Source organism: Actinomadura sp. 21ATH, from assembly GCF_041951345.1.
GTDB lineage: Bacteria > Actinomycetota > Actinomycetes > Streptosporangiales > Streptosporangiaceae > Spirillospora.
The window spans coordinates 471,417-527,487 of the sequence record NZ_JBGNUR010000003.1; the positions used below are offsets into that span (position 1 = coordinate 471,417).

Genomic DNA, 56,071 nt, shown 5'->3' on the forward strand with positions numbered 1-56,071 from the left:
GTTCGTCCTGACCGACAAGCCCCGCCCGCACGTCACCCTCATCACCCTCAACCGCCCCGAGCGGATGAACGCGATGGCGTTCGACGTCATGGTCCCGTTCCGGGAGGCGCTGGAGGAGGCGAGCCGCGACAACGACACCCGCGCCATCGTGATCACGGGCAGCGGGCGGGGCTTCTGCTCCGGCGCCGACCTGGAGTCGGCGGGCCGCATCCCGGGCGTCGACGGGCTGACGCCGACCTCGATCGCGCTGCGCTCGATGGAGCTGCTCGACGACGTCGTCCGCGCGATGCGCCGCGCCCACCAGCCGGTGATCGCGGCGGTGAACGGGCCGGCGATCGGCGGCGGGATGTGCCTGAGCCTGGCCGCCGACATCCGGATCGCGGCCGACGCCGCGGTGTTCCGGGCGGCCGGGATCAACAACGGGCTGACCGCGAGCGAGCTGGGCCTCAGCTACCTGCTGCCGCGCGCGGTCGGCTCGTCCCGGGCGTTCGAGATCATGCTGACCGGGCGGGACGTGGACGCCGCCGAGGCCGAGCGGATCGGGCTGGTGTCCCGGGTCGTCTCCGGCGACAAGCTGCTGGACGACTGCTTCCAGCTCGCCGAGAGGATCGCCGCGTTCAGCCGGCCCGGCGTCGAGCTGACCAAGCGCACGCTGTGGTCGGGGCTGGACGCGGGCAGCCTGGACGCGCACATGGGCCAGGAAGGGCTCGGGCAGCTGTTCGTGCGGCTCACGACGCAGAACTTCCAGGAGGCCGTCCAGGCGCGCAAGGAGAACAGGCCGCCCGAGTTCAGGGACTGAGCGGGTCCCTCAGCGGACGACGCCGACGCCCGCCGCGACCTTCAGCCCGGTCGGCGGCGCCGACTCGTCGGGCCACCAGTCCTGGACGTCGACGACCCCGGGGTCGAGCACGTCCAGCCCCTCGAAGAACGAGGCGATGTGCTCGCGCGTGCGGAAGCGCATCGGGGACGGCGAGTCCGCCGAGATCTCCTCCAGCTTCGCGCGGGCGCTCGGGTCGCTGCCGTCGGAGCAGAACTGGGAGAGCATGATGTGGCTGCCCGGCGCCGCCCGGTCGCGGAACCGCGCCACGATGCCCGCCGGATCGTCGCCGTCGCCCACCAGGTGGAACAGGCCGACGAACAGCAGCAGCACCGGCCGGTCCCAGTCGATCAGCTTGACGACCTCGGGCGCCGCCATGATCGAGTCGGGGTCGCGGACGTCGCCCTCGATCGACACCACGCCGGGGATGCCGGCCAGCAGCGCGCTGTTGTGGACGGTCACGAGCGGGTCGTAGTCGACGTACACCACCCGCGCGTCCGGATCGATCGCCTTGGCGGTCTCGTGCACGTTCGGGGCCGTCGGCAGCCCGGCGCCGATGTCCAGGAACTGGTCGATCCCCGCCTCCGCGCACATCCGCGTCACCCGCAGCAGGAACCGGCGCTGCGCGTTCCCCAGCACGGGCAGGTCGGGCGCCAGCGCCATCACGGCCCCGGCCGCCTCCCGGTCGACCGCGTAGTTGTCCTTCCCGCCCAGCACGTAGTCGTACGCGCGGGCGTGACTCATCACGGTCGGATCGATCCCAGGGGGTACGAACTCATCGCCCATGGCCGGCCTTTCCCCGTCTCGTGCAGCGGCGTCCCCCCGAACACCCGCCAGGGTAACGCGGATCACGGCAAGTTCCGGTATGTATGGTCATCGGACACCTCGTCCCTTTCCTCCCCCAGCCGACCCCGGAACGGAGTCCTCCCATGGCCTACGATGTCGCCGCCGTCCGCGCGCTCTTCCCGGCCCTGGACGCCGGAGGCGCGCACTTCGACGGGCCCGGCGGCACGCAGACGCCGCGCCCCGTCATCGACGCGATCGCCGCCGCCCTGGCCGCGCCGCTGTCCAACCGCGGGGACGTGACCCGCGGCGAGCGCAACGCGGAGACGATCGTCGCCGAGGCCCGGCGGGCCATGGCCGACCTGCTCGGCGCGGACCCGGCCGGGATCGTGTTCGGGCGCAGCGCCACCCAGCTGGCGTACGACTTCGCCCGCACGCTCGCCAAGACCTGGACGCCGGGGGACGAGGTCGTCGTGACCCGCCTGGACCACGACTCCAACATCCGCCCGTGGGTCCAGGCCGCGGCCGCCGCCGGCGCCACGGTGCGCTGGGCCGACTTCGACCCCGCGACCGGCGAGCTGCCCGCGGAGGCCGTCCGGGCGGTGCTCTCCACCCGCACCCGCCTGGTGGCGGTCACGGCGGCCTCCAACCTGATCGGCACCCGCCCCGCCGTCGCGGAGATCGCCCGTTCCGTCCACGAGGCCGGCGCCCTGCTGTACGTCGACGGCGTGCACTACACCGCGCACGCCTCCGTGGACGTCGAACGGCTCGGCGCCGACTTCTTCGCGTGCTCGCCGTACAAGTTCCTCGGGCCGCACATGGGCGTCCTCGCGAGCCGTCCCGGCCTCCTGGAGACGCTCGCGCCGGACAAGCTGCTGCCCTCGACGGACGCCGTCCCGGAACGGTTCGAGTTCGGCACCCTGCCCTACGAGCTGCTGGCCGGGGCCCGCGCCGCCGTGGACGTCCTCGCCGGGCTGGCCCCGCACGCCGCCGGCGGCCGCCGTGAACGGCTGATCGCGTCGTACACCGCCCTGGAGGAGCACGAGGACGCCCTCCGCGTCCGGATCGAGAAGGGCCTGGCCGGCCTCGGCGGCGTCACCGTGCTCTCCCGCGCGGCCGAGCGCACCCCGACCCTGCTGCTCACCTTCGAGGACCGCGGCACCGCCGACGCCTACCGCTTCCTCGCGGAACGCGGCGTCGACGCGCCCGCGGGCTCGTTCTACGCGATCGAGGCGTCCCGCCGGCTCGGCCTCGGCGACGCCGGCGGGCTGCGCGTGGGGCTCGCCCCGTACAACGACGCGGGGGACGTCGACCGCCTGCTCCAGGGACTCGCCGACTTCCTCGGGCGACCGGCCCGCTGACGAAATCTCCACAGCCGGGTGTTCCGATCGCTGGCAGCTTTCGACCCTGGACAGCGGGCCCGGAGGCGCATAGACCCGGTTTGTGGCTGACGATGAGGGTCGTATCCGGGCGAGTCGCAGGACCTTTCTCTCCGCTTCGACGGCCGCCGTCACGGCCGGCGTCGCGCTGGGCGCGGCGCCCGCCGCGGCGGCGGGACCGGACGGGCCGGGCGGGCCCGTCCGCGATCAGCCGCCGGACGCGGAGCTGCGGGCGCTGCTGCGCGAGATCGACGAGCGCCGGATCGAGGCGATCGTCAGGAAGCTGGTGAGCTTCGGCACGCGGCACACGCTGTCGAGCCAGGACGATCCGCGGCGCGGGATCGGCGCGGCGCGCGACTGGATCCTGGCGGAGCTGCGGCGGTACGCGGCGGCGTCCGGCGGGCGGATGACCGTGGAGGCGCAGTCGTACATCCAGCAGCCCGCCTCCCGCATCCCGGTCGCGACGCGGATCACGAACCCCATGGCGACGCTGCGCGGCTCCTCGTCCCCGGACCGGATCTACGTCGTGTCCGGGCACTACGACTCCCGGGTCAGCGACGTCATGAACGCCACCGCCGACGCGCCCGGCGCCGACGACGACGCGTCCGGGGTGGCGGTCGCGATGGAGCTCGCGCGGGTGATGGCGACCCGGCGGCCGGCCGCGACGATCGTGTTCGCCGCGGTGGCCGGCGAGGAGCAGGGCCTGTACGGCGCCCGCCACATGGCGCGGCTGTACAAGGCGGCGGGCGCCGACGTGCAGGCGATGTTCACCAACGACATCGTCGGCAGCGCCACGGCCGACGACGGCACCCGCGACCCCCGTACGGTACGGCTGTTCGCCGAGGGCGTGCCGACCGCCGAGACGCCCGAGCAGGCGAACGTCCGGCGCTCGGTGGGCGGCGAGAACGACTCCCCGTCCCGGCAGCTGGCGAGGTTCGCGCGGTCGGTCGCCGGCCGCCGGGCGACCGGCATGGACATCCGCGTCATCTACCGGCGCGACCGCTACCTGCGCGGCGGGGACCACATCGGCTTCCTGGAGCAGGGCTACCCAGCGGCCCGGTTCACCGAGCCGCACGAGGACTTCGCCCACCAGCACCAGGACGTCCGGGTCGAGGACGGGAAGCAGTACGGCGACCTGCCGGAGTTCTGCGACTTCCCGTACATCGCCCGGGTCGCCCGGGTGAACGCCGCGGTCCTGTGGTCGCTGGCGCGGGCCCCGGGCACGCCCGAGAACGCACGCATCCGCACGGACCGGCTCACCAACGACACGGACCTGGTGTGGGACCGCGGCCCGGAACCGGACCTGGCCGGCTACGAGGTCGTGTGGCGGGAGACCACCAGCCCGGACTGGACGCACGCCGTCCCGGTCGGCGACGTCACCGAGGCCCGCGTCGACCTGTCCAAGGACAACGTGTTCTTCGGCGTCCGCGCCGTCGGCCGGGCCGGCCACCGCAGCCCGGCCGCGTTCCCCGTGCCGTCCTGACCGCCCTCAGCCCCCGGTGATCGCCTCCAGCTCGGCCGGAACCTCGCACGCGGTCACCTCGTCCAGCTCACGTTTCGCTGTCATCGCGGGAGGCGATGGCGAGAGGATGTTCTGCATGGACGACGCACGGCGGGCGATGTTCGCGGACGAGCTGGAGATGCGCGGCTCGCCGCTGTGCGACTGCGCCGGCGAGGGCGCGCCGGTCAGCCCGGCGACCGGCGCGCGGGTCGCGCACCGCTGCGGGTGCGCCGCCGTGCGCGCGTCCGCGCTGATCCGCCGGGCGGCGTCCCTGACCAGGCACGCCCGCGAGTGCGGCTGCACGGAGGCCGACCGCGAGGCCGCGCTGTTCTGGGAGCGCGAACTCATGGGGCGCCGGCCCGCCCCGCCGCGCGGCTCCTGAGAGGGCGCGCCGCCGTGAGGTGAACCGGACGCGCGGGGCCGACCGTACGACATGCCGTCAGGCTCCGGGTGAACGGGACGCACCCGGACCGCGGGCCCACCCTCACGGAGGTCGGTGTGCACTCTGTCGGCGAGACGTACGGCAGCGCGTGGGATCGGCGCCGGACGGCCGTACGCGAGACCCCCGGCCTGTCGTGGCCGCCGGAACCGCGGCGCGACGCGCGGCCGGAGAATCCGACGGCGGTCCTGGAGGACGCGCGCGGCCCGCGCTACTCCCGCGACGCGAGCCTGTGGGAGCGGACCGAACGCGCGGCGCCCGCGCGGCGGCGCGCCCAGGCGCCGGCGGCGCGGACCGCCGGGAACCGGCTGCTCGTCGTCATGCTCTTCTGGTCGCTGCTGGCCACCAGCGTCGCGCTGTGGGTGTTCGGCACCCCGCCCAGCGGGCTCAGCGAGCCCGCCGAGGTCGTCACCGCGGCCGGGCGGGTCACCGGCCTGGTCGGCGGCTACCTGCTGCTGGTGCAGGTGCTGCTGATGAGCCGGGTCTCGTGGCTGGAGACGTGGATCGGCGGCCGGGACCTGATGCGCTGGCACCGGCGGCTGGGCGCGTACCTGCTGGTGATGGTGCTGGCGCACGCCGGCTACATCACGGTCGGGTACGCGATGACCGAGGGCGTCACGATCGTCGCCGAGACGCGCACCCTGCTCGGCACGCTGACCGGCGCGTTCGCCGCGACCGGGATCATGGTGGCGATCAGCGCGCTGGCGATCCGGGGGCTGCGCCGCCGGCTGCCGTACGAGCTGTGGCACTGGCTGCACCTGGCCACGTACGCGATCCTGGTCCTCGGGTACGGGCACCAGTTCACCGAAGGCACCGAGCTGTCCCAGGAGGGCTTCGGCCGCTGGTTCTGGATGGGCCTGTACGCGCTGGTGATCGCCTGCCTGGTGTGGGGCCGGGTCGTCGAGCCGCTGTGGTTCAACCTGCGGCACCGCCTCCAGGTGATCGACGTGGTCGCCGAGTCGGACACGATGTTCTCGATCTACGTGGGCGGGCGGCGGCTGGACCGGCTGGAGGCGCGGGCCGGGCAGTACTTCCGCTGGCGGTTCCTGACCGGCAGCGGGTGGTGGCAGTCCCATCCGTTCTCGCTGTCGGCGGCGCCCAACCAGCAGTGGCTGCGGCTGACCGTGAACGCGGTCGGCGGCCACACCGAGGAGCTGAGCCGGATGCGGCCCGGCGTCCGGGTGCTCGCGAGCGGCCCGTCCGGGACGTTCACCGCGGCCCACCGGACGCGCCCGCGCGCGCTGCTGATCGCGGGCGGCAGCGGCATCGCCCCCATCCGCGCCCTGATGGACGAGCTGCCCGGCGGCACCGCCGTCATCTACCGGGCCACCGGGCCCGGCGACGTCATCTTCCGCGACGAGCTGCGCGGCGTCGCGCACCGGCGCGGCCACGACCTGCGGTACGTGCTGGGCTCGCGGGACGAGCCGGGGCCGCAGCGCCTGTTCACCCCCGAGGGCCTGCGGGAGCTGGTCCCGGACGTCCGCGACCGCGACGTGTACCTGTGCGGCCCGCCCGGGATGGTGCAGGCCGCGCTCGCGACGCTGCGCCGGCTGCGCGTGCGCCGCGGCCAGATCCACCTGGACCCGTTCGAGTTCTAGACGCTTTCTCACCACCGGGAGGTACGTGATGCGCCGAGCCACCGCGGCGGTCGCCGGCACGCTGGCCGGGACCGCCCTGCTCCTCGGGGCCAGGTTCGGGGCGGACGCCGCGTTCGAGGCGAACAACGCCGGGGCGAACCAGACGGCCGGGGGCGGCGGCGACCTGGAGGCCGCGCCCGGCCCGACCCGCGAGGCGGGGAAGACCCCGCAGGCGCGGAAGACGCGCCGGAGCGCGGCGGGCGGCGGGCTGAAGGACGGGGTGTTCCGCGGGGCGACCTCGGTCAACCAGCACGGCCCCGTCCAGGTCACGATCCGGGTGGCCAACGGGCGGATCACCGGCGTCGCCGCCAGGCACGGCACCACGCCGGCCAAGACGCTCCAGGTCAACCGGCGCGCCATCCCCGTCCTGCGGCAGCAGGCGCTGAGCGCGCAGGGCGCCCGGGTCGACACCGTGTCCGGCGCCACCTACACCAGCGGCTCGTTCGCCACCTCGCTGCGGTCGGCGCTGGAAGCGGCGAGGGCCTGATGGTGTACCACGTCGAGGACGTCATGGGCACCGCGGTCACCATCGAGATCACCGATCCGTTCCCCGCGGCGACGCTGGCCGCGCTGGTCGAGCGGACGTGCGCCTGGCTGCACGAGGTGGACCGGCGGTTCAGCACGTACCGCGACGACAGCGAGATCCGCCGGCTCGACCGCGGCGAGCTGTCCCTCGCGGACTGCTCGCCGGACACCCGCGCCGTGCTGGACGCGTGCGAGGCGCTGCGCCGGGAGACCGGCGGCGCCTTCGACGCGCGGGCGGCCGGGCGGCTCGACCCCTCCGGGTACGTGAAGGGCTGGTCGGTCGAGATCGCCTCGGCGCGGCTGGCGCGGGCGGGCTCGCTCAACCACTGCGTGAACGCGGGCGGCGACGTCCGCAGCCGGGGCCGTCCCGAGCCGGACCGGGACTGGCGCGTCGGGATCCGGCATCCGTGGCGGCCGGACCGGTCGGCGTGGGTGGTCGCCGGGACGGACTTCGCGGTCGCCACGTCCGGGACGTACGAGCGCGGCCTGCACGTCATCGAGCCGCACTCGGGCGAGCCCGCCCGCGCCCTGCGCTCGGTCACCGTGACCGGCCCCGACCTGGGGCTCGCCGACGCGTACGCCACGGCCGCGCTGGCGATGGGCACCGACGGCCTGCTGTGGCTCGCCCGGCTGGCGGACTCCGGCTCCGGGTACGAGTCGGCCGCGATCACCAGCGACGGGCACGCCTACACGTCCGGCGGTCTCCCGCTGGCCGAGGACGACCCCGAGCGCGAGCCCGAGCCCGCCGCCGCGCGTTCCTGAGAGGACGGCTCCCATGCACCGCTTCTTCTTCGTGCTCATCACCATGGCGCTGGCGGCGGGGCTCGGCATGTCGGTCGCGCTCAGCGCGAGCGCGCCGCCGCCCAGCCCCGCCGCCGAACGCCCCTGAACGCGGAGCCGGGCGGCTACAGCAGCGAGGCGACCAGCCCGACGGCGCACAGCAGCGCGAAGCCCGCCGCCAGGACCGCGATCGCGTACCGGTGGACGCGGCCCGGCCGGCGGCCGGCGATCAGGTAGGCCAGGCCGGCCGGCAGCGGGACGAGGAGGGCCATCCCGAGCGCGGGCACCGCCAGCGCCGCCAGCCGGCCCTGGGTGTCGGCGGGCACCGCTTGCTCACCGTCCGGCCGCAGCCGCGCCGGGAACATCTCGCCCTCGTCGGAGTCCGGCGGGAGACGCACGTCCGTGGTCGCCTCCGCCCGCGGGTCGGCGGGCTCGAAGCGGCCGCGGCAGTCGTAGCGGCTCTCGCCGAGGTCCTCGCAGTACTGGACGACGGCCGTCCCCCGCTCGCCGGCCAGCCCGAACGCGAGCCGCATGTCCCCGAGGGAGAAAAGGACGGGCAGCAGTCCCACGCCGAGCCACATCGCGAGCATCACGGCGATGCCGACCGGGCTCGTCTTCTCGCCGGAGTTCGCGCCGGAGTTCTCGGCGGCCTTGCGTGCTGACATCGGGCTCCCTTCGAGTACGTGGGAGCGCCGGATATGACGCGCCGGACCGCGCCCGGGTTCCCGGGGCGGCGGCGGAGCGTGCCGCGGGAGGCGGCCCGGGCGCGGATGGCCTTATGTGGCCGGTGAGTGGGTCTGGGCAGGATTGCGAGGGCCGTTCATATTCCGGGCCATGAAGGGGAAGCGCGTATCGCGCGGCGCGGCCGTCGTGCTCGCCGTCACCGTCGTCCTCGGGCTCCTGGCCGCTCCGGCCTTCGCCCACGCCGAGCGGGAGGTCAGGTTCCCCGCCGGCACCGGCCAGGTCCCGACCTACCGGAAGGCGCCCGCCTCGCCCCGGCTGGTGGTGTGCAAGCCGGACTCGGCCGAGCGCATCAGGAGCTACACCGGCCGGCTGAGGACGCTCAACGAGCGACTCCTCGCCGAGTGCTCGTTCGAGCACGTCCAGGCCGCGGTGAACGCCGTCGAGGAGCGCGGCACGACGATCTACGTGCTGCCGGGGACGTACCGCGAGGAGCCCAGCCGCGCCGCGCCGAGCGAGCGCTGCGCCCCGCTCGCGGGCAAGGACCTGCTCACGTACGCCGAGCAGTACGCCTGCCCCAACCTCCAGCAACTCGTGGCGATCTTCGGGGACCGGACCCCGGACGACGACGACCACTCGTGCGACAGCGTCCGCTGCGACCTCCAGCTGGAAGGCACCGGCCGGGAGACGACCGACGTCGTCATCGAGGGCGGGTTCAAGGAGGACGGGAGCTGGGAGAAGCTCAACGGCATCCGCTCCGACCGCGCCGACGGCTTCTACCTGCGCAACATCACCACGCAGCTCTTCGAGTTCAACGGGGTCTACGTCCTGGAGCAGGACGGCTTCGTGATCGACCGCGCGCTGGCCCGCTGGAACGAGGAGTACGGCTTCCTCACCTTCGCCAGCGACCACGGCCTCTACACCGACTGCGAGGGCCACGGCAACGGCGACGCCGGCATCTACCCCGGCTCCGCCTCGCCCCTCAACGGCCGCCGGCACTCCATCGAGATCCAGCGCTGCGACTCCCACCACAACGCGCTCGGATACTCGGGCACGGCGGGCGACTCCGTCTACGCGCACGACAACACGTTCCACCACAACTCGGCGGGCGTCTCGATGGACAGCGCGTTCCCCGGTCACCCCGGGCTGCCGCAGAACCACGCGACGTTCGAGAACAACCTCATCTACAGCAACAACGAGAACTACTACGGCAACGTCTGGGACGGCACCTGCGCCAAGCCGCCCCGCGACCGCGGGCACGAGCGCGGCGTGGTCTGCCCCGCCCCGCCCGTCCCGGTCGGGACCGGGCTGCTGCTCGGCGGCGGCAACGACAACAGCTACGTGCACAACCGGCTGTACGACAACTGGCGCAGCGGCTTCCGGCAGATCTGGGTGCCCGCGCCCATCCGCGGCGAGAACGACCTGGCGAAGTTCCGCGACACCTCGCACCGCAACCGCTACACCCGCAACGCCTTCGGCGTCGCCCCCGACGGCGCGCGGCTCCCGAACGGCCTGGACGTGTGGTGGGACGAGCAGGGCGACGGCAACTGCTGGCAGGACAACACCTCGTCGTACGGGACGGTCAGGTCCGACCCGGCCCGCCTGCCCGACTGCACCCGGCCCTCCGGCTGGACGATCTTCTCCCTGATCGGCCGGCCGTCCAAGGTGCTGTCCGGCCTGCCGTGCTCCGAGTACGGCCGCGACAGGCCGCGCCCGCAGGGCTGCGACTGGTTCGACACGCCCCCGCGCCCGGCCGGGGCGCCCGCCGTCAGCGGATCTCGGACAGGTCGATGAGGACCTTCCGGTTCCCGCTCGTCAGGAAGATCAGCGGGTCGCGGGCGTCCTTGCGCGGGTTCGCGGAGATCCCGCCGTTCCCCTGGCGGACGCCGGTGTCGAGGAGGGTGCCGGTCTCCAGGTCGTACAGGATGTGGTTCCTCGACGCCGCGCCCCGCGTGCGGTAGGGGACGAAGCGCTCGTACAGGATGCCGCCCGGCATGCCGGCGTCCGCCGGGAGGCTGCGGCCGTCCCGGCCGTTGCGGCGCTGCACGGCCGTGACCAGCTCGCTCCCGTCGTAGATGACGTCGCTCGCCGGCCCGCCCAGGCACCAGTTGACGGCGCACTCCCAGACGCCCTTGAACGAGGCGACGCCGGCCGTACGGCGCTCGCCCGTCTGGAGGTTGCGGATCGACTTGAACCGCACATCGCCCACCCGGGCACCGCTGCGTTCCCCGGGGGCGCCTGCCCATGGCCAGCTGAGGATCTGGAGGCCCTCGGTACCCGGGATCTTCCGCGGGACGCCGCCGGAGAGCGGCATCCGGTAGACGGCGGCGCCGTCCCCGGTACCGGCCATGGTCCACACGAGCTGCCCGCCGTCGATGAGCATGCCGCCCATCCTCGCTCCGGCCTGCGGCATGGCGGCGAGCCTGCGGGGCTCGCCGCCCGCGAGCGGCGCCGTCCAGAACTCCAGGGTCTCGCGGCCGCCCGCGGCGGTGACCAGCCACCACACGATCCGGCCGGCCGCCACGGTGAAGTCCGAAGGGAAGATCTTCGAGCCGGGCGGAATGATCACCTCCGCGACCTCCTTGGCCCGGCGGTTCGGCAGGTCGTACACCCAGAGCATGTCCGCCCGCTCGAAGCGGGACTCCGTCGTCACCAGCAGCGTCCGGGGATCCAGCAGCGTGACGGGACGGTACGCGCGCCCGTCCGGCATCCTGGCCGGCAGGGTGCGCACCGCGTCCGGCCACTTCTGGCGCACCGGGACCGGCTTGCCCAGCTCCGCCGCCGAGACCGGGGCCAGGCCGGACGGCTCGGCCGCGACGGGCGGCGGGCCGTCCGGGCGCAGGCCCGCGCCCGCGATCCCCGTACCGCCGAGCAGGACCGCCACCGACAGCACGGCGGCCGCGGTCCGGCGCCGCCGCCGGCGGCGGCGGTACCCCTGCTCGACCCGTTCCAGCAGATCGGCCCCGGGCTCCGGCGCGTCCCGTGCCGCGGTCCTGAGCGCACCGCTGAGGGCCCGGTTCAGATCATTCGTCATGCTGGGCTCCCGTCATGGCCGTGTCGAAAACCGGACTCCAGTCAGCGCGCAGCTTGCCGAGCGCGCGGGCGGCCTGGCTGCGCACCGTCCCGCGCGAGATGCGGAGCACGCGGGCGATCTCCTCGTCGGCCAGGTCCTCGTAGTAGCGCAGCACCAGCACCGTCCGCTGGCGCCGCGGCAGCGCCATCAGGGCCTCCCACAGCCGCGGGTCGTGCTCGGCGCGCTCCAGCCCGCGGTCCACGTACCGCTCCTCCGGCACGCTGCCGACCAGGTGCTCGCGTCTTCGGCGCCGCCACGAGCTGATGTGCTGGCGCGCCATGATCGTCCGCACGTACCCCTCGGGATCGCGCTTGTTGACGACCCTCGGCCACGCCCCGCGCAGCCGGACCAGCCCCTCCTGCAGCAGGTCGGCCGCGTCGTCGGGGTTCCCGGTGAGCACGTAGGCGTAGCGGAGCAGCGCCCGCGCGCGGGTCGTCACGAATTCCTCGTACGTCACACCGTCGTCCAAAGGCCGTCCTTTCCATCCACCCCAGGACGCCGCAGCCCTCCGAACTGTTGCACGCGGGTCCCGGCTGGGCAGATCTCGGATGGGCCCGTCGGAGAAAGGAGCGCCTGGACGCCCTCCGCGCCCCGGTCTCCCCGGCCGATCCGGACCCGCTGTTCGCCGCCCGGCTGCACGAGCGCGTCCGCCGGGCACTGCTACGACCAGGAGGAGACACCATGACGGATACGGCGGCGGAATCCCAGGCGCGGGTCCACTCGCTGGCGCCCTACCTCAACGTCGACGACGGGAGGCGCGCGCTCGACTGGTACGCGCGGGTGTTCGGCGCCCGCATGCGCGGCGAGCCGGTCGTGATGGAGGACGGCCGCCTCGGGCACGCCGAGCTGGCCATCGGCGACTCGGTCCTGATGCTGGCCGACGAGTACCCCGAGATGGGGCTGCTCGGCCCCAAGGCCCGCGGCGGGCCCAGCCAGTCGGTCTACCTGACCGTCTCGGACGTGGACGACGTGGCCGTCCGCGCGGTCGACGCGGGGGCGGAGCTGGAGCGCCCGGTCGGGGAGTACCCGTTCGGCCGGATGGGCGTGATCGTCGACCCGTTCGGGCACCGCTGGATGATCAACACTCCGGCAGGGTAGGGCGAATACCTACATTTCGGTCACGAAGATCGTCGCGGTTGGCCAGGATGGGGACGACTGATCCTTGTCTGCGATGGAGTCCCCTTGAGCGAAGACGCGGCCGCACCCCCGTTCGACACCGGCACCCCCCACCAGGCGCGGGTCTGGAACTACTTCGTCGGCGGGAAGGACCACTACCCCGCCGACCAGGAGTTCGCGGAGAAGATCCTGGAGGTGTACCCCGACTTCGGCGAGGTGCCGCGGCTGTCCCGGGCGTTCCTGGGGCGGGCCGTCCGGCACCTGGCCGGCGAGGAGGGCATCCGGCAGTTCCTCGACATCGGGACGGGCCTGCCCACCCACGACAACACCCACGAGGTCGCGCAGCGCATCGCGCCCGAATCGAAGATCGTCTATGTGGACAACGACCCGCTGGTCCTCGTCCACGCCCGCGCGCTGCTGACCAGCACGCCCGAGGGTGTCTGCGCGTACATCGACGCCGACGCGCGCCGCCCCGAGACCATCCTCCGGCAGGCCGCCGAGACCCTGGACTTCACCGAGCCCGTCGGGCTGATGCTGCTGGGCGTCCTGGGAACGGTCCGCGACGACGGCGAGGCCGCCGCGATCCTGCGGGACCTCCTGGACGCCCTGCCGTCCGGCAGCTTCCTCGTCCTGGAGGACGGCACCAGGACGGTCCGCCCGGAGGCGGCGGCGAAGGCGGAGGAGGTCCGCGACGACGGCGGGTACGACTACGAGCTGCGGACCCCCGAGCGGATCGCGCGCTTCTTCGACGGCCTCGACCTGCTCGAACCCGGCGTCGTGTCGGTGTCGCGCTGGCGCCCCGAGCCGACCCCGTTCGGCGGCGAGCCGGCGGAGGTGGACGCGTTCTGCGGGGTCGCCCGCAAGCCCTGAGGGCCGGGCCCGCGCCACCGCTCATCAGGCGGCCGCGTCCGTGAGGGTGCTCAGGGTGAGGAGCACCTCGGACGCGGTCACGTCGTCGAGGGCGGCGAAGCGGTGCGGGGCGGCCGGCGTGCGGACGCTGACCGCGCCGATCGTCTGCTCCGCCCACGAGGCCGGCGCCATGACCGGGAAGCCGGGGCTGACATGGATCCGGACCGTCCCGCCGGGCACCTCGCGGACCAGCGCGTGCTGGACGCCCCCGTCCTCAGCGGTGTCGCGCGTCCAGCCCTGGCGCTCCAGCCCGAGCAGTTGTCCCGTCGGGACCGTGGCGCCGGTGGCCCGGTCCAGGACGGCGGCGCCGCGCTCCTCCGCGGTGAGCGCGTACACGGGCCGGCCGAGCTGCGCGAACGGCTGGACGATCTCGTAGTCGCCGAAGAGGTCGCCCCACTCCCGGACCGCGCCGCCGAGGTGCAGGGGGTGCGCGATCCGGACGTTCCCGGTCTCGGGCAGCGACAGGACCTCGTCGGCCGCGTCCGCGAGCGTGCGGTCCTCGGCGACCCGGAACGCGGTGGCCTTCCGGCCGTCGCCGTCCCCGCCGGCGCCGCCGTCCCCGCCGGCGCCGCCGTCCTCGTGCAGCCAGACCAGCCGCCGGACGATGTGCCACAGCAGCGGATGCTCGACGAACAGCGCGCGGAACTCGCCGGTCTCCCAGCGGCGCTGCTCGCACATCGCCCGTTCCAGCCGGCGGATCTGCTCGGGCGCGGCGGTGCGGACGTCCTTCTTCAGCCCCGCGAACGCGGCGTACGCGGCCGGCGCCAGCTCCCGGTCGTCCTTCGCGCCCGGCTTGGGCAGCGTCTTGCGCGGCTTGCCGGTCCCGTCGACCACGTACGGCCTGAGCTGCTCGTCGAAGCCGACCGTGAAGCGGCGCGGCCCGTAGTCGAGCGTCATGCCGCCGTCGGCGTCCAGCCCGAAGTCGGGCACCAGCCGGTCGCCGAGCTGCTCGGGCGTGAGGCCGCGCGCCTCGGCGGCCGTGGCGAGCAGCTTGACGGCCTTCTTCTTGAGCCGCCTCGGCTTGGCCTTCGCCGCGACCAGGTGCAGCTGGATGAGCGCGACGTCGCTGCCCGAGCCCGCGAGGACGTCCAGGCCGTCCAGCGGCAGCCGGACCCCCTCCTGCCCGGTCCAGGACCGCGCCATCGCGCCCAGCCGCCGCGCGGCCTCGTCGCCGCCGGTCCAGCCCAGCTGCGCCAGCGCCCAGCCGGCCCGCTCGGGCTCGCCGGCGGCGCGCCACAGGCCGAGCAGCCCCCACCCGAACTCGAACAGGGACCGCGGGTCGAGCGCGTCCAGCGCCTCCCGCACGGCGGCGTTCGGCCTGCGGCGCGGGGTCGCCCTGGTCAGCGCCTCGACGAGCCGGCCGGTCGCCGCGAGAGGGAGCGCCCGCTCCCCGCCCTTGAGCAGGACCTGCGGCAGCGCGCCCGGCAGCGCCCACGCGGGCGGGGCGGTGCCGCCGGCCTTGCGCAGCGCCGCCGGCACCTCGCTCGCGGGCGCCTCCGCCACCATGCCGGCCTGGACGGCCTCGACCGCGGTCCTGGCGCCGTCCCCGGCCAGGCCGAGCAGCTCGGGCCGGGACCGCGCGCACGCGTTCAGCAGCCCGGCCGCCAGCCGCGCGCGCTCGGACGTCCCGCCGCTGAACTCCGGGAGGACGCGCAGCGCCCGTACCGGGAAGCGCTCGCACATCTCCGCCGCGGCCGCCAGCACCTGCGGCCGGCCGAGCGCCTCCGCCACGAACCGGAACGCGTCGTCGGTCGGGAGCGCGCCGAGCCCCTCCAGCAGCGCCCGGCGCCGCTCCGCCTCGTCCGCCGGCTCCCAGTACCCGGCCTCGTCGTGGAGCGCCGAGGCCAGGGCGGGCGCCACGGCGGCGCCCAGCCCGTCGATCGCGGTGAAGACGACCGGGCGGAGGCGCGTGTCGCGCTCGAAGCGCGCGAGGGGGCCGAGCCGGGCGAGCTGCGCCTCGCTCCCGAGGGCGCACCACAGCAGCAGGGGCTCGTCGGAGGCCCAGTAGTCGCGCGGCGCCGGCTCCTCGCAGCACTCGTCCACCCAGTCCTGCCGCGACGGCACGAGGTAGGACACCACGAGCCGCTGGAGGCGCGTCTCGCGGTGCTCCGCCAGGCCCTCGACGGCGGCGGCGTACTCGGCCTCGCCGGCCGCCGCGAGCAGCGCCCGCATCCGCCGTCCCGAGCCGTTCAGGGTCCAGGGCGCGCGCCTGGTGGTCCAGCCGTCGTGGACGGCCGACAGCGCCCATTCAGCCGTCCTGTCGTGCCACAGGGCCCGGATCCCGTCGAACTCCGCCGACGCCCGCGCGGCGAACGCGAGGCCGTGCTCGGCGGCGAGGAAGTCGACCCAGGCGCCGTCCGACGCGTACGCCTCGGCCGTGCGGATCCGCGTCTCGACGACCGCGACCACCGCCGCGCCCAGCGCGTCGGGCTCGCCCCGCAGGTAGGCCCCGCCCGCCTCGGCGAGCCGGCGGTCGGTCGACCCGTGGGCCAGGACGGCCTCGACGGCCGGCCGCCCCGTCTCCAGGGCGTCCCGTACCCGTTCCACCTCGGCCGCCTCCGGCTCGGCCGGCGGTACGGGCGTGCGGCCGCCGCGCCGCGGCAGCAACTCGTCCCGCCATGCGTCGGGAATGACCAGAACGTCCTCATCGCGCAGTTGATCACTCATGGGTGATCACCGTAAGGCCGGAGGCGGACATCCCGCCGCGGAAACCCCGGACGGCATGAGGCTGAACCGGCGGCGGCCGGGCCGACGTACTGACAGTGTCGGCCCGGTACGACGCACGGAGGACGCCCTGACCATCGACAGCCGGCCCGAGGCCGCACCCGCCGAGGCGGACGCCGGCCCCCGGAACGCCCGAGAGCCCGACAAGCGAGAGCCCGAGCACGTCGAGGCGCCCGGCGGGCGCCGCTCGCGGTGGCGGCGCGCCGCCGGATGGGGCGCCGGCGGCCTGGCCGCGGCGCTCGTCCTGTTCGTGCTGCTGCTGCCGACCCGGTTCAGCCGGCTGGAGCCGGACTGGTTCGCGCGGATCCCGGTGGAGGCCCTGATCGCCGCCTTCCTCGTGCTCGTGCTGCCGCGCCGGACGCGGCGGGCGTTCGTGCTCGCCTTCGGCGCGGGCCTCGGCGTGCTGGCGATCCTCAAGGCCATGGACATGGGCTTCCAGTACTTCCTCGCCCGCTCGTTCGACCCGGTCGTGGACGGCGTCTCGATCCGGGCCGGGGTGGAGTTCGTGGAGAGCACCCGGGGGCGCCCCGCCGCGGCCGGCGCCGTCGCGGGGACCGTCCTGCTCGCGTGCGTCCTGATCGCGCTGACGACGCTTTCGGCGGTACGGCTGTCCCGGCTCCTGCGCCGCCACAGGGCCGCGACGACCGGCACGGTGTCGGTGCTCACGGCGGTGTGGCTCGCCGCCACGGCGCTCGGCGCCCAGCTGGTCCCGGGCGTGCCGCTGGCCTCCAAGGGGGCGGCCAAGGTCGCGTACCGGCACGCCGTCCAGATCGGCGCGGGGCTGCACGACCGGCGGGCCTTCGCCGAGGAGGCGTCCGTCGACGCGTACCGGAACGTGCCCGGCGACCGGCTGCTGACCGCGCTGCGCGGCAAGGACGTCCTGCTCGCGTTCGTCGAGAGCTACGGGCGGTCCGCGGTCCAGGACCCGGAGATGGCGCCGCGGGTGGGCGCGCTGCTGGCGGACGGCGACCGGCGGCTGAAGGCCAAGGGGTACGGCTCGCGCAGCGCGTTCCTCACCTCGTCCACGGCGGGCGGCGGCAGCTGGCTCGCGCACGCCACGCTGCTGTCCGGCCTGTGGATCGACAACGAGCAGCGGTACCGCAACCTCGTCGACAGCGACCGGCTCACGCTGAACCGCGCGTTCCGGCGCGCGGGCTGGCGGACGGTCGGCGTCATGCCGGGCGTCACCCGGGCCTGGCCGGAGGGGTCGTTCTTCGGGTACGACCGCGTCTACACCAGCAGGGACCTGGGCTATCGCGGGCCGAAGTTCGGCTGGACGACGATGCCCGACCAGTACACGCTGTCGGCGTTCGAGCGCCTGGAGCACGGGCGGCGCGACCTCGGCCCGACGATGACCGAGATCCCGCTGCTGTCCAGCCACGCGTCCTGGGGCTCCATCCCCCGCTTCATCCCGTGGGACCAGGTCGGGGACGGCTCGGTCTACCGGAGCATGCGCGAGGCCCGGACCAGGCCGCCCTGGCCCGGCCCCGAGCGGATCCGGGGCGAGTACCGGCGCTCGATCGAGTACTCGGTGGGCACGCTGATCTCGTACGTGGAGAACCACGGCGACGACGACCTCGTCGTGGTCTTCCTCGGCGACCACCAGCCCCTGCCGAAGGTCGCCGGCGAGAACTCCGGCCGGGACGTGCCGATCACCGTCGTCGCCCGCGACCGCGCCGTCCTGGAGCGGATCTCCGGCTGGGGCTGGAACGAGGGCCTCAAGCCCGGGCCGCGGGCGCCGGTATGGCGGATGAGCTCCTTCCGCGACCGCTTCCTGTCCGCGTTCAGCACACCCTGACACCGGCCGGGTCGACTCGTGGCGTGTCTGCGCTTCCGCATCGCGGTCGCGGCGAGACACGCCACGAGTCAACGTCCTGGGCGGTCCGGTGGGGCGGCGGTGCTCAGGAAGATGTCCAGGGACTGGTCCGCGGTCAGGCCGGGGTCGGGGTCCGGGGCAGGGTCCGGCTGCACCAGGTAGCCGCCTATCCAGGCGCGGAGCATCAGCCTCGCGCGGAGGCGGGCGTCGGCCGGGGGGAAGCCCAGCCCGTCCAGGCAGGCGGTGATGTGACCGAGCAGCGCCCGGTCCGCGTGCCGCACCGCCTCCGCCGCGGCCGCGTCGTGCTGCGCCCACAGCCGCATCGCGCGGTCGACCGGCGCGACGTCCCGGCCGAGCGCCTGGATGCGGCGCAGCCGCTCGCGCGGGTCGCCGGTGCTGCCGAGCGCGAGCGCCAGCATCTCGTCGGTACGCTCGTGCGCCCACCGGTCCAGCAGCGCCGCCATCAGCTCGGGCCGGTCCTTGAAATGCCAGTAGAAGCTGCCCTTGGTGACACCCAGCCGGGCCGCCAGCGCGTTGATGCCCACGCCGCGCTCGCCGGCCCGGGCCAGCTCCTGGTACGCCGCCTCGATCCAGTCGCGCCGGCTGACCTTCGCACGCGCCGCCTTCGCCCCCGCCGACCTCGCCCCCGCCGACTTCGTATCGGCCGCCATCGCGCTCCTCTCACGTTCCTTCAGACCAGGGTCATCGGATCGGGGTCGATCCCCATCTCGATCCTGCCGTAGAGGGCGTACGTCGCGTCCGGGTCGAACACCACATGTGAGGAGATCGTGTTCACGTCGCGCTGCGCCCGCTGGAACGGCGACGCGCTGAACTGCGCGCTCGCGCCGGCCGCGGAGCACAGCTCGTTCACCACCGCGCGGGCCGTCCCGGCGACGTGCGCCGCGACCAGCCGCGCCCTGGCCCGCTCGCGGATCCCGTAGCCCTCGCCCGTCTCGTACGCCGCGGTCAGGTCGCGGACCGCGCCGTCCAGCAGCAGCCGGGCGGCGGCCAGCTCGGCGGTCGCCCTGGCCAGCCTGATCTGGCCGCTCATGAGGTCGCGCTGCTTGACACCGCTGTAGGCCATCACCCGGCTCCGCATCCGTTCGGCGAAGCGGGCGAGCACCCCTTCGGCCACGCCCAGCACGGGCGCGGCCCCGGTCAGCGCGAACACCGGCACCAGCGGGATCCGGTAGAGGGAGCCCGCGTTCACCTCCGCCCCCGGCGAGCGGCCCTCGCTGAGGTCGGCCAGCGGCACCGACCGGTGCGCGGGCACGAACGCGTCCGGCACCTCGATGTCGTTGCTGCCGGTGCCGCGCATGCCGCTGGTGTGCCAGACGTCGTGCACGGTCACGTCCGCGCGCGGCAGCAGGAACAGCCGCGGCTCGATCCCGCCGTCCACGGTCACCAGGGCCATCACCATCACGTGGTCGGCGTGCATCACGCCGCTCCCCCACGACCAGCGCCCGGCGACGCGGTGACCGCCGTCCACCGGCTCGGCCGTGCCGCTCGGCGCCAGCGTGCAGGGGATCAGCCCGTACGGGCGGTCCTTCCACACCTCGCGCTGCGCCTCCTCCGGGAAGAGGGCGAGGATCCAGTTGTGCAGCGTGTAGATGACCGACAGCCAGCCGGTCGAGGCGCAGCCCGTGCCGATCTCGCGGCATGCCGCGACCATCGGCTCCAGCCCGAGCCCGGCGCCGCCGAAGCGCTCCGGGACGAGCATGCCGAACAGCCCGGCGTCCGCCAGGTCGGCGATGGTCGCGTCGGGCAGCCGGCGTGCCTCCTCGGCCGCGGCGGCCCGCTCCGCCAGGACGGGGGCCAGCTCTCGCGCGCGGCGGACGATCTCGTCTCCGTACTCCATAGTACGGAGACCGTACCCACAAGTATGGAACGTGTCCACGGGCCCGCGGCGGCGGATTGTCGGCCCCAGCCGCTACCGTCGTCGAATCGGACCGGAGAACGAGGAGACGGTAGCCACCATGACCCCCGCACTGATCGGACGGGACCACCCCGCCGCGGTGCTGGGCGCCGCGGTCGATCGGACGCTCACCAGCCACGGCGGCCTGGTGCTGGTCGTCGGCGAGGCCGGGATCGGCAAGACGTCCCTCGTCACCGCGGCCGCGCGGCGGGCCCGCGAGCAGGGCGCCCTGGTCCTCGGCGGCGCCTGCTGGGACCAGGCCGCCGCCCCCGGCTACTGGCCCTGGACGCAGGTGATCCGCGCCCTCCGCCGCGCCGTCCCCCCTGAGGAATGGGCGGCTCTCCAGGCCACGTCCGGCGAGGAACTGGCCGCCCTCCTGAGCGAGTCCCCCGCCCCCGGCAGCGGAAGCGGAGGCACGGAAGGCGCGGGCGCGGACGCCGGCGGCGGAGACGGAGGCGGGGCGGCCGCCGGCGCGGGCACGAACGCCGACGGCCCCGGCCCGGGCGGCGGGGGGACGGGGGAGTTCCGGCTGCACGACGCCGTGACCACCGCGCTGGTGACGGCGTCGCAGCGGGTGCCGGTGGTCGTCGTGCTCGACGACCTGCACTGGGCCGACGCCGCGTCCGTGCGGCTGCTGGAGTTCGCGGCGCGGCACACCTGGTTCGAGCGGCTGCTGCTGATCGGCACCTACCGCGACGCCGAGGTCGAGCCCGCCGACCATCCGCTGCGGCCCACGCTCGCCGCGCTGGCGGCCAAGGCCACCACCGTGCCGCTGGCCGGGCTCGGCCCCGACGAGGCGGGGCTGCTGATGCGCCGCACGGTCGGCCGCGAGCCCGACCCCGAGCTGGTCGCCGAGGTGCACCGGCGGACCGGCGGCAACCCGTTCTTCGTCGAGCAGACCGCCCGGCTCTGGCACGGCGGCGGCACGGTCACCGCGATCGCGCCGGGCGTCCGCGACGCCGTGCGGCGCCGGCTGTCCCTGCTGGCGCCGCCGGTCGCGGAGCTGCTGACCTCGGCGGCCGTGCTCGGCCGGCGGTTCCACCGGCGGGTGCTCGCGGCCACCGCCGGCGTCCCGGTGCCGCACGTCGACCGGCTGCTCGACCAGGCCGTGGCCGCCCGGCTGGTGACCGCGCTGGGCGGCGGCCGGTTCGCGTTCGCCCACGACCTGGTCAGGGAGACGCTGTACGCCGAGCTCGGCGACGACGAGGCCCGCGCGGCGCACGCCGCGGTGGTGCGGGCCCTCGACCGCTCGCCCGCGCTCGCCGAGCGGATGCTGCCCGCCGAGTCGGCCCGGCACGCCGACCTCGCCGGCGACCTGATCGACCCGATGCGCGCGGTCGCGCTGTTCAAGGCCGCCGCGTCGCACGCCTCGTTCCGGCTGTCGATGGACGAGGCGGCCGGACACCTGCGCCGCGCCCTGGAGCGCGTCCCGCCCGACCGGATCCGCGACCGCGTCCTGCTCGCGGTCGAGCTCGGCGGCACGCTCACCCACAGCGGCGATTCCGACGTCGTCCGGGACGCCTTCGGCCTCGCCGCCGACCTGGCCGGCGAGTCCGGCGACCCCGAGCTGCTCGCCCGGGTCGCGCTGGCCGCGTACCGCCACCAGCGTTCCGACGACCGCGGCGGCGCCCTGCTGGAAGAGGCGTACCGGCGGCTCGTGTCCGACGGGCCGCCGCCGCCCCGCGTGCACATGGCCCAGGAGCTGGCGGCACTGATCGCCGGCACGGCCAGGGCCGACGGCGACGACGAGGCGCTGTCGTTCGGGCTCTGGGCCCGCCACGACTCCCTGCTCGGCCTGGGCACCGCCGTCGAGCGCGAGGCGCTGACGACCGAGCTGGCCGACCTCGCCCGCCGCTCCGGCGACCGCACCACGGCCGGCTTCGCCACCTCGTTCCGCTGGGTGGCGCTGCTGGAGCAGGGCGATCCGCGCTATCTGGACGCCTACCACGAGTTCCTCGGCATGGGCGAGGGCGAGGAGTCCACGCTCTGGAGCATGTCGGCCATGGTCGACCAGAGCATCATCAACACCCTGCGGGGCGACTTCGCCACGGCCGACGCCCAGCTCGGCACCGTCCTCGCCGGCGACGGCGCCGCGCACGAGTTCGGCTACATGGCCGTCCACCTGCGGTGGGCGCTGGAGACGCTGCGGGGCAGGTTCGAGGAGGCGGCCGCCTTCCAGGACACCGCCCACGCCGAGGAGCACCCCCACGCCGCGCTGCTGGAGGGCATCGTCGCCGTGGAGAGCGGCGACACCGCCGCCGCGCTCGGGCACCTGGCGGCCGCCCCGGAGCGGTACCCGCGGGTGGTCGAGCCGCTGTGGCTGCGCTTCCTGGCCCAGGCCGCCGCCGCGTCCGGCGACCCGGCCCGCTGCGAGCGCGCCCGCGCCGCGCTCCTGCCGTACCGCGGGCTGTGGGCGGTCGCCCTGTACGGCTGCGACGTCAGCGGCCCGATCGATCTGTGGCTGGGCGTCGTCGACGCCGCCCAGGAGCGCTGGGACTCGGCCGTCGACCATCTGACCCGCGCGTACCGGTCCGCCGACCGGCTGCGGGCCCGCCCCTGGTCGGTGTGGGCCCGGACGGCCCTCGGCGAGGCGCTCGCGGGCCGCGGCGACCTCGACACCGCGCGCGCCCTGCTCGCCCGCACGGCCACCGAGGCCGAGGACCTGGACATGCCGCACATCGCCGCCCGCGCCCGCCGCGCCCTCGACGGCCTGGGCGAGCCCGGCGGGCCGCCCGGGGCGCCCGGGGCGCCGCGCGAGGACGTCTTCCGCTTCGACGGCGAGGTCTGGACGCTCGCGTACGCCGGCCGCACGATCCACATGCCCGACGCCAAGGGCCTGCGCGACCTGCGCGAGCTCCTCGCCAATCCCGGCGCCCCGATCCCGGCCACCGCCCTCCTGACCCCCGACGGCGCCCTCGCGGCGGCCGCGGGCCGGCTGGGCAGCGACCCGGTGCTCGACGAGGAGGCCAAGGCCCGCTACAAGGAGCGGCTGCGCCTCCTCGACGAGGAGATCGACCGTGCCGAGGCCGCCGGCGACGACGGCCGCGCCGCCCGGTACGACCGCGAGCGCGCCGCCCTCCTGGACGAGCTGCGCGCCGCCGCCGGGCTCGCCGGCCGCGACCGCCGCCTGGGCGACGAGGCCGAGCGCGCCCGCAAGACCGTCACAGCCCGCATCCGCGACACCCTCCGCAAGCTCGACGACCGGCACCCCGACCTGGCCGGCCATCTCCGCGCCACCGTCTCGACCGGCACCACCTGCGTCTACACGCCGGAGGACCCCGCCCAGTCCTGGCACCTCTGAGCGGGCCCCGCCGGGCGGCCGTTCACTTCGCGTACCAGGTGATGGCGACCCCGTTGGGGAACGTCCTGCGGTCGGCGGCGGTGAACGGCGTGGGCCGGAACGCGCCGTCGAAGAGCGGAACGCCGGCGCCGGCGACCACCGGATAACTCTTGACGATCATCTCGTCGATCTCGGGCAGCAGGGACGCGGCCAGCCCGCCGCCACCGCAGAGCCAGATGTCCGGCCCGTCCTCGCTCTTCAGCTCGCGGACGAGGGCGAGGGGTTCGCGGGCGAGCCGCACGGCCGGGTCGGGGCTCTCCTCCAGGGACGTCGACACGACGTACTGGCGCAGGTGCGCGTACGGGCTCGGCACCCCCTGGTCGAGCACCATCCGGTAGGTGCGCAGCCCCATCACGACGGTGTCGAAGCGCTTGTTCGGGACGCCGTCGAGGCCGGCCATGCCGCGCATCCGCGTCGGGACGGTCTCGGGGTACAGGCCGTTGACCCACCCCATGTACGAGGCGGCCTCCTCGCCGTCGCCGACGGGGTAGAAGTCGACCTCGTCGCCCGGACCGGCGATGCGCCCGTCCAGGGAAGAACCGATGTAGTACACGAGCTTGCGCATCTGACAACTCCACTTGAAGTACTATGTTTGAAGTGGTGTGAACGTACTACTACATCTGGAGTGGTGTCAATGCGCAGGAACGCGGAGCGGCGGGCGGCGCTCGTCGACGCCGCCGTGGAGGTGCTGGCCGAGCAGGGCGCGCGGGGGCTGACGTTCCGGGCGGTGGACGCCGCGGCGAAGGTGCCGCCGGGAACGGCGTCCAACTACTTCGCCAACCGCGACGACCTGCTCACCCAGGCGGGGGCGCGGGTGTACGAGCGGCTGCGGCCGGACGAGGAGACCGTCGCGCGCCATCTGGCGGGACCGCAGGACGTGGCGAAGTTCGCGGCGGTGATGCGGGAGACCGTGCGCCGGGTGGCCGGTTTCCGTACGGGCTACCTCGCGCTGCTGGAGCTGCGGCTGGAGGCGACCCGGCGGCCGGAGCTGCGGGCCGTGCTGACCGGGAGCGTCCGCGCGGACGTCGACGCCAACGTGGCCCACCACCGCGCGTCCGGGCTGCCCGGCGACGAGACGTCGGTACGGCTGCTGCACATGGCGCTGAACTGGCTGATCGTCGAACGCCTCACCCTGCCGGAGGTGTACTCCGAGGAGGAGGCCGACGAGCTGGTGGCGCGGGCCGTGGCGCGCCTGGTGGGCTGAGCGCCCCGCCCGGGACACGCTCCGTCCGGAACGCGTCCCGCCCGGGACACGCGGCGGCCGGGCCGCTCCCGGAGGCGCGGCCCGGCCGTCGGGCGGGGGGCGGGCTACTTGCGGTTGTAGAGCCACATGGTCAGGGAGCCGAAGACGACGATGAACGCGGCCGCCCAGGACGTGACCCAGATCAGTTCGGTGCCGGCCGCGGTGCCCTGCATCAGGGCGCGGACGGCGGCGACCAGGTGGGTGATGGGGTTGACGTCCACGAACACCTGGAGCCAGCCGGGCATGGTCTCCGGGCGGACGAGGATGTTGCTCAGGAAGGTCAGCGGGAACAGCACCATCATGCTGGCGCCCATGACGGCCTTCTCCGAGCGCATCAGCAGGCCGAACATCGTCCAGACCCAGGAGAAGGCGAACGAGAACGCCACCAGCACGGCGATGCCGGCCAGCACGCCCGCCGGGCCGCCGTCCGGGCGGAAGCCCAGGATCAGGCCGAGGACGAGGATGACGATCGAGGCCGCCGCGTAGCGGAACATGTCGCCGAGCAGGTAGCCGACCATGGGGGCCGGGCGCCACATCGGCAGGCTCCGGAAGCGGTCGAAGACGCCCTTCTCGATGTCGGTGTTGACCGAGACGCCGGTGTACATGGTGGTCATCACGACGCTCATCACCATGATGCCCGGCAGCAGGAACTGCAGGTAGTCGGTCACCGAGCCGGCCAGCGCGCCGCCGAACAGGTACGTGAACATCAGCGTCATGATCACGGGGAAGACCGTGACGTCGAACAGCTGCTCCGGCACGTGCTTGATCTTGAGCATCGCGCGCCAGCCGAACGTCATCGACGCCGAGAACGCGCTCGGACGCTTCGGACGTTCGGTACGGGCCAGCACCGCGCCGATCACCTCGGCCGAGGGCACGTAGGTGCTGGGCGCCTCCTGCGTGGTGGTGGTCATGCCGCCACCTCCTTGTCGTCCTCGTGGTCGTCGGCCGGGTGGCCGGTCAGGGTCAGGAACACCTCGTCCAGGCTGGGCTGGCCGAGGGAGAAGTCGTCGACGGTGATGCCGGCCGCGGCCAGCTCGGCCAGGGCGCGGGACGCCTGCTCGGCGGCGCCGCGCTCGGTGCTCTCGGCCGTGAGGCGGGCGGTCAGCGCGACCGGGTCGGCCTCCATCTCGACGGGCGCGTCGAGGGTGCGGACGAGCAGCTCGCGGGCCTCGGTGCGGCGGTCCGCGTCGCGCAGCCGCAGGTGCACCGAGCCGGCTCCGACGGACGACTTCAGCTCGCCCGGGGTGCCCTCGGCGATCACCTTGCCGTGGTCGATGACCGCGATCCGGCCCGCGAGCCGGTCGGCCTCCTCCAGGTACTGCGTGGTGAGCAGGACCGTGGTGCCCTGCGCGACCACGACCCGGACGATCTCCCAGACCTGGTTGCGGCTGCGCGGGTCGAGCCCGGTGGTGGGCTCGTCCAGGAACAGCAGGTCGGGGGTGTTGAGGATGCTGGCCGCGATGTCGATGCGGCGCCGCATCCCGCCGGAGTAGTTCTTGACCTGGCGGGCGGCCGCGTCGGTCAGCCCGAACGCCTCCAGCAGCCGGGCCGCGCGCTCGCGGGCCGCCTGCTTGCCGTAGCCGATCAGCCGGGCGAGCAGGACGAGGTTCTCGGTGCCGGTGAGGTCCTCGTCCACCGACGCGTACTGGCCGGTCAGGCTGACCCGGGTGCGGACGGCGTCCGGCTCGCGGCGCACGTCGTGCCCGAAGACGCGGGCCTCGCCGGCGTCCGCGCGCAGCAGGGTGGACAGCACCCGAACCGCGGTGGTCTTGCCCGCGCCGTTGGGCCCGAGGACCCCGTAGACCGTGCCGCGCGGCACGGTGAGGTCGAGCCCGTCCAGGGCCCGGGTCTCGCCGAACGTCTTGACGACGCCCGATGTCTCGATGGCCGGTTCTTCGCTCATGTCGCAGTCCTTTCAGGGAGGTTCAGGAGGGTCGCGTTTCAGGAGACGTAGGGGCGGGCCGCCCTGGCCTCGCGCGTGGCCAGCGCCCACCAGGTCAGCTGGTCGAGCATCGCCTCGGCCGCGCGCGCCGGGCCGTCCCCGCCGGTGCCGCCGGCGAGCAGGTCGAGGTTGACCCGGCCCCGCACCGGCACCATGTGCAGCTCGGTGGAGATCGTCCGTAGATGCTCGATGGCGTAGAGGCCCTCGGATCCGTGCCCGTACGCCACGAATCCGACCGGCTTGGCCTGCCACTCGTCGTAGGCGTAGTCGATCGCCTGCTTGAGGGACGCCGGGAAACTGTGGTTGTACTCGGGGGTGACGATCACGAACGCGTCGGCCCGGTCGACCCGTTCCGTGAACGCGGCCACGCCGGGCGTGACCTCGCACTCGTAGCGGGCCGGGAGGTCGAACCCGGCCAGGTCGAGCACGTCCACGTCCAGGCCGTCGCGGCCGCGCGCCAGGCCGAGGAACCAGCGCGCGACGTCCTCGCCCGCGCGGCCCTCCCGGGTGCTGCCGATGATCACCGCTACCCGTACCGGCCCGCTCATCGTCCACCTCCGCGTCCTTTATCCCTAAGGCGCGAGATCCACCGCTAGATGCGATCTAGCGGCGAACGCCGGAAGGCCGGACCCGGTCTCGCGGGGTCCGGCCTTCCGGCGGATCTGGACGGTCAGCGCTTCGCGGCGCCGCTCCAGAACCGGTACGAGTGGTCCTTGACGAAGCCGGCGCGCTTCCAGGGGCCGCGGTCCAGGGACTGGACGTGCCAGCCGGCCTGGCCGCGCCGGTCGCTCAGCCGGGGCCAGGCGGCCTCGCCGCCGCCGCTGGGGTCGCCGGTGGCGGCGAAGCGGACCCAGGCGCCGATCATCCGGTCGCCGAGCGCGGCCTGCTCGGGGGTCAGCCTGTCGAACAGCGCGAGGTCGAACATGTACGGCAGCTCGGCCATGTGCTGGGACGCGGCCGGGAAGCTCGGCCGCGGGTAGCCCGCGTACCAGGGGGTGTCCCGCTCGGCGAACTCGAACATCCGGGTCGGGGTCCAGCGCGACAGCGCACGGGCGGTGTCCAGGGTCGGCGCCGACCAGATCGCGTCGGTCTTGACCTTCGCCAGCGACGCCCCGGCCGAGGCCCCGAGCGGGTAGCGCCTGAGCACCGCGCCGGCCTTGGCGGGGAACTGCGCCCTGATGGCCGGCGCGTACTCGTCGGCGGCCAGCGGCTTCCCGGTCCGCAGCTCCTGGCCGAGGACCATGCCGTTCTCCTCGTCGTGGTTGACGCCGATCAGCACCGGGACCCGGTTGATCCGGCCCGTGCGGAACGCCTCCTCGACCGGCAGCGGCAGCGACCGGGTACCGCTGACCGGGCGCGGCTCCCGCTCGGTCCCGTACTCCTCCAGCAGCCTGGCGATGTCGGCCGCGCGCAGGCAGGCGGCCACGTCCGCGGCGTCCTCGCAGCCCACCTCGCGGATCACCGTCTCGCTGTCGTCGATCGCCTCGGCCCTCGTGCGGGAGGCGGTGCCCGGCGTCGCGCACGGCGCGCTCTGCACGATCGCCCGCTGGAACAGGCCCGCGGACGCCGGCGAGGCCAGGTGCCCGCAGACGCTGAAGCCGCCGCCCGACTCGCCCATGATCGTCACGTTGCGGGCGTCGCCGCCGAACGCCCCGATGTTCCGGCGCACCCAGCGGAGCGCGGCGCGCTGGTCGTCCAGCGCCAGGGCGCCCGACTCCTTCAGCGCCGGGTGGGTCAGGAAGCCGGTGACGCCCAGCCGGTAGTTCAGCGACACCACGACCGCGCCGCCCGCCGCCAGCCGGTCGGCCCCGTACAGGTCGCCCATCCCGTACATCATGCTGCCGCCGTGGACGAACACGATCACCGGCAGCTTCCCGCGCCGCCCGCTGGGCGCGGTCACGTTGACGTTGAGGCAGTCCTCGTCGGTGCTGGCCTTGCCGATCGGGTAGCCGGCGGGCTGGGCGCACACCTTGCCGGGCCCGGTGGCGTCCCGTACGCCCTTCCACGCGGGCGCCGGTCGCGGCGCGGCGAAGCGGGCGGCCGTGGCGTACGGGATGCCCTGGAACGTCCGCACCTCCGGGCCCGCCTTCCCGCGCACCGCGCCCTGGGCGGTGACCACGACCGCTGGGTCCGGCTCGGGCGCGGCCTGGGCGGCGGCCGCCGGTACGAGCGTTCCGAGCAGCGCGAGCCCGAGGCCCAGCGGCGCGATCTTCTTCATGTCCCACTCCTCGTCGATCGGGCGATGGCAGGACCGTAGCCGTGATTTGGGCGATCGCGCAAGACGATCGCGCAAGACGGTCGCCTAAGGCGTTCGCGCCAGGCTCTTGGTAGGGTGCCGCGCATGGGGAACCGCGAGGACCTGCTCGACGGCGCCAAGAGGTGCCTGCGCGAGAAGGGCTACGACCGCACGAGCGTCCGCGACATCGCCACCGCCGCCGGGGTGAGCATGGCCGCGATCGGCTACCACTACGGGTCGCGGGAGGCGCTGCTCAGCCAGGCGCTGTTCGCCCTCCTGGACGAGTGGGGCGACGGCCTCGGCCGGGCGCTGGCGCCCGGCGCGGACGACGACGCCGCGCGCGGCTTCGCGCGCATGTGGGAGGGCCTGGTCGAGCAGTTCCGGGAGCATCCGGACCTCTGGCTGGCCTCGTTCGAGCTGTTCATGCAGGCGCAGCGGCAGCCGGAACTGCGCGAGCATCTCGCGGGCGGCGTCGAGCAGGGGTGGCGGGGCATGGCCGCGATACTGGAGAGCGTCCCGGAGGACGCGGTCTCCGACCGCTCCGCCCGCACCCTCGGGATGGTCCAGACCGCGCTGATGACGGGTGTGATGGTCCAGTCCCTCAGCGCGGCCCCGGGCCGGGCGCCCACCGCGGCCGAGGTGCTCGACGGGCTGCGCGCGCTGACGAAGATCGTCGACCCCGGGTAGCCGGCCGGCGCGGGCCGGGACCTACCTCAGGATCCGGCCGGCCCCCCGGATGCGGCCTCCGGATCCGGACGGCGGTCTAGCGGGCGTCCGGCTCGGCGGGCTCGGGTCCGGCGGCCGACTCGCGGGCGTGGATGCGGCGCAGGCGGTCGAGCTCGCGGCGGTCGCGCTTGGTCGGGCGGCCCGCGCCGCGCTCGCGGCGCGCCACCGGCATCAGCGCCTCGCGCGGCGGGGGCGGCGGGCTCTTGTCGATCAGGCACTCGGCGGCGGCGGGCGCCCCGACCCGCTTGCGGACGATCTTCTGCACGACGACGATCCGCTCCCGGCCGTCGAGCCGTACCCGCACCTCGTCGCCGGGCCGCACCGTCGCGGCGGGCTTCACCCGGACGTCGTTCACCCGGACGTGGCCGCCGCGGCAGGCGTCGGTCGCCATCGAACGCGTCTTGACCAGCCGCACGGACCAGATCCACAGATCGACCCGTACCGATTCACCCTCACCAGCCATGCCCCGACTCTATGGCGTCCGCGCACGGCCCGCGGGCCGGCCCGGTCCCGCCACCCGGCGGGGCGGCCGCAGGAGTCCGGCGCCTTCTGGTGAGGAATCCGCAGGTCAGGGTAGGGGCCAGCGGGTGGGCCGCGGACGGCCCGCCGAACGCGGAACGGAACGTACGCACACGGGGGATGACGATGTCCGAGCACCCGATCCAGGGCGAGCACCGGTACCAGCAGAACGTGACCTCGCCGGACGAGCACGAGGAGCGGCCCGGCCGCAGCCTGGTGACCACCGACCACGACGTGATCCGGCGGTGGGCGGAGGAGCGGGAGGCGACCCCGGCGACCGTGCCGGGCAGCGACTACGGCGGCCGGCCGGGACGGCTGCTGTTCGACTTCCCGGGGTACGGCGGCGAGGACCTCGTCCACATCGACTGGGACGACTGGTTCCGCACGTTCGACGAGCGCAAGCTGAACTTCCTCTACCAGGAGCACAGGAAGGACGGCGCGCAGAGCAACTTCTTCAAGCTGGAGAACCCGGCCAGGAACGGCGACTAGCCGGCGCGGAGCCGCGTCGACTCGTGGCGTGTCCGCCCTTCGCCCGCCTGCCGGAGGGGGAACACGCCACGAGTCGACCTCTCGGGCGGCCGGTCAGCCGGTGGCGAGGGCCTGCGGGGCGGTCACCTTGATGCGGGTGCGGAGCCATTTCGCCCGCGTCTCGGCCCGCTCGTGGCACGCGTCGGTGGTGTCGAGGAGCTCCCGGTCGCGGGCGGCCTGCGCCGCCTGCCCGAGGATCACCCACGCGATCTCCGCCTCCTGCGCGGCGAGGTAGAGGTCGCGCAGGTCGCGGAGCAGCAGCACGCCCTCGTCCTCGGAGCGGCCGGCCAGCCGGGCGGTCGCGCGCCGGAACGCGTCCAGCAGGCCGGGCGGGCCGGCCGTGTCGGCCGTGTCGCGCTCGGCGGCGCCGTAGCGGCCGGCGAACGGGGCGAGGCGCTCGACGTGCTCGCCGCACTGCTCGGCCAGGGTGAGGCCGAGGTGGTACACGTCGTGCTCGGCCGCGTGCCGCTCGGCGAGCCGCCGCAGCTCCGCGGCCAGGTGCGCCTCGGTGTCCTGGACCTCGCCGATGGCCCTGTCCAGCTTCATGCCCGGCCCTCCCGTACGGTCTCGGTCACGCCGCCGCCGCCCGCGGTCGGCGGCCCGGCGGCGCCGTCGAGCGGCACGGCCGGCCCGACCGGTTCGGAGGCCGTGGTGGTCGGGGCGGGCGCCGGCACGCCGCCGCCGTCGGCCAGCCGCTCGACGCACACGGCGGCGGTCTTGAAGACGGGCTGCTTGGAGACCGGGTCCCAGTCGGTGACCGTCAGCTCGTTCGCGGCCCGCGCCGGGCCGTCGCCGTCCCCGGCGTCCCAGTAGCCGTAGTGGAACGGGACGAAGACGACGCCGTCCCGGACGCCGCTCACCCGCGCCCGGCCCTCCAGCCGCCCGCGCGGTGACCGCACCCGGACGAGATCGCCCTCGGCGACGCCGAGCCGGGCGGCGTCGGCGGGCGAGATCTCCACCCACACCTCGGGGGCGGCGCCGTCGAGCTGGCGGGCCCGCCCGGTCTTCGTGCGGGTGTGCCAGTGGTACGCGGTGCGCCCGGTGGCCAGCAGGAACGGGTACTCCTCGCTCGCCGGCTCGTGCGGCGGCGTGTAGTGCGCCGCCTTGAGCACAGCGCGTCCCGCCGGGCCCATCGCCGCGTGGTCCTTGGCCTCGAACGTCGCGCCGGTGAGCAGGTCGTGGCCGTAGTCCTCGCAGTACGCGGTGTCGGTGTTGAACCGGTGGTCGGTGTAGAGCCGCTCGGTGCCGCCGGGCGCCTCGTCCGTGCAGGGCCACTGGACGCCGCTCCCGCCGCGGAGCTTCTCGTAGGACAGGCCCGAGTAGTCGCAGGGCCGCCCCCGCGTCATCTCCTTGAACGCGTCGAAGCACTCCTCCGGGGTCCGCCACTTCACCAGCGGCGCGCCGTCCCTGTCGGTGAGGCCGAGCCGCCGCGCGTAGTCCAGGAAGATCTCCATGTCGGCCCGCGCCTCGCCCGGCGGCTCCACGGCCCGCTCGGACAGGTGCACGGTCCGGTCGTGGTTGGTGAACGTGCCGGTCTTCTCGCCCCAGATCGCGGCCGGCAGGACGACGTCCGCGAACTCCGCCGTCTCGGTCGGGAACGCGTCGTTCACGACCACGAAGAGCCGCTCCTGCTCCAGGATCGCGCGGATCCGGCGCAGTTCGGGCAGGGAGACGGCGGGGTTCGTCCCGACGATCCACAGGAAGCGGATCGAGCCCTGCTCCGCGTACCGGAACATCTGCATGACGTGCGTCGGCGGCGCCCATGTCGGGATCTGGAGGTCGTCGACGTTCCAGTGCCGCGCGAGTTCCCGGACGTGCTGCGGGTTCTGCCAGTTGCGCATCCCGGCCAGGTCGCCGTTGGCGCCGGTCTCGCGGGTGTTCTGGGCGGTGGGCTGGCCGTTCATCTGGAAGACCGTGGCGCCGGGCTTGCCGATCATCCCGCGCAGCAGGTTGACGTTGTTGACCTGGCAGGCGGACGCGGTCGCCTGGTGCGACTGGTAGACGCCCTGGAGGCAGGTCGACACGAGGCGCTCGGCGGCGCCGATGACGCGCGCCGCCTCGCGGATGTCGTCGGCGGGCACGCCGCAGATGCCGGCGACGCGTTCGGGCGGGTACTGCGAGACGGTCTCTTCGAGCTTCTCGAAACCGATCGTGTGCGCGTCCACGAACGCGCGGTCGATCCGGCCTTCGGCGATCAGCTCGTGCTGGATGCCGTTCAGCAGCGCGAGGTTCGTGCCGCTGCGGATCGGCAGGTGGACGTCCGCCTCCCGGGCGACCTTGGTACGGCGCGGATCGACGACCACCAGCCGCGGCCGGTCCGGGCCGCGCAGCCGGTCGAGGATCCGCGCCCACAGGACGGTGTGCGTCTCGGCGATGTTGTGCCCGATCGCGAAGATCGTGTCGCAGGAGTCGAAGTCGGTCAGCGAGCCGGGATCGCCGTCGGTGCCGAACGTCTCCTTCAGCGCGAAGTCGGCGGTGGCGGTGCAGAGCCGGGTGTTGCCGTCCAGGTGGGGCGTCCCGATCCCGGCCCGGACGATCACCGCGAGCGTGTAGTAGTCCTCCAGGAACAGCTGGCCGGAGTCGTAGAAGCCCATCCCGAGCCGGCCCTGCTCCGCCATCACCGCGCGGGAGCGTTCCACGATCAGGTCCATGGCCTCGTCCCAGCTCGCCGGGCGCAGCTCCCCGTCCCGCCGGACGAGCGGGCGGGTCAGCCGGTCGGGCGAGCCGTTCCCCTGCCAGCCGAACAGCCCCTTGGGGCCGAGGCGGCCCTGGTTGACGCGGTCGGCGGCGCGGCCCCGGACGCCGACGATCCGGCCGTCCCGGACGCCGATGTCCATGCCGCAGCCGTTGGAGCACAGCACGCAGGCCGACTGGACCCAGTCCACCTCGTTCTCGGGCACCCCCGGGTCGAGGTAGCGGTCGACGCGGACGGGCCATGGCGAGCCCGCCGCGTGCGGGGTCCGCGTTCCCCAGATGTCGGCGACACGGTCGGTCATGTCCGCCCCTTCCCAGGCTCCCTCGCGTGCGTGCACGGCCGTGGACACCGCGTTCCCGGTGACGTAACCCCCAAACGAGGCATGATCGACACGTCGATCACGGTCGGGGATCGCGCCGTTCCGCTGCGTGATGGAGCGATCTCTGCGCAGGATGGGGGCATGAGCTTCCCGTTGACGCACGGGTACGACCACATCAACGTCGTCGCCGAGCTCGACCCCGTCGCGGCCGTCCGCGACCGCGAGCTGGGCGACCGGATGCGCGACTTCTCCAAGCTGTTCCCCGCCGGCTCCCCCGACTTCGGGCTGGCGGTGCAGACCGGCGCGGGGTGGCGCATCGACTGCGCGGGCGACCTGGATCCCTCGGCCGCCCGCTACACCCTGGGCCACCGGCTGCGGGCCCGCGCGCAGGAGGATCCCGCCAACGCCCGCGCCATGCTGGCGGCGGCCGGCCGGCTGGACCCGGAGGAGGGCGAGCAGCTCGCCAAGGACGAGTGGGAGATCGGCGACCGCCGCTACCGGGTGATCCGCATCGAGAAGTTCACGCTGATCGGGAACGGCCTGATGGAGCCGCCCCGGTCGACCGACGCGCCCCACGGCCGCCGGGACGTCCTGGACGGCCTCGCCCTCGACCCGCTCGCCCCGGCGGGCCTGTGGGAGGCGCAGCTGCGGCTCAACCTGGCCGAGCACCTGCCGATCCCCGGCACCGTCCCGGACATCGTCCGCACCGAGGCGATGCACGCGGTCCGCACCCACCCCGGGGTGGTGCTGCTGCCGCCCACGTTCACCGTGGTGGAGGTGGAGGACGGCCGCTGGGAGCCGCTGACCGGCGGCGACGACCCGCTCCAGGCGCGCGACCGGCTGGCGGGCTACTTCACCGGGCTGCTCCCCCGGCTCCGCGAGTTCCACGGCGACCCGGCCGCGCCCGCCGAGATCGCCGAGTGGGAGGCGGCGGCCGGGGAGATCCGGGCGTCGGCGGGGCCCGTGTTCACGACGCTGGGCCGGACGTTCCGGACCGTCCGGGTGTCGCGGATGCTGCGGCTGGGGCGGGACGGCCCGGAGGCGCCCCGCCCGTCCGACCAGGAGCGGTACGGGCCGGCCGGCACGTCCGGGTGACGGCTCAGCGCGGCGGGATCGCGTGGTTGGCGTGGAACGTGACGTCGCCGTCGTACCGGGCCCTGATCTCGGTGAGCCGCCGGTAGGCCGCGGGCTCGTACCCGGAGCGCACCTGGTCCTCGTCCAGCGGCCCGAACGCGAAGTTCAGCGACCGGCCGAGCGACGCGTCCTCGAACGGCGCGAGCGCCTCGCGGTGCAGGTCGCGGACCGTCCGCTCCTCGCCCGGCTCGACCGGTGAGAGCACCGACACCGAGTACGCGGCGTCCCGGTGGCCGACGGCGTTCGGGATCCGCGGCGCGCGGGCGAGCGCGCCGCCGAGATGGCGCAGCCCGACCACGCACATCACCGGGGCGGCCGGGCCCGCCGCCTTCGCCAGCCCCGCGAGCGCCGCCGGGGACAGGTCGCTCACCAGGCGGTTGTCCGACCGGTACGCGTGCGGCCGGTCGGGCTCCTCGAACGCCTCGCCGGCCTCCGCGAGCGGCCGGGGGCGCAGCGAGTCGTGCGTCAGCGGCCCGAGCGCGCGCAGCGGCTCCGCCAGCCGCGCCCCGTCCTCGGGCGTGCCGACGTGGAAGATCTGGAGCTGGGCGACGTGCCGGCCCCGCAGCGGCTCCGGCACCATCGGCAGGTCCGGGTACACCAGCATGGCCACGCCCGAGGTGGTCTCCTCCGGTACGGTCCGCGTCCAGCGGCGCCAGCCGTCCAGGACGTCCGGGACCCGCTCGACGTCGAAGGCGAGGACGCCGGCGTAGACGTCCTCGACCGGGAACAGGCCGATCTCGACGCCGGTGACGGCGCCGAAGTTCCCGCCGCCGCCGCGCAGCGCCCAGAACAGGTCCGGGTCGCTGTCCGCGGTCACCTGGCGCAGCCTCCCGTCGGCCGTGACGATCTCGACGCGGCGCACGTGGTCGGCGGCGAACCCGTACCGGCGGGCGAGCAGCCCCACGCCGCCGCCCAGCGTGTACGACACCGCGCCGACGCCGGGCGCGCTGCCCGCCAGCGGCGCCAGGCCGTGCGGGGCGGTCGCCGCGATGACCTGCTCCCAGCTGGCGCCGGCCTCGATCCACGCCGTGCGCGCCGCGGCGTCCACTCGCACGCCGGACATCCGCCCGGTGGTGATGAGCACGCCGCCGTCCAGCGGCCCGGCCAGCCCGTGCCCGCTCGCCTGCACGGCGACCCTGAGCCCGTGCCCGGCGGCGTACGCGACCGCGGCGCGCACGTCCTCGGCGCTCGTCGCGCCCACGATCACCGCCGCGCGGTGCGGCGCCAGGAGCTGGTAGCCGGTCCTCTCCTCGTCGTATCCGCCGTCCTCCGGCCGGAAGACGGGTCCGTTCACGGGAAGCGCGTTGATCTGCTCGTTCATGGGATCGACGCTAGAAGCCCTTCCGGACATAGCCTGTCCGCAAGCGTGGCAATCTGGAGCGTGTGAGCGACCGCACTCCCCGGGACATGCCGGGACGCATGCTGCGCCTGCTGTCCCTGCTCCAGAGCCGGCGCGAATGGTCCGGCGCCGAACTCGCCGAGCGCCTCGGCGTCACCGACCGCACCGTGCGCCGCGACGTCGAGCGGCTGCGCGCCCTGGACTACCCGGTCGAGGGCGTCACCGGCACCGCCGGCGGCTACCGGCTGGTGTCCGGCCGCGACCTGCCGCCCCTCCTGCTGGACGACGACGAGGCCGTCGCCGTCGCGCTCGGCCTCGCGACCGCCGCCGGCAGCGTCCCGGGCATCGGGGAGATCGCGATGCGGGCGCTGGCGAAGCTCGAACGCGTCCTGCCCGCCCGGCTGCGCCCCCGGCTGGCGTCGTTCGGCGGCGTCACCGCGGCCGTCCCCCACCCCAAGGCCCCGCACGTCGACCCCGGCGTGCTCGCCGTCCTCGCCTCCTGCTCCCGCGACCACGAGGTCCTGTCGTTCGACCACCGCGCCCGCTCGGGCACGGCCACCGCGCGCCGCGTCGAGCCGTACGCGCTGGTGACGCTGAACGCCCACTGGTACCTGCTCGCGTACGACCCGGACCGGGCCGGGTGGCGGACGTTCCGCGTGGACCGCATCGCGCGTCCCGTCCGCACGCACCGCCGTTTCGCGCCGCGCGAGCTGCCCGGCCCGGACGCGGCCGCGTACCTGACCCGCTCGTTCGCGACCGCCTCGTACCGCTACACGGCCCGGATGACGGTGCGCCTGACCCCGGACGAGATCCGCTCGCGGCTCTTCGCGACGCCGCCCGGCACGATCGAGCCGGCCGGGCCCGGCGCGTCCGCCGTCCGGCTCACGGCCGACTCGGCGGAGCTGGTCGTCCAGTACGTCGCCGCGCTCGCCTCCCTGGGCGCCGGGTTCACCCTGGACGCCCCGGAGGAGATCACCGGCCGGGTACGGAGGCTGGGCCGCGCGCTGGCCCCCTGAAGATCTTGCCGGCCCAGCCGAGCGCCAGCACTCCCGCCGTCGCGGCGGCCACCGCGCAGCCCGCGCCGGCCGCCGCCGCGCGCGCCCCGGCGGCCTCGACCACCGGCCCGGCGGCCAGCACCGCGACCGGCGTGAGCGCGGCGGCGCCCAGGACGTTCCAGCTGTTGACCCGCGCGAGCACGTGCGGCGGGAAGGCGGCCTGCACCGACGTCGTCCACAGCACCCCGTAGATCGTCTGGCACGCTCCCGGCACCACCATCAGCGCCGCCAGCACCGCCCACGAGGCGCCCGTTCCCGCCAGCAGCATCGGCCCGGCCGCCGCCACCGGCAGCACGGCCAGCACCGCCAGGGCGTTCCGCGGCCGCCACCACACCGCCACCAGCCCGCCGAGCAGCGCCCCCGACGCCTCGGCCGCCGTCACCAGCCCCCACGCCCCGGCGCCGCCGTGCCCCCGTTCCATGTAGACGGGGCCGATGACCCCGGCGAACGCGCCGGCCGCCACGGCGACCGCCGTGAACTGCGCCGTGAGCGCCCACACCCACGGGTACGCGGTGAACTCGCGCCACCCGCCGCGCAGTTCGGCGAGCGGGCCGGCGCGCTCCGCCGCCCGCGCCGGCGTCCGCAGCCGGGCCAGCAGCGCCGCGCCCGCGACGGCCGTCCCCGCCTTCACCGCGGCGCCCCACCCCGGCCCGGCCGCCGCCACCACGAGTCCCGCCGTGGCGAGCCCGGCCAGCAGCCCGGCGGCGACCATCTGCCCGACCAGCGCGTTCGCGGCCTGCCGGTCCCGCTCCTCCACCAGGTCGGCGACGATCCCGCGCTCCGCGGGGAGCAGCACCGCGCGCGCCAGCCCGGCGCCCAGCGCGAGCGCGCAGACCGCCGCCAGCGGCGCCCGGCCGAGGAGGCACAGGGCGAGGCCCGCCCACGCGGCCGCCGCCGCCAGCTCCGCGGCGGCCATCACCCGGTGCCGCCGGAACCGGTCCCCGGCGACCCCGCCCGCGGGCACCAGCAGCATCGGCAGCGCCTTGCACGCGACCACGGCCGACAGCCCGCCCGGCCCGTGCCCGAGCTGCAGGACCCCGAAGCCGAGCGCCAGCTGCCCGTACCCGTCGCCCGCGTTCCCCACCAGCCGGGCCGCGAGCAGCGGAGCGACCGAACGATCCCTGATCAGCGCGAACGACACCGCATGAACACTAATCGCTCATAAGCCATCACGCAGAGGTACGGGGAAGCCGGCGGCGCGGCCGCGACCTTATGTGGTCATGGCGGGGCCCGGGGCCGCGTCCGAGCGGGGCCTGGACGACAGGTGCTCGCCGACCCGCCGGACCAGGACGGCCATCTCGTAGCCGATGCGGGCCGGATCGACGTCCGCGTCCGTCAGCACGGTCAGCGAGGCGCCCTCCCCCGCGGCGGTGACGAACAGGACCGCCTCGCGCATCTCGATGATGGTCTGGCGGACCTCGCCGCCGTCGAACCGGCGCCGGGCGCCCTGGGCGAGGCTCTGCAGCCCGGCGGCCAGCGCGGAGAGGTGCTCGGCGTCGGCCCGGCTCAGGCCGGCGGAGGCGCCCACGAGCAGGCCGTCCGCGGACTGCACCACCGCCCTGGTCACCTGGGGCACGCTCTCGACCAGGCCCTCGACCAGCCAGTCGAGGGTTCCGGCCGCGCCCTCCGCCGGCGGCGTCGCTCGCATCCTGTTCCTCCTCCGCGGGTGCCCGCCGGGCATGCCGCTCCTAGACACACGCCGGGGCGGAACGCAAGCGAGTCGATCGAACACGCAGGTCAATGATCGCACTGCGGCCTCCACAAGATCCGCGAAACGGCCACAGGCGGGCAAATAGGCGCTAGCGTGACATCGGTTTCGGCAGAACCACGGTCCGCTCGGATTGAAAGACGGCACATGAGGACACGTAGGCGATCGATCCGGTTCACGCTGTTCGGTCTGCTCACCATTCCGCTCGCGGTCCTGCTCGCCTTCTGGGGATTCGCCGCCGCCGGCTCGGTGCGCGAGGCGCTGGAGAAGCGGGACCTGGACACCGTCGAGCGCGAGTACAGCGGCGCGTCGCTGCCGGTGATGACCCAGCTCGCCCAGGAGCGGACGCAGACGATCGCCTGGATCAGCGCCCGCGGCGGGATGCCCCGGACCGCGCTGGACGACCAGCGCCGCAAGACCGACGCCGCCATCGCCGGGATGAAGCGGGCCGCGGGCTCGCCCTCGTTCCAAGACGCCCTCGACGCCGGGTCGAAGCGGCGGCTCGGGGAGCTGCTGGAGAAGATCGACGCGACCGTGGCGGCCCGGCCGGGCATCGACTCCGGCGTTATCGGCAAGCTGGCCGCGTTCGCCGCCTACAACGACGCCATCGAGGCCAACTTCCAGTTCTCCACCCCGCTGATCGCGATCGACGACGCCGAGGTCTACCAGCTCGCGACCGACATCGTCGGGGTGCTGCGCGCCCAGGAGCTGGCGGGCCGCGAGGCCACCCTGGTGGGCGGCGCCATGGCCGCCGGCGGCCGGATGACCCGCGACGAGCAGCTGGAGTTCACCCGGCTGGTCCACCAGCAGCGCTTCCTGATGAACGAGAGCGTCGGCCGGTTCGCCCCGCGGTTCGCCGCGCCGTTCCGCGCGCTGCTGGCCTCACCGGAGTACCAGCGGTTCCGGGCGCAGGAGGACCGCGTCATCGCGGCCCGCGCGGGCCGTACCGGAGTGCGGATCGACGGCGCCTCCTGGCAGCCGGCCGCCCAGGCGTACATCGGCGGCATCGAGCGTTCCGTCGGCCAGATCCGGGCCGCGCTGGACGGCGACATGAGGGACATCAGCAACGGGATCTTCGTGCGGCTCGCGGTCGTCGGCGGGCTCGGGCTCGCGGCGGTGCTGCTGTCGGCGTTCCTGATGCTCCGGTTCGGCCGCCGCATCAGCAGGGAGCTCATCGGGCTCCAGGCCGCCGCCGGGGACCTCGCCGACGAGCGGCTGCCCGACGTCGTGCGGCGGCTGCGGGACGGCCAGGAGGTCGACGTCGCCGCGGCGGCGCCCGCGCTGCCGGCCGGCCGGACCGCCGAGGTGGCGAGCGTCGCGGACGCGTTCACCAAGGTGCAGCGGACCGCGATCGAGGCCGCCGTCGGCCAGGCCGAGCTGCGCAAGGCCGTCAACCAGGTCTTCCGCAACCTGGCCCGGCGCAACCAGTCGCTGCTGCACCGCCAGCTGGCGATGCTCGACACGCTGGAGCGCAAGGCGTCCGACCCGGACGCGCTCGAGGACCTGTTCCGCATCGACCACCTCACCACCCGCATGCGCCGGCACGCCGAGGGCCTGATCATCCTGTCCGGGGCGCACCCCGGCCGCGGCTGGCGGAAGCCGGTCGGCGTGGTGGACGTGCTGCGCGGCGCGATCGGCGAGATCGAGGACTACGCCCGGGTCGAGGTGGTCAGCACGGCGGAGGAGGCGATCGTCGGCACCGCCGTCGCCGACGTCATCCACCTGCTCGCCGAGCTGATCGAGAACGCGGTCACCTTCTCCCCGCCCAACACCCCGGTCGAGGTGAACGCCGGGGTGGTCGGCAACGGGTTCGTCATCGAGATCCAGGACCGCGGGCTCGGCATGAACGAGGCCAAGCTCGCGGCCGTCAACGAGCAGCTCACCCGGCCGCCGGAGTTCAACCTGTCGGAGGGCGACCAGCTCGGCCTGTTCGTGGTCGGCAACCTGGCGCACCGGCACGGGATCCGGATCTCGCTGGAGCCCAACGCCTACGGCGGCCTCAAGACGATCGTGCTGCTGCCGCACGCCATGGTGGTGTCCGCGGAGGAGGTCCGCGCCGCCGCGGCGAACGGGCGGGACGCGGGCGCGAAGGCGAGCGAGCCGGTGCCCGCCACCGCCGCGAGCGGCTCCTGGGAGCAGCAGGCGGGCAGCCCGGCGCCCGCGCCGGTGTCCGCGCCTGTGCCGGTACCGGCCGCCCCCGCGCCCGCAGAGTCGGCTCCCGAGCCGGCCCCGCCTCCCGCGCCGCCCGCGCCCGCGGCCCCGGCCCCCGTGGCGCAGCATTCGGCGGGCACCCATGCCGGGATGCCGCGCCGCGTGCGCCGCGCGAGCCTGGCGCCCCAGCTGCGCAAGCCGGCGGACGCGCGCGGGGACCGGGCGACGACCACGACCGGCGAGATCCCCCGCTCGCCGGAACGGGCCCGGACGTTCATGTCGTCGATGCAGAGCGGCTGGCAGCGCGGCCGGGCCGAGGACCTCGGCCAGGACGGGCCCGGCGAGGAGACGGAAGCGGACCAGGGTGAGCGATGAACGACCGGTACGGGGCAGATGACGCGGCCCGGCTGCTCGGCGGGCTGGTGGGCCGGGTGGCCGCGGTGACCGGCGCGGTCGCGCTGTCCCGGGGCGGGATGGTGCTGGCGTCGGCGGGGCTGGGGCGCGAGGACGCCGAGCACTTCGCGGCGCTGGTGTCCGGCGTCCAGGGGCTGGCGCGCGGGGCGTGCGACCGGTTCGCGGGCGGCGAGACGCTGCAGACGGTGATCGAGATGGAGCGGGTGCTGCTGTTCATGGCGCCCGCCGGCGCGGACGCCTGCCTCGCCGTGGTGAGCCGGGCCGACGGGGACGCCGGGGCGGTGGCGTACGAGCTGGCCGAGGTCGCCGGGCGGCTGGCGGACCTCGGCATCGCCGCCCCCGGAACGGCCGGGCCGCGGCTCTCCGGAACCGGCGCGGGGTGACGGGATGAACTCCGACCGCTGGCTGGACCAGGACGCCGGTCCCGTCGTCCGCCCGTACACCGTCACGCGGGGCCGCACCCGGCCGCGCGGCGACGCCCTCGACCTCATCGTGGTGCTGGAGTCGACCGGCATCCCGGTCAGTCCCCGGCTGCGGCTGGACCCCGAGCACCGGCTGCTGCTGGGGCTCTGCCAGAAGCCGATCACGTTCGCCGACCTGGCGTCCGAGGTGGACCTGCCGGTCGGCGTGGTCCGCGTCCTGGTCGACGACCTCCGCGACGAGAACCTGCTCCGCGTGCTGCGGCCGACGCCCACGGGCGACCGGCCGGACGAGCTCGTACTAAGGAAACTGCTGCATGGACTACGCGCCCTCTGACACGGCCCTCTCCGGCCATGCCGAGGTTCCCCCCGCGCCGGGCGGCGGCCGCCCGATCACCGCGAAGATCCTCATCGCCGGCGGGTTCGGCGTCGGCAAGACGACGATGGTGGGCTCGATCAGCGAGATCCGCCCGCTGCGCACCGAGGAGACGCTGACCGACCGCAGCCTCGGCGTGGACGACACCGCGGGCGTCGGCGACAAGACCCAGACGACCGTGGCCATGGACTTCGGCCGCATCACGCTCCAGGACGACCTGATCCTCTACCTGTTCGGCACGCCCGGCCAGCAGCGGTTCTGGTTCATGTGGGACGAGCTGGCGCTGGGCGCGGTGGGCGCGGTCGTGCTGGCCGACGTGCGCCGGCTCGCCGACTGCTTCCCGGCCGTCGACTACTTCGAGGACCGCGGGACGCCGTTCGTCGTGGCGGTCAACTGCTTCGACGGCGCCGAGCGCAAGCGCGCGGAGGACGTCCGGATCGCGCTGGACCTGGAGGACCACGTGCCGCTGGTGATGTGCGACGTGCGGCGGCGCGAGTCGGCCAAGGAGGTCCTGATCACGATGGTCGAGCACGTTCTGGGCGAGGCCGAGCGCGACCGCTGACCGCCGCCGGCGGGGAGGCGGACGGTGAACGCGGCGCCGCGCCCCGGCCGGCCCCGGACGGTGACCGTTCCGCCGTGGGCGTCCACCCATACGGTTTGGTATGTTCGTGCCATACCAAACCGTATGGAATGGAACCGGATGGCAGCGAGCGGACGGACCAAGCGCGACGACTGGCTGGACGCCGGCCTGGAGATCCTCGCCGGGCACGGCGCCCCCGCGGTCACGATCGAGCGGCTCACCGAGCGGCTCGGCCTGACCAAGGGCTCCTTCTACCACCACTTCGGCGGCATGGCCGGCTACAAGACCGCCCTGCTGGCGCACTTCGAGGAGGTGTGCACGACCCGGCTGATCGACCTCGCCGAACGGGACCCGGACGCGTCCCCGATGGCCAGGCTCGAACGGCTGATGGAGCTGGTCGTCTCGGACGCGGACCACGGCCCCGAACTGGAGGTCGCGGTACGGGCCTGGGCCCAGCAGGACGCCGAGGCCCGCGCCCTCCAGGAACGCGTCGACCGCGCCCGCGTCGGCTACCTGCGCGCCCTGTGGCTCGACCACAGCGGCGACGCCGAGGCGGCGGAGCGGATCGCGAACCTCTTCTACCTGATCACCATCGGCGGCTCGCACATCATCCCGCCGCTGCCCGCGCCCGACCTGCGCGGCGTCTTCGAACTCGGCATCCGGCTCGCCGCCCAGGAGGGAACGCCGTCATGAACGCCATCACCCGCTGGACCCCCTGGGGGATCATCGCCACCGCATGCGTCCACACCGTGTACGCGTTCGCGACCATGCCCGGCGCCTGGGGCGACATCGCCCGGGCCGGGATCGTGGACGGCGTCCAGGGCGACGCCGAGCGCGAGGTCGCCCTGTGGTTCCTCTACTCCGGCATCGGCTTCCTGGCGATCGGCACGTTCGCGCTCAAGGAGGTCCGGGCGACCGGCCGCGTCCCGCTCCAGACCGCCCTCTACCTGCTGGCCGTCGGCGGCACGATGGCCGTCGTCATGCCCGCGTCCGGCGGCTGGCTCGTCCTGCTCCTGGGCCTGCTGGCCCTGGCCGCGCACCGCCGGGGCGGCACGGCCGGAAGCGGCTGATGTCGGACCCCGCCCGTACCGTGCGGGGTCATGACCGAGGCCGAGAACGTCGTACGACCGCCCGGCGAGTGGCGGGCACTGGTGCATCCCCGCCGCGGCGCCGCCGCCCCGCCCTCGCCCGCCTCGCCCGCCGGGATCGACCCGGACGCCGTACGGATCCTCCGCGAGGCCACCGCGGGGGCCATGCCGCTGATCGAGGCGATGCTGGGCAACGAGCACACCCAGGAGGAGCCCGGCGAGGCCGTGCGCCGCTGGCTGCGCGGCGAGCCCGACCCGCTGGGCGCGGCGGCCGTCGCGACGATCCTCGTCGACAAGGACGCGGGGCGGGAGATCGGCGCGGAGGCCCTCAAGGCGGCCGTCGTGGACGCCTGGGCCGGCGAGCACGGGCTGCCGTTCGCGGCCTGCGCGTTCACCGAGCTCTCCGAGATCCGCCTCGGTGTCGAGCCACTGCGGGTGACTCCCCGCGCGTCCCTCCACGGCCTCGGTCGCGGCATCGGCTTCACCGTGAACGCCGTCCGGGATCCGGCGTCCCGGTACATGCACCACGGCGGGATCCGGCGCGCCGGACCGCAGGAGAACCCCAGCCGGTGGTGGCTCGACGACCGGACGTTCCGGCTACGGCTCCGCACGCTGCTGGCGGCGGCGGGCGAGGACGAGTACCGGGAGGCCGTGGAGCGGCTGGCCGGGCACCGGGCCTCCGGCGAGCAGCGGCTGACGGCCGCCTACCTCGTCCCGGCCGAGCACGCGTGGACGGACGAGTGCATCGGGGACATCGGCCGCACCGGCACGGGTTCGATCTCGCTGCTCCTGTGCTCGCTGTCCTCGGCGGAGCAGCTCGACCGGCTCCGCGCGACGGGGTACTCGCCGGGCTGGCACGACCTGCCGGCGGACGTGATCGCCACCATGCTCGACGCCCTCGGCCCGGCCGTGGCACCCCTCCTGGTCAGGGCCGTGCCGAACTACGAGCAGGACGACGAGCGGGTCCGCGCTCTCATCGCGTCGCTGGCGATGGTGCCTTCGGACGATGCGTTCCGGGCGCTGCTGGAACGGTTCGGCCAGAAGGACGCGAACGCCGCGCTGCGGCTGGCCGTGGAGCGCTTTCCCGTACGGGCGATGCGGATGCTCGGCCCGGTCGCGGCGGGCGAGACCACGGCCGCGCCGGTGGCCGCCGCCCTCCTCCGGGCCCGGCTCCGCGCCGACCCCGGCCTGGCGGACCGGCTGCCGCCGGAGATCCGCGGGTACGCCGAGCCGCTCCTGCCGCGCGCCGCCGTGCCCGACGCCGAGGACCTGCCGGAGGTGCTGGCCGCACCGTCCTGGACGCGCCGCGGCCGGGCGGCGGCGAAGAAGGCGCCCGTGCCGGACCTGCCGCCGTTCCCGGAGCCGGCCATGGTGTGGGAGCCGGGCGAGCGCGAAGCCTGGGAACGGGTCCATCGGCCGCCGTGGTGGACGTCCGGCCCGCAGGAGATCGACTGGGAGCTCGTGGCGGCGACGTGGGCCCCCGAGAACATGACCTGGGCCGGGAGCTGGCTGCCGCCCGTCATCGCGCGGTACGGGCTGGAGGCGCTCCCGCTCGCCCTGCGCGCGACCGCGCACTCTCCCGGCCGGCACGGCGAGATGCTGCTGCCGTACCTGGACGCCGAGGTGGCCCGGACGATGGCGCGCTGGCTGGCGCGGTCCAAGAGCGCGCGGACGACCGCGCGCCGCTGGTTCCGCCGGCACGGCGCCGCCGCCGTGCCGCTGCTGCTCCCGGCCGCGTTCGGCAAGGCGGGCCCGGAGCGCCGCGCCGCCGAGGGCGCGCTGCGGGCGCTGGCCGCCGAGCACGGCGACGCGGCGGTCGTCAGGGCCGCCGGGGACGCCGGCCCCGCCGTCGAGGCGCTGCTGAAGCTCGATCCGCTGGAGGTGCTGCCCGCCCGGATCCCCAAGGTCACCTGGGTGGAGCCGGCGGAGCTGCCGCAGGTCCTGCTGCGCGGCCGCCGTACGGCACTGCCCGCCGCCGCGACCGGCCACCTGCTCACCATGCTCGCGATGTCCAGGCTCGACGACGAGTACGCGGGGCTCGGCGTCGTCCGCGAGCTGTGCGATCCGGTGTCGCTGGCCGAGTTCTCCTGGGCGCTGTTCCAGCACTGGCAGGCTTCCGGCGGCGCGTCCAAGGACAACTGGGCGATGGCCCAGCTCGGCCTGGTCGGCGACGACACCACCGTCCGCCGCCTCTCCCCGCTCATCCGGCGCTGGCCCGGCGAGAGCGGCACCGCCCGCGCCGTGGCCGGGCTGGACGTGCTCGCCGGGATCGGCTCGGACGTGGCGCTGACGCACCTGTACGCGCTCGCGCGCAAGGGCAGGTACAAGGGCCTGAAGGCCAAGGCGTTGCAGCGGGTCGAGGAGATCGCCGCCGCCCGGGGCCTGACGAACGACCAGCTCGCCGACCGGGCCGTTCCGGACTTCGGGCTGGACGCCGAGGGCGGCATGACGTTCGACTACGGGCCGCGCCGCTTCGAGGCCGGCTTCGACGAGCAGCTCCGCCCGTTCGTGGTGGACGAGAAGGGAAGGCCGCGCAAGAGCCTGCCCAAGCCGCAGCCGACCGACGACCCCGATCTCGCGCCCGCCGCGCACGCGCTCTTCAACGGGTTGAAGAAGGACGTCCGCACGATCGCCGAGGAGGAGATCAGGAGGCTGGAGGCGGCGATGGTGCGGGGGCGCCGCTGGGACCCCGACGAGTTCCGGGACGTGTTCCTGCGCCATCCCCTCCTCTGGCACCTCGTGCGGCGCCTGGTCTGGCTGGCCGAGCACGACGGCCGGACCACCGCGTTCCGGGTCGCGGAGGACCGCACGTTCGCCGACGTGGAGGACGACGCGTTCGACCCGCCCGCCTCGTCCCGCATCGGCCTCGCGCACCCGATCCACCTGGGCGACGCGCTGGCCGCCTGGTCGGAGGTCTTCGCCGACTACGAGATCCTCCAGCCGTTCCCGCAGCTGGGCCGGCCCGTCCACGTCCTGACGGACGGGGAGCGCGCCGCGACCTCCCTGGACCGGCTGGTGGGACGGGTCGCGCCGTACGGCAAGGTCAAGGGCCTGTCGCAGGGCGACTGGCAGGGCGGCGAGGGGTACGACCCGTGGATCGCCCGCCGGGACCCGGCCGGGCGCTACGTCGTCGCCGGCATCAGCCCCGGGCTGGCCAACTACATGTACGGCGAGGGCGACGACCAGCGGTACACCGCCGTCTGGGCCGGCCCCGCCCCCGCCCGCGAGCCGGTGAACGCGATCCCCCTCGGCGACGTCGACCCCGTCACCATGAGCGAGGCGATCCACGACCTCGTCCGCATCTCCGCCTAGTCCTCGCAGGAGTAGGTGAAGGAGGCCGAGCCCTGCATCGGCGGGCCGTTCAGGACGGTCAGCGTCGCGGTGAACGTGCGCGTGCCCGTTCCCTTGACGTCCCAGTCCAGGTGGACGGTGGCGTGGGCGCGGCCGCCGGCCATGTCCTGCTGGAGCGGCGGGTCCGGGTCCTCCTGGTCGCTGCGCTTCCACTGGTAGACGATCCGCCCGGGCGCGCCGTTCGTGGTCAGGACGCCGGTCACCTGGACCTCGGCGTCGCAGCCCAGGGCGGGCCGGCCGGCCCGCACGTCCACGCCGGTGACGGCGAGCTCCGGCGTCCGCGCCTCGCGCAGCGACCAGGCGGCGCCGCCGGCGATCAGTGCGAGGCTCGCCGGCACGGTCAGCGCCCACAGCGCGCGGCGGCGCCTGCGGCGGCGGGCGCGCGACCTGGACGGCGGCGGGGTCCAGGTGGTCTGCCAGGGCTCGGGCAGCCCGGTCCCCGGCGGCACGGTCCCGGCCGGCACCGTGCCGGGCGGCTCCGGCTCCCGCTCCGCGGCGGCGGGGTCGGTCCGGGTCGTGACGGCGATCGCCCGTTCGGCGCGGGTGCGCACGGCCAGGTCCTCGCCGGACGTCCGGAGCATCTCCAGGAGCCGCGCGGGCGTCGGCCTGCCCGCGGGGTCCTTGCCGAGCGCGGCGGCGACCGCGTCCCGCAGGGCGCCGGTCAGGCCGCCGAGGTCGGGCTCCTCCTCCATGATCCGGACCGCCATCACCGGCAGCGTCGCCCCGCCGAACGGGCGCCGCCCGGTCGCCGCGAACAGCATCACCCCGCCCCACGAGAACACGTCCGAGGCGGGCTCGGGCCGCGCCTGGAGCTGCTCGGGCGCCATGTACGCGGGCGTGCCGTGGATCGTGCCGTCACCGGTCAACCGGGTCGCGCCGGCGGCGCCCGCCACCCCGAAGTCGATGACGCGCGGCCCGGTGCGCGACAGCAGGACGTTGGCCGGCTTGAGGTCGCGGTGGATGATCCCGGCCGAGTGGATCCCGGCCAGCGCCGCCGCGATGCTCACGCCGAGCTGGTCGAGGTCGGCGCCGCGCAGCGGGCCGTCCGCCCGTACGGCCTCCTCCAGGGTGGGGCCGTCGATGTACTCGGTGACCAGGTACGGCTCGGGCGCGTCCGGATCGGCGGCGATCACCTCGGCGGTGCAGAACCGCGGTACCCGCATCGCGCTGCGCGCCTCCCGCCGGAACCGCGCCCGGAACTCCGGCTCCCCGGCCAGCTCCGCCCGGATCACCTTGATCGCGACCAGCGCGCCGTCCGGGCCGCGGCCGAGGAACACCCGTCCCATGCCGCCCCCGGCGAGCGCCCCGGCCACCGTGTACGGCCCGATCGTGCGCGGATCGTCCGGCCGCAGCGGCCTGGCGCGCGCCGGGAGATCGGCCCCCTCGGCCTCCTGCATCCGGCCTCCGTCCCTAGGTCTCGGTGGGTGACGCCTTGGGCTGCGGCGACGGCTCCTCCGCCGTCGGTGGCTCGGTCGTCTCCGGTGCCGGGTCGGGCTTGGTGGTCTCGGGGGCGGGCTCGGGCTTCTCCGCCGGTTCCTCCGGCTTCGGCGCGGGGTCGTCGTCCGTCCCGGCCGGGCGCGGGGTGGCGGTCGACTCGGGCTCGGGCGTCGGGGTCTGCGCGCCGACGCCCGTGCCGGTGAACGTGATGTCCACGGCGCGGCCGCCCTGGTCGCTCGGGATGACCATGGTGGCGGAGTGGGCGCCCGGCCCGCTCGGCGTGAACCGCACGGTGTACGAGCAGGGGCCGCCGTCGTTCGCCGGCGGGCACTCGGTCAGCGTCACCGTGAACTGGCCGCCTCCGCCGGTGACCGTCATGCGCTGCTCGTCGTCACACACCCGCCACGGGTACGAGAACCGCCGCTCGACCGTACGGCCGACCGCGACCTCGCCCAGATCGTGGGCGTCGGTGTGCGGGAAGCAGTCGGCGGCCACGGCGGTGCCGGTGAGCGGCACGGTCACGGCGGTCTCGCCGTCCCGGTCCGGGACGACGAGCGTGCCGCTGTCGCTGGTGGTCGTCCGGGGGTTGTAGGCGATCGTGACCGTGCAGGTCGTTGCCTCCTCGGGCGGGCAGGTCGTGCCGGTCGTGCTGAACGCCTCGGCGCCGGTGACCCGGATCCCGGACGCGTCGTAGCAGGCGTTCCACTCGATCGTGATCGTCTCGGTGGCCGTGCCGCCCACGTCCACCGGCCCGAACGCCCGCGCCGGCCGCGTCGCCCGCGGGCAGGCGGGCGGCGGCTCGGTCGTCGGCGGCGGCGTCGTGACGGGCGGTGTCGTCACGGGCGTCGCGGGCGGTGCCGTGGTCGCGGGCGGCGTGACCGGCGCGGGCGGGGCGCCGATCACCGTCGGGGACGGGCTGGGCGCCGCCTGGGCCGGGGACGGCGAGGTCGCGCCGGGCGACGGCGTGGGCGTGGCCGGCGGCTCGGACGGCGGGTCCGACGGGTCGCCCGGGTCCGGGGCGGGCGGGTCCGCCGCCGGCGGCACGGTCTGCGCCGGCGTCGGGCGGGGCTTGGCGAGCGCGACCGGATCCTTCGTCTTGGTGTCGCCGAACACCAGCGCCACGGTCGCGACGCCGACGACGACCGCGGCGGCGACCGCGACGCCGCCGAACACGTGCACGCGGCTCAGGTTGCCCGCGTGCCGGGCGCTCCGGGCGCCGCCGTGCAGGACGCTGCGGCCGAGCGTGCTGCCGGCGATCGCGCCGCCGGCCGTGCCGGTGGCCGCCGCCCCCGGGAACAGCGCGGCCAGCGCGCCCGCGGCGGAGGCGAGGAACAGCAGCCCGCGGCGCTCCCAGTCGTCGCCGTACTCGGCGCGCGCCGCCTCCTCCAGCTCCCGCACGAACTCGGCGGCGTCGCCCGGGCGCAGCGCCGGCTCCTTGGCCATGCCGTGCGCGACCAGCGCGCGCAGCGGCTCCGGCACGCCCGCGACCGGCGGCGCGGCGGTCACGTGCTGCGCCATCAGCACCATGTCGTCGTCGCCGCCGTACGGGGGGCGCCCCGCCACGCACTCGTAGAACACGCACGTCGCCGCGTACACGTCGGTCGCGGGCGTCGCCGGGTCCCCGTTCCACTGCTCGGGCGCCATGTACGCGGGCGTGCCGGACAGCGACCGGTGCCCCGATGCCGTCGCGGTACCGAAGTCGATCAGCTTGCTGGCCCCGTCTGCCTGGACGATCACGTTCGCGGGCTTGTAGTCGCGGTGCACCACGCCCGCCGCGTGCGCGGCGGCCAGGCCCAGCAGGGAGCCCTTGAGGACCAGCAGCGCCGCCTCGGGTTCGAGCGTCCCGTGCGCGTGCAGCAGCCGCTGCAGCGAGACGCCCTCGACCGCCTCCATGACGATCGCGACGCCGTCCGGCCGTTCGACCAGTTCGTACACGCGGGCGACGTGCTCGTCGTCCACCGCGGCCATGAGCCGCGCCTCGTGCCGCGACGGGACGCGGCCGCCGCGCGTCGACACGTACTTGATCGCCACATAGGCGCCGGAGTCGTCGCGGCGGGCCAGCACCACCCGGCCCTGCGCCCCGGAACCGAGTTCGCCGACCTCGGTGAACCCGTCAAGCCGCCACGTGCTCATCCCGCGTCCCCCTGACTAGGGCAGGCAAAGATCATCGTCGCCGTTTTCCGGCGACCCCCGTGCGCGCGGCCCAGGCCGCGCCGAAAAGCACCCGAATCACCCCTGGAAGCGGGCATCACCAGTGGAGCGCCAAAGAATGCGGGGGTCAAGCCGGGGGCACGATCGCGCCATTCACCGTCCACTTTCGGCCGCGGCCGGCCTGATCTTTTCCATGGCGGCATTGGAAATACCATTCGGAATCGAAAATGATCGAATTCCCGGTCCTTTTCGGTACGCCGCGGCCGGCCCGGCGAACGAGGTCACCACCTGTCCGCGTTCGTCCGTACGGTCCGGGGGAACGACGACCGAAGGGGGATCTTCATGACCATCGCCGTCACCACTCCGACGGGGCAGGTCGGATCGCGGGTGGTCCGGCTGCTGATCCAGGCGGGCGTGCGGCCGCGCGTCCTGGTCCGGGACCCGGCGCGGCTGGACGCCGGTACGCGCGGGCACGTGGACGTGCGCCAGGGCGACCTGACCGACGCCGCGTACGTCCGCGAGGCCACGGCCGGGGCCCGGACGGTCTTCTGGGTCGACCCGACACCGCACATCGCCGACGACCCGGTCGGGACCTCGGCGCGGACCGCCGCCGGCCTCGCGGACGCCGCCCGCGCCGGCGACGTCGCGCGCATCGTCTTCCTGAGCAGCGTCGGCGCGGAGAAGCGGCACGGGGCCGGGCACATCGACGGCCTCGCCCGGATCGAGGAGCTGTTCGACGGCACCGGCGCCGACGTGCTCCACCTGCGGTGCGCCTATTTCTTCACCAACCTGCTGTTCGAGCTGGACGGGCTGGCGCGGGGCGTGCTGACGACCGCGTTCCGGCCCGACGCCCCCATGCCGTGGGCCGATCCCCGCGACATCGGCGACGTCGCCGCGGCCCGGCTGCTCAACCCGGACTGGCGGGGCCGGCTCGTCCAGGCCGTCCACGGGCCCGAGGACCTCACGTTCAAGCAGGTCGCCGAGATCCTCACCGGGGCGCTCGGCCGGCCCGTACGGCTGGAGACCGTCGACGACGCCACCGTGCGCCGGGGGCTCCTCGCGGCCGGGCTGCCGCCCGCCGCCGTCGAGGCCCTGGTCGGGATGACCGCCGGAACGCGCGACCTCGTCCCCGAGCAGCCCCGCGACCTGGTCACCACGACCCCGACCCCGCTCGCCGCCTGGGCGTACGCCCACCTGCGCCCGGCGCTCGCCGCGCACGGGCGGCCCTGACGGGCCTCCGGCGGGCTCCGGCCGTCCCGAGCGGTCAGGCGCGGAGGGTGATGCTCGGAGGCCGGCCGTACGCCGCGCGGTAGTCGGCGGCGAAGCGGCCGGGATGGTGGAAGCCCCAGCGGGCGGCGATGGCGGTGACGGTGGCATCGGGGCCGGCGGCCAGGAGGTCGGCGTGGGCGGCGGCGAGCCGGACGCGCCGCAGGTAGCCCATCGGGGTGGTGTCCCGGTGCCGCCGGAACGCGTACTGCAGGGTGCGGGGCGTGACGCCGGCGGCCGCGGCGATGTCGGCGAGGGTGATGCCGGGGTCGGCGTGGCGGGACTCGATGTAGTCCATCGCGCGGCGCAGCGCGGCCGGGGCGGCGTCGGACCGGTCGGCGCCCGTGTCCCCCTCCTGGAGCACGGTGTTGGGGAACGCCGCGAGCGCGGTGGCGGCGAGCAGGCGGGCGGTGTTGCCCAGGAGGATGGGCTGGTGCGCGCGCGGGTTGGCGAGCGTGCGCACCGCCAGGTCCGACGCCTGCTTCCACTGGTCCCGCGCGGCGGCGTCGAGAGGGCGCAGGGAGAGGAACCTCGGCAGGGCGGCGGCCCCGCCCGGCGGCGTCCCGGCGACCGTGCCGAGAAGGACCGCCGGGAAGGTGATGGTGCAGGTGCGGATGTCGCGGATGTGCGAGAGGTAGTCCGCCCCCGGGTAGTTGGCGATGTACACGTCGCCGGGCGCGTAGCGGTCGGCGTCCCTGCGGCGGTCGCGCTGGATGGTGCCGCGGAACACGGTGTTGATGATGACGGCGCCCTGGCCCCTCATCCGGAACGTGAGGTCGGCCGAGAACCTCAGGTCGCTCACGGTGAAGTCCCCCGCGTCCGCGCGGGACAGCCCCACCTGCGTGGTGCTCTCGCGGGTCCGCTGCACCATGAGGCGCCCGCCGTACGCCCGGTCCATGAACTCCCGGGCGAGCAGCGGGTCGGACGTGGCGAACTCGAACCGCTCGACCTGGCCCTGCACGGAACCGGTGGGCACGGGGCACCTCCGCGGCTCGCAGACGCTTCCGTGCCCGTGACCGTACCCCGGCCGGCCCGCGAAGCGAAACCGCCGCGGCGGTCGCCGGCCAGGGCGGCCGATCCCGGTCCCGACCGGCGCTCCCCTCCTGACCGCCGCTCGGTACCGTCGCGCCCAGAATCGCTCCGGCGCACCCGCCCGGTCACCACGCGAAACGAAAGAACGCGGTTCGGCCGTCCACGGAACGAAGCGCCCCGGCCCCGGGGCGGGACCGGGGCGCCCGACCGCGGCCCGCGCCTCAGCCGCGGTGGTCCTCGCACCCCGCGTGCCGGGCCGGCTCGGCGGGGCGGACGGAACGGGCGGGTTCCGCGGCGGTACGCAGGGCGAGGATCTCGGCGAGCACCGAGAGGGCGACCTCGCCCGCCGTCCGGGCCCCGATGTCGAGCCCCGCCGGCGTACGCACCCGGTCGCCGTTCTCCAGGGCGGACGCCACGGCCGCGCCCCGCTTACGGCTGGCGATCAGCCCCACGTACGGGACCCCGGCGGCCAGCGCCCGGCGGAGGACCTCCTCCTCGTCCCGGCCGTGGGTGGCCGCCACGACGGCGGCCGCGTCCGCCGCCACGGGGTCCGCCGGGCCCGCGCAGAGGGCGGTCGCGTAGCCGGCGGCCGCGCCGACGTCCGCGAGGGCGCGGGCCACCGGGCCGTCCCCGTAGACCTGCACCAGCGCCGGCGGGATCACGGCCTCCAGGAAGACGTCCAGGGTGCCGCCCGACAGGCACGGGTTCCCGACCGTCACCAGGCCGTCGAGCGACGCGGCGCCCGCCGGGTCGGCGGTGATCCGCAGCAGCGTCGACTCGCCCGAGGCCAGCAGCCGCAGCGCCTCGGCGCGGACGGTCGAGGCGGCGCAGGACCCGCCGACGAAGCCCTCCAGGGTGCCGTCGGGCAGCACCAGCGCCCGGTCGCCCGCGCGGGCGCTCGCCGGCCTCTCCGTGCGGACCACGGTGGCCAGGACGTACGGCGTGCGTTCGGAGCGGAGCCGTTCGGCGAGTTCGTTCACGGGATGGCCAGGTCGGTGCGGAACGGGCGGCCCTGGATGGTCCGCCACACGTTCGCCGGGGTCAGGGGCATGTCGGCGTGCTTGACGCCGTACGGCCGGAGCGCGTCGACGACCGCGTTCACGATGGCGGCGGGCGAGCCGACCGTGGCGGACTCGCCGACGCCCTTCGCGCCGAGCGGATGGTGCGGGGACGGCGTCACGGTCTCGCCCAGCTCCCAGGACGGGCATTCCATCGTGGTCGGCAGCAGGTAGTCCATGAACGAGGCGCCGAGGTGGTTGCCGTCCTCGTCGAACGCCATGACCTGCATCAGCGCCATGCCGACGCCGTCGGCGAGGCCGCCGTGCACCTGCCCCTCCACGATCATCGGGTTGATCCGGACGCCGCAGTCGTCGACGGCGACGAACCGCCGGACCGCCACCTTCCCGGTGCCCGGATCCACCTCCACGACGGCGATGTACGCGCCGAACGGGTACGTCAGGTTGGGCGGGTCGTACACCGTCGTCGCGTCCAGATGGCCCTCGACGCCCTCGGGCAGCTCGACGCTGCCGTGGGCGGCCATCGCGATCTCCTGCAGGGTCACGCCGGTGCCCGGATCGCCCCGTACCGACCAGCGTCCCGGGCTCCATTCGAGGTCATCAGGGGACGCCTCCAGCATCGCGCCCGCGACGATCCGGGCGCGCTCCCTCACCTTGCGGGCGACGACGGCGGTGGCGGCGCCCGACACCGGCGTCGAGCGGGAACCGTACGTGCCCAGCCCGAACGGCGTCTGGTCGGTGTCGCCGTGCACGACCTCGACATCGTCCACGGGCAGGCCCAGCTCGTGCGCGACGATCTGCGCGAAGGTCGTCTCGTGGCCCTGCCCCTGCGTCTGCACGGAGATCCGCAGCACGGCCTTCCCGGTCGGGTGGACGCGGAGTTCGGCGCCGTCGGCCATGCCGAGGCCGAGGATGTCCATGTGCCTGCGCGGCCCGGCGCCGACGGCCTCGGTGAAGAAGCTGATGCCGATCCCCATCAGCGAGCCGGTGCCCTCGCGGCGGCGCTCGGCCTGCTCGGCGCGCAGCTTGTCGTACCCGGCGATGTCCATCGCGTGCCGGAGGGCGCGCGGGTAGTCGCCGGAGTCGTACTCCCAGCCGGTGGCGGTGCCGTACGGGAACTGCTCGGGCCGCAGCAGGTTGCGCAGCCGCAGCTCGGCCGGGTCGGCGCCCAGCTCCAGCGCCAGCATGTCGATCATTCGCTCGACCAGGTAGGCGGCCTCGGTGATGCGGAACGAGCACGCGTACGCGACCCCGCCGGGCGCCTTGTTCGTGTAGACGCCGGTGACCGCGCAGTGCGCCGCCTCGATGTCGTACGAGCCGGTGAACACGTGGAAGAACCCGGCCGGGAACTTCGTCGGCTGCGCCGTGCCGTTGAACGCGCCGTGGTCGGCCAGCACCTTCACCCGGATGCCGCGGATCCGGCCGTCCCGCGTCGCGGCGATCTCGCCCCGCATGTGGTAGTCGCGGGCGAACGACGTCGTCATCAGGTTCTCGGACCGGTCCTCCATCCACTTCACCGGCCGGCCCGTGACGATCGACCCGACGATCGCGCACACGTACCCCGGGTAGATCCCGACCTTGTTGCCGAAGCCGCCGCCGATGTCGGGCGCCACGACCCGGATCTTGTGCTCGGGCAGCCCGGCGACCAGCGCGTACACGGTGCGGTGGGCGTGCGGCGCCTGCGTCGTGGTGTGGACGGTGAGCTTGCCCGTCACCCCGTCCATGTCCGCGACGATCCCGCACGTCTCCAGCGGCGCCGGGTGGACGCGCGGGTACAGGACGTCCTGGGCGACGACGACGTCCGACTCGGCGAAGACCCGCTCCGCGTGCCCGGCGTCGCCGGCCTCCCAGTCGAAGACGCGGTTGCCGGTACGGCCCTCCAGGTCGTCGCGGATGACCGGGGCGTCCTCG

48 protein-coding genes (2 of these 48 only partly in view) are annotated in these 56,071 nt (G+C 74.9%); 25 read left to right on the forward strand and 23 right to left on the reverse strand.

Translation table 11 applies throughout. The annotated features are described in order from the left end of the window. Positions 1 to 799, forward strand: the 3' portion of a protein-coding gene (locus tag ACA361_RS14410; RefSeq protein ID WP_375012435.1) for an enoyl-CoA hydratase. Its footprint begins 5 nt before the window's first position; 799 of the gene's 804 nt are visible here — the last part of the coding sequence; its start codon lies off the left edge, out of view; the stop codon is at positions 797 to 799. Positions 800 to 808: 9 nt separating this feature from the next. On the opposite strand, the gene ACA361_RS14415 is transcribed toward ACA361_RS14410, so the two are convergent. Then, positions 809 to 1,603: an SAM-dependent methyltransferase gene (locus ACA361_RS14415; RefSeq protein WP_375012436.1), complete on the reverse strand. Its 795-nt coding sequence runs from the start codon at positions 1,601 to 1,603 to the stop codon at positions 809 to 811. 143 nt (positions 1,604 to 1,746) lie between these two features. Here ACA361_RS14415 and ACA361_RS14420 point away from each other — a divergent pair, with 143 nt between their 5' ends. The 6 genes from ACA361_RS14420 (at position 1,747) to ACA361_RS14445 (ending at position 7,843) form a co-directional block, all read left to right on the forward strand. Then, a complete protein-coding gene (locus ACA361_RS14420; protein ID WP_375012437.1) occupies positions 1,747 to 2,961 on the forward strand; it encodes a cysteine desulfurase-like protein in 1,215 nt (404 codons plus the stop codon). Between the two features lie 82 nt (positions 2,962 to 3,043). Next, positions 3,044 to 4,462: a M28 family metallopeptidase gene (locus ACA361_RS14425; protein WP_375012438.1), complete on the forward strand. Its 1,419-nt coding sequence runs from the start codon at positions 3,044 to 3,046 to the stop codon at positions 4,460 to 4,462. A gap of 115 nt (positions 4,463 to 4,577) precedes the next feature. Then, positions 4,578 to 4,862: a hypothetical protein gene (locus tag ACA361_RS14430; protein ID WP_375012439.1), complete on the forward strand. Its 285-nt coding sequence runs from the start codon at positions 4,578 to 4,580 to the stop codon at positions 4,860 to 4,862. A gap of 116 nt (positions 4,863 to 4,978) precedes the next feature. After that, a complete protein-coding gene (locus ACA361_RS14435; RefSeq protein WP_375012440.1) occupies positions 4,979 to 6,517 on the forward strand; it encodes a ferric reductase-like transmembrane domain-containing protein in 1,539 nt (512 codons plus the stop codon). Between the two features lie 28 nt (positions 6,518 to 6,545). Continuing rightward, entirely contained in the window at positions 6,546 to 7,043 is a 498-nt protein-coding gene (locus tag ACA361_RS14440) for an FMN-binding protein (RefSeq protein WP_375012441.1), read from the forward strand. Continuing rightward, positions 7,043 to 7,843, forward strand: a complete 801-nt coding sequence (locus ACA361_RS14445) for an FAD:protein FMN transferase (protein ID WP_375012442.1) — start codon at positions 7,043 to 7,045, stop codon at positions 7,841 to 7,843. Before ACA361_RS14440 ends, ACA361_RS14445 begins: the two co-directional genes overlap by 1 nt. A gap of 143 nt (positions 7,844 to 7,986) precedes the next feature. Here ACA361_RS14445 and ACA361_RS14450 read toward each other — a convergent pair whose 3' ends face one another. Continuing rightward, the gene (locus ACA361_RS14450) at positions 7,987 to 8,526 is read right to left on the reverse strand and encodes a hypothetical protein (RefSeq protein WP_375012443.1); all 540 of its coding nucleotides are present in this window, start codon (positions 8,524 to 8,526) and stop codon (positions 7,987 to 7,989) included. 169 nt (positions 8,527 to 8,695) lie between these two features. Here ACA361_RS14450 and ACA361_RS14455 point away from each other — a divergent pair, with 169 nt between their 5' ends. Then, positions 8,696 to 10,336: a right-handed parallel beta-helix repeat-containing protein gene (locus ACA361_RS14455; RefSeq protein ID WP_375012444.1), complete on the forward strand. Its 1,641-nt coding sequence runs from the start codon at positions 8,696 to 8,698 to the stop codon at positions 10,334 to 10,336. Here ACA361_RS14455 and ACA361_RS14460 read toward each other — a convergent pair. Beyond that, entirely contained in the window at positions 10,311 to 11,576 is a 1,266-nt protein-coding gene (locus ACA361_RS14460; protein WP_375012445.1) for a hypothetical protein, read from the reverse strand. The two genes, ACA361_RS14455 and ACA361_RS14460, sit on opposite strands and share 26 nt — an antisense overlap. Then, positions 11,566 to 12,084, reverse strand: a complete 519-nt coding sequence (locus tag ACA361_RS14465) for a SigE family RNA polymerase sigma factor (protein ID WP_375012446.1) — start codon at positions 12,082 to 12,084, stop codon at positions 11,566 to 11,568. The genes ACA361_RS14460 and ACA361_RS14465 overlap by 11 nt, the downstream gene beginning before the upstream one ends. Positions 12,085 to 12,296: 212 nt before the next feature. On the opposite strand from ACA361_RS14465, the gene ACA361_RS14470 reads away from it, so the two are divergent. Continuing rightward, positions 12,297 to 12,713, forward strand: coding sequence for a VOC family protein (locus tag ACA361_RS14470; RefSeq protein WP_375012447.1), 417 nt, complete (start codon positions 12,297 to 12,299; stop codon positions 12,711 to 12,713). Positions 12,714 to 12,797: 84 nt separating this feature from the next. Then, positions 12,798 to 13,601, forward strand: a complete 804-nt coding sequence (locus ACA361_RS14475; protein ID WP_375012448.1) for an SAM-dependent methyltransferase — start codon at positions 12,798 to 12,800, stop codon at positions 13,599 to 13,601. Positions 13,602 to 13,625: 24 nt separating this feature from the next. Here ACA361_RS14475 and ACA361_RS14480 read toward each other — a convergent pair whose 3' ends face one another. Beyond that, entirely contained in the window at positions 13,626 to 16,307 is a 2,682-nt protein-coding gene (locus ACA361_RS14480; RefSeq protein WP_375012449.1) for a DUF4132 domain-containing protein, read from the reverse strand. Between the two features lie 55 nt (positions 16,308 to 16,362). Here ACA361_RS14480 and ACA361_RS14485 point away from each other — a divergent pair, with 55 nt between their 5' ends. After that, positions 16,363 to 18,162 (forward strand): sulfatase-like hydrolase/transferase, encoded by a 1,800-nt coding sequence (locus ACA361_RS14485; protein WP_375012450.1) that lies wholly within the window; start codon positions 16,363 to 16,365, stop codon positions 18,160 to 18,162. Positions 18,163 to 18,230: 68 nt separating this feature from the next. Here the strand turns inward: ACA361_RS14485 and ACA361_RS14490 are convergent, their stop codons facing one another. Further along, on the reverse strand, positions 18,231 to 18,851 hold the full coding sequence (locus ACA361_RS14490; RefSeq protein ID WP_375012451.1) for a TetR/AcrR family transcriptional regulator: 621 nt from the start codon (positions 18,849 to 18,851) through the stop codon (positions 18,231 to 18,233). A 20-nt stretch (positions 18,852 to 18,871) separates the two neighbouring features. After that, on the reverse strand, positions 18,872 to 20,038 hold the full coding sequence (locus tag ACA361_RS14495) for an acyl-CoA dehydrogenase family protein (protein WP_375012452.1): 1,167 nt from the start codon (positions 20,036 to 20,038) through the stop codon (positions 18,872 to 18,874). A 118-nt stretch (positions 20,039 to 20,156) separates the two neighbouring features. Here ACA361_RS14495 and ACA361_RS14500 point away from each other — a divergent pair, with 118 nt between their 5' ends. Continuing rightward, positions 20,157 to 23,396, forward strand: coding sequence for an AAA family ATPase (locus ACA361_RS14500; RefSeq protein ID WP_375012453.1), 3,240 nt, complete (start codon positions 20,157 to 20,159; stop codon positions 23,394 to 23,396). A 22-nt stretch (positions 23,397 to 23,418) separates the two neighbouring features. On the opposite strand, the gene ACA361_RS14505 is transcribed toward ACA361_RS14500, so the two are convergent. Then, entirely contained in the window at positions 23,419 to 24,000 is a 582-nt protein-coding gene (locus ACA361_RS14505; RefSeq protein ID WP_375012454.1) for a dihydrofolate reductase family protein, read from the reverse strand. A 69-nt stretch (positions 24,001 to 24,069) separates the two neighbouring features. Here ACA361_RS14505 and ACA361_RS14510 point away from each other — a divergent pair, with 69 nt between their 5' ends. Next, positions 24,070 to 24,639, forward strand: a complete 570-nt coding sequence (locus tag ACA361_RS14510) for a TetR/AcrR family transcriptional regulator (protein ID WP_375012455.1) — start codon at positions 24,070 to 24,072, stop codon at positions 24,637 to 24,639. 104 nt (positions 24,640 to 24,743) lie between these two features. Here ACA361_RS14510 and ACA361_RS14515 read toward each other — a convergent pair whose 3' ends face one another. The 4 genes from ACA361_RS14515 to ACA361_RS14530 form a co-directional block, all read right to left on the reverse strand. After that, positions 24,744 to 25,589 (reverse strand): ABC transporter permease, encoded by an 846-nt coding sequence (locus ACA361_RS14515; protein WP_375012456.1) that lies wholly within the window; start codon positions 25,587 to 25,589, stop codon positions 24,744 to 24,746. Continuing rightward, positions 25,586 to 26,581 (reverse strand): ATP-binding cassette domain-containing protein, encoded by a 996-nt coding sequence (locus ACA361_RS14520; protein ID WP_375012457.1) that lies wholly within the window; start codon positions 26,579 to 26,581, stop codon positions 25,586 to 25,588. Before ACA361_RS14520 ends, ACA361_RS14515 begins: the two co-directional genes overlap by 4 nt. Before the next feature lie 38 nt (positions 26,582 to 26,619). Next, complete coding sequence (locus ACA361_RS14525; protein WP_375012458.1) at positions 26,620 to 27,168, reverse strand: NADPH-dependent FMN reductase; 549 nt, start codon at positions 27,166 to 27,168, stop codon at positions 26,620 to 26,622. Positions 27,169 to 27,290: 122 nt separating this feature from the next. After that, positions 27,291 to 28,838 (reverse strand): carboxylesterase/lipase family protein, encoded by a 1,548-nt coding sequence (locus ACA361_RS14530; RefSeq protein WP_375012459.1) that lies wholly within the window; start codon positions 28,836 to 28,838, stop codon positions 27,291 to 27,293. Positions 28,839 to 28,961: 123 nt separating this feature from the next. On the opposite strand from ACA361_RS14530, the gene ACA361_RS14535 reads away from it, so the two are divergent. After that, complete coding sequence (locus tag ACA361_RS14535; RefSeq protein ID WP_375012460.1) at positions 28,962 to 29,543, forward strand: TetR/AcrR family transcriptional regulator; 582 nt, start codon at positions 28,962 to 28,964, stop codon at positions 29,541 to 29,543. A gap of 76 nt (positions 29,544 to 29,619) precedes the next feature. On the opposite strand, the gene ACA361_RS14540 is transcribed toward ACA361_RS14535, so the two are convergent. Beyond that, on the reverse strand, positions 29,620 to 30,045 hold the full coding sequence (locus tag ACA361_RS14540) for an RNA-binding S4 domain-containing protein (protein WP_375012461.1): 426 nt from the start codon (positions 30,043 to 30,045) through the stop codon (positions 29,620 to 29,622). 182 nt (positions 30,046 to 30,227) lie between these two features. On the opposite strand from ACA361_RS14540, the gene ACA361_RS14545 reads away from it, so the two are divergent. After that, complete coding sequence (locus ACA361_RS14545) at positions 30,228 to 30,590, forward strand: hypothetical protein (RefSeq protein WP_375012462.1); 363 nt, start codon at positions 30,228 to 30,230, stop codon at positions 30,588 to 30,590. Between the two features lie 93 nt (positions 30,591 to 30,683). Here ACA361_RS14545 and ACA361_RS14550 read toward each other — a convergent pair whose 3' ends face one another. Together ACA361_RS14550 and ACA361_RS14555 are read right to left on the reverse strand one after the other, a co-directional pair. Beyond that, positions 30,684 to 31,175 (reverse strand): hypothetical protein, encoded by a 492-nt coding sequence (locus ACA361_RS14550; RefSeq protein WP_375012464.1) that lies wholly within the window; start codon positions 31,173 to 31,175, stop codon positions 30,684 to 30,686. Beyond that, positions 31,172 to 33,625 carry a molybdopterin oxidoreductase family protein gene (locus ACA361_RS14555; RefSeq protein WP_375012465.1) on the reverse strand — a complete coding sequence of 818 codons (2,454 nt, stop codon included), beginning with the start codon at positions 33,623 to 33,625 and terminating at the stop codon, positions 31,172 to 31,174. Before ACA361_RS14555 ends, ACA361_RS14550 begins: the two co-directional genes overlap by 4 nt. Before the next feature lie 159 nt (positions 33,626 to 33,784). Between ACA361_RS14555 and ACA361_RS14560 the strand changes: the two genes are divergently transcribed. Then, positions 33,785 to 34,738: a DUF5954 family protein gene (locus ACA361_RS14560; protein ID WP_375012466.1), complete on the forward strand. Its 954-nt coding sequence runs from the start codon at positions 33,785 to 33,787 to the stop codon at positions 34,736 to 34,738. 4 nt (positions 34,739 to 34,742) lie between these two features. Here the strand turns inward: ACA361_RS14560 and ACA361_RS14565 are convergent, their stop codons facing one another. Next, entirely contained in the window at positions 34,743 to 36,098 is a 1,356-nt protein-coding gene (locus tag ACA361_RS14565; protein ID WP_375012467.1) for an FAD-binding oxidoreductase, read from the reverse strand. An 86-nt stretch (positions 36,099 to 36,184) separates the two neighbouring features. On the opposite strand from ACA361_RS14565, the gene ACA361_RS14570 reads away from it, so the two are divergent. After that, entirely contained in the window at positions 36,185 to 37,132 is a 948-nt protein-coding gene (locus ACA361_RS14570) for a helix-turn-helix transcriptional regulator (RefSeq protein WP_375012495.1), read from the forward strand. Here the strand turns inward: ACA361_RS14570 and ACA361_RS14575 are convergent. Then, on the reverse strand, positions 37,089 to 38,312 hold the full coding sequence (locus tag ACA361_RS14575; protein WP_375012468.1) for an MFS transporter: 1,224 nt from the start codon (positions 38,310 to 38,312) through the stop codon (positions 37,089 to 37,091). The two genes, ACA361_RS14570 and ACA361_RS14575, sit on opposite strands and share 44 nt — an antisense overlap. A gap of 69 nt (positions 38,313 to 38,381) precedes the next feature. Continuing rightward, the gene (locus ACA361_RS14580; protein ID WP_375012469.1) at positions 38,382 to 38,819 is read right to left on the reverse strand and encodes a roadblock/LC7 domain-containing protein; all 438 of its coding nucleotides are present in this window, start codon (positions 38,817 to 38,819) and stop codon (positions 38,382 to 38,384) included. A gap of 207 nt (positions 38,820 to 39,026) precedes the next feature. On the opposite strand from ACA361_RS14580, the gene ACA361_RS14585 reads away from it, so the two are divergent. The 7 genes from ACA361_RS14585 (at position 39,027) to ACA361_RS14615 (ending at position 47,219) form a co-directional block, all read left to right on the forward strand. Further along, positions 39,027 to 41,405, forward strand: coding sequence for a nitrate- and nitrite sensing domain-containing protein (locus ACA361_RS14585; protein ID WP_375012470.1), 2,379 nt, complete (start codon positions 39,027 to 39,029; stop codon positions 41,403 to 41,405). Beyond that, complete coding sequence (locus tag ACA361_RS14590; protein ID WP_375012471.1) at positions 41,402 to 41,827, forward strand: roadblock/LC7 domain-containing protein; 426 nt, start codon at positions 41,402 to 41,404, stop codon at positions 41,825 to 41,827. The genes ACA361_RS14585 and ACA361_RS14590 overlap by 4 nt, the downstream gene beginning before the upstream one ends. 4 nt (positions 41,828 to 41,831) lie before the next feature. Continuing rightward, positions 41,832 to 42,200, forward strand: coding sequence for a DUF742 domain-containing protein (locus ACA361_RS14595; RefSeq protein ID WP_375012472.1), 369 nt, complete (start codon positions 41,832 to 41,834; stop codon positions 42,198 to 42,200). Further along, the gene (locus tag ACA361_RS14600) at positions 42,181 to 42,801 is read left to right on the forward strand and encodes an ATP/GTP-binding protein (protein WP_375012473.1); all 621 of its coding nucleotides are present in this window, start codon (positions 42,181 to 42,183) and stop codon (positions 42,799 to 42,801) included. The genes ACA361_RS14595 and ACA361_RS14600 overlap by 20 nt, the downstream gene beginning before the upstream one ends. Before the next feature lie 138 nt (positions 42,802 to 42,939). After that, positions 42,940 to 43,512: a TetR/AcrR family transcriptional regulator gene (locus ACA361_RS14605; protein ID WP_375012474.1), complete on the forward strand. Its 573-nt coding sequence runs from the start codon at positions 42,940 to 42,942 to the stop codon at positions 43,510 to 43,512. After that, complete coding sequence (locus ACA361_RS14610) at positions 43,509 to 43,889, forward strand: DUF6463 family protein (protein WP_375012475.1); 381 nt, start codon at positions 43,509 to 43,511, stop codon at positions 43,887 to 43,889. The genes ACA361_RS14605 and ACA361_RS14610 overlap by 4 nt, the downstream gene beginning before the upstream one ends. Before the next feature lie 30 nt (positions 43,890 to 43,919). After that, positions 43,920 to 47,219 (forward strand): DUF4132 domain-containing protein, encoded by a 3,300-nt coding sequence (locus ACA361_RS14615; RefSeq protein ID WP_375012476.1) that lies wholly within the window; start codon positions 43,920 to 43,922, stop codon positions 47,217 to 47,219. On the opposite strand, the gene ACA361_RS14620 is transcribed toward ACA361_RS14615, so the two are convergent. Together ACA361_RS14620 and ACA361_RS14625 are read right to left on the reverse strand one after the other, a co-directional pair. Beyond that, a complete protein-coding gene (locus ACA361_RS14620; protein ID WP_375012477.1) occupies positions 47,216 to 48,655 on the reverse strand; it encodes a serine/threonine-protein kinase in 1,440 nt (479 codons plus the stop codon). The genes ACA361_RS14615 and ACA361_RS14620 overlap by 4 nt on opposite strands. Before the next feature lie 13 nt (positions 48,656 to 48,668). Further along, entirely contained in the window at positions 48,669 to 50,828 is a 2,160-nt protein-coding gene (locus ACA361_RS14625) for a protein kinase (RefSeq protein WP_375012478.1), read from the reverse strand. A 360-nt stretch (positions 50,829 to 51,188) separates the two neighbouring features. Between ACA361_RS14625 and ACA361_RS14630 the strand changes: the two genes are divergently transcribed. Next, on the forward strand, positions 51,189 to 52,076 hold the full coding sequence (locus ACA361_RS14630) for an NAD(P)H-binding protein (RefSeq protein ID WP_375012479.1): 888 nt from the start codon (positions 51,189 to 51,191) through the stop codon (positions 52,074 to 52,076). Positions 52,077 to 52,110: 34 nt separating this feature from the next. Here ACA361_RS14630 and ACA361_RS14635 read toward each other — a convergent pair whose 3' ends face one another. The 3 genes from ACA361_RS14635 to ACA361_RS14645 all read right to left on the reverse strand — a co-directional run. Further along, positions 52,111 to 53,088, reverse strand: a complete 978-nt coding sequence (locus ACA361_RS14635; RefSeq protein ID WP_375012480.1) for a helix-turn-helix domain-containing protein — start codon at positions 53,086 to 53,088, stop codon at positions 52,111 to 52,113. Positions 53,089 to 53,365: 277 nt separating this feature from the next. After that, positions 53,366 to 54,124 (reverse strand): XdhC family protein, encoded by a 759-nt coding sequence (locus ACA361_RS14640; protein WP_375012481.1) that lies wholly within the window; start codon positions 54,122 to 54,124, stop codon positions 53,366 to 53,368. Then, positions 54,121 to 56,071, reverse strand: partial view of an aerobic carbon-monoxide dehydrogenase large subunit gene (locus tag ACA361_RS14645; RefSeq protein ID WP_375012482.1) — the 3' portion only. 428 nt of this gene lie beyond the right edge of the window; the window shows 1,951 of its 2,379 coding nt (coding positions 429-2,379); the start codon falls outside the window, past its right edge; its stop codon occupies positions 54,121 to 54,123. The genes ACA361_RS14640 and ACA361_RS14645 overlap by 4 nt, the downstream gene beginning before the upstream one ends.

What these genes read in the sequence shown, in the direction of transcription:
- ACA361_RS14415 (WP_375012436.1), bottom strand. Translation starts at nt 1,603, where the DNA reads ATGGGCGATGAGTTCGTACCCCCTGGGATCGATCCGACCGTGATGAGT.
- ACA361_RS14420 (WP_375012437.1), top strand. Translation starts at nt 1,747, where the DNA reads ATGGCCTACGATGTCGCCGCCGTCCGCGCGCTCTTCCCGGCCCTGGAC.
- ACA361_RS14430 (WP_375012439.1), top strand. Translation starts at nt 4,578, where the DNA reads ATGGACGACGCACGGCGGGCGATGTTCGCGGACGAGCTGGAGATGCGC.
- ACA361_RS14440 (WP_375012441.1), top strand. Translation starts at nt 6,546, where the DNA reads ATGCGCCGAGCCACCGCGGCGGTCGCCGGCACGCTGGCCGGGACCGCC.
- ACA361_RS14445 (WP_375012442.1), top strand. Translation starts at nt 7,043, where the DNA reads ATGGTGTACCACGTCGAGGACGTCATGGGCACCGCGGTCACCATCGAG.
- ACA361_RS14450 (WP_375012443.1), bottom strand. Translation starts at nt 8,526, where the DNA reads ATGTCAGCACGCAAGGCCGCCGAGAACTCCGGCGCGAACTCCGGCGAG.
- ACA361_RS14455 (WP_375012444.1), top strand. Translation starts at nt 8,696, where the DNA reads ATGAAGGGGAAGCGCGTATCGCGCGGCGCGGCCGTCGTGCTCGCCGTC.
- ACA361_RS14460 (WP_375012445.1), bottom strand. Translation starts at nt 11,576, where the DNA reads ATGACGAATGATCTGAACCGGGCCCTCAGCGGTGCGCTCAGGACCGCG.
- ACA361_RS14470 (WP_375012447.1), top strand. Translation starts at nt 12,297, where the DNA reads ATGACGGATACGGCGGCGGAATCCCAGGCGCGGGTCCACTCGCTGGCG.
- ACA361_RS14480 (WP_375012449.1), bottom strand. Translation starts at nt 16,307, where the DNA reads ATGAGTGATCAACTGCGCGATGAGGACGTTCTGGTCATTCCCGACGCA.
- ACA361_RS14485 (WP_375012450.1), top strand. Translation starts at nt 16,363, where the DNA reads ATGAGGCTGAACCGGCGGCGGCCGGGCCGACGTACTGACAGTGTCGGC.
- ACA361_RS14490 (WP_375012451.1), bottom strand. Translation starts at nt 18,851, where the DNA reads ATGGCGGCCGATACGAAGTCGGCGGGGGCGAGGTCGGCGGGGGCGAAG.
- ACA361_RS14495 (WP_375012452.1), bottom strand. Translation starts at nt 20,038, where the DNA reads ATGGAGTACGGAGACGAGATCGTCCGCCGCGCGCGAGAGCTGGCCCCC.
- ACA361_RS14500 (WP_375012453.1), top strand. Translation starts at nt 20,157, where the DNA reads ATGACCCCCGCACTGATCGGACGGGACCACCCCGCCGCGGTGCTGGGC.
- ACA361_RS14505 (WP_375012454.1), bottom strand. Translation starts at nt 24,000, where the DNA reads ATGCGCAAGCTCGTGTACTACATCGGTTCTTCCCTGGACGGGCGCATC.
- ACA361_RS14510 (WP_375012455.1), top strand. Translation starts at nt 24,070, where the DNA reads ATGCGCAGGAACGCGGAGCGGCGGGCGGCGCTCGTCGACGCCGCCGTG.
- ACA361_RS14515 (WP_375012456.1), bottom strand. Translation starts at nt 25,589, where the DNA reads ATGACCACCACCACGCAGGAGGCGCCCAGCACCTACGTGCCCTCGGCC.
- ACA361_RS14520 (WP_375012457.1), bottom strand. Translation starts at nt 26,581, where the DNA reads ATGAGCGAAGAACCGGCCATCGAGACATCGGGCGTCGTCAAGACGTTC.
- ACA361_RS14525 (WP_375012458.1), bottom strand. Translation starts at nt 27,168, where the DNA reads ATGAGCGGGCCGGTACGGGTAGCGGTGATCATCGGCAGCACCCGGGAG.
- ACA361_RS14530 (WP_375012459.1), bottom strand. Translation starts at nt 28,838, where the DNA reads ATGAAGAAGATCGCGCCGCTGGGCCTCGGGCTCGCGCTGCTCGGAACG.
- ACA361_RS14535 (WP_375012460.1), top strand. Translation starts at nt 28,962, where the DNA reads ATGGGGAACCGCGAGGACCTGCTCGACGGCGCCAAGAGGTGCCTGCGC.
- ACA361_RS14540 (WP_375012461.1), bottom strand. Translation starts at nt 30,045, where the DNA reads ATGGCTGGTGAGGGTGAATCGGTACGGGTCGATCTGTGGATCTGGTCC.
- ACA361_RS14545 (WP_375012462.1), top strand. Translation starts at nt 30,228, where the DNA reads ATGTCCGAGCACCCGATCCAGGGCGAGCACCGGTACCAGCAGAACGTG.
- ACA361_RS14550 (WP_375012464.1), bottom strand. Translation starts at nt 31,175, where the DNA reads ATGAAGCTGGACAGGGCCATCGGCGAGGTCCAGGACACCGAGGCGCAC.
- ACA361_RS14555 (WP_375012465.1), bottom strand. Translation starts at nt 33,625, where the DNA reads ATGACCGACCGTGTCGCCGACATCTGGGGAACGCGGACCCCGCACGCG.
- ACA361_RS14560 (WP_375012466.1), top strand. Translation starts at nt 33,785, where the DNA reads ATGAGCTTCCCGTTGACGCACGGGTACGACCACATCAACGTCGTCGCC.
- ACA361_RS14565 (WP_375012467.1), bottom strand. Translation starts at nt 36,098, where the DNA reads ATGAACGAGCAGATCAACGCGCTTCCCGTGAACGGACCCGTCTTCCGG.
- ACA361_RS14570 (WP_375012495.1), top strand. Translation starts at nt 36,185, where the DNA reads ATGCCGGGACGCATGCTGCGCCTGCTGTCCCTGCTCCAGAGCCGGCGC.
- ACA361_RS14580 (WP_375012469.1), bottom strand. Translation starts at nt 38,819, where the DNA reads ATGCGAGCGACGCCGCCGGCGGAGGGCGCGGCCGGAACCCTCGACTGG.
- ACA361_RS14585 (WP_375012470.1), top strand. Translation starts at nt 39,027, where the DNA reads ATGAGGACACGTAGGCGATCGATCCGGTTCACGCTGTTCGGTCTGCTC.
- ACA361_RS14590 (WP_375012471.1), top strand. Translation starts at nt 41,402, where the DNA reads ATGAACGACCGGTACGGGGCAGATGACGCGGCCCGGCTGCTCGGCGGG.
- ACA361_RS14595 (WP_375012472.1), top strand. Translation starts at nt 41,832, where the DNA reads ATGAACTCCGACCGCTGGCTGGACCAGGACGCCGGTCCCGTCGTCCGC.
- ACA361_RS14600 (WP_375012473.1), top strand. Translation starts at nt 42,181, where the DNA reads ATGGACTACGCGCCCTCTGACACGGCCCTCTCCGGCCATGCCGAGGTT.
- ACA361_RS14605 (WP_375012474.1), top strand. Translation starts at nt 42,940, where the DNA reads ATGGCAGCGAGCGGACGGACCAAGCGCGACGACTGGCTGGACGCCGGC.
- ACA361_RS14610 (WP_375012475.1), top strand. Translation starts at nt 43,509, where the DNA reads ATGAACGCCATCACCCGCTGGACCCCCTGGGGGATCATCGCCACCGCA.
- ACA361_RS14615 (WP_375012476.1), top strand. Translation starts at nt 43,920, where the DNA reads ATGACCGAGGCCGAGAACGTCGTACGACCGCCCGGCGAGTGGCGGGCA.
- ACA361_RS14620 (WP_375012477.1), bottom strand. Translation starts at nt 48,655, where the DNA reads ATGCAGGAGGCCGAGGGGGCCGATCTCCCGGCGCGCGCCAGGCCGCTG.
- ACA361_RS14625 (WP_375012478.1), bottom strand. Translation starts at nt 50,828, where the DNA reads ATGAGCACGTGGCGGCTTGACGGGTTCACCGAGGTCGGCGAACTCGGT.
- ACA361_RS14630 (WP_375012479.1), top strand. Translation starts at nt 51,189, where the DNA reads ATGACCATCGCCGTCACCACTCCGACGGGGCAGGTCGGATCGCGGGTG.